This is a genomic window from Hymenobacter sp. IS2118, from assembly GCF_000715495.1.
Lineage (GTDB): Bacteria > Bacteroidota > Bacteroidia > Cytophagales > Hymenobacteraceae > Hymenobacter.
In genome coordinates this window covers 57,672-108,993 of record NZ_JNLX01000196.1, presented here as the reverse complement: position 1 = coordinate 108,993, position 51,322 = coordinate 57,672, and the positions used below count along the sequence as shown (strand labels likewise).

General features: G+C 60.3%; 48 protein-coding genes and 1 tRNA gene (1 of these 49 running past the window's edge). 27 read left to right on the top strand and 22 right to left on the bottom strand.

The window, feature by feature from the left end; genetic code table 11:
- Window positions 1-290 precede the first annotated feature (290 nt).
- Window positions 291-716 carry a hypothetical protein gene (locus GM79_RS22280; RefSeq protein ID WP_152560145.1) on the bottom strand — a complete coding sequence of 142 codons (426 nt, stop codon included), beginning with the start codon at window positions 714-716 and terminating at the stop codon, window positions 291-293.
- A 334-nt stretch (window positions 717-1,050) separates the two neighbouring features.
- Here GM79_RS22280 and mraZ point away from each other — a divergent pair, with 334 nt between their 5' ends.
- The 13 genes from mraZ (at window position 1,051) to ftsZ (ending at window position 18,087) form a co-directional block, all read left to right on the top strand.
- Window positions 1,051-1,524 (top strand): division/cell wall cluster transcriptional repressor MraZ, encoded by a 474-nt coding sequence (gene mraZ / locus GM79_RS22275; protein WP_051719195.1) that lies wholly within the window; start codon window positions 1,051-1,053, stop codon window positions 1,522-1,524.
- The gene (gene rsmH, locus GM79_RS22270) at window positions 1,521-2,444 is read left to right on the top strand and encodes a 16S rRNA (cytosine(1402)-N(4))-methyltransferase RsmH (protein WP_072008703.1); all 924 of its coding nucleotides are present in this window, start codon (window positions 1,521-1,523) and stop codon (window positions 2,442-2,444) included. Before mraZ ends, rsmH begins: the two co-directional genes overlap by 4 nt.
- A gap of 163 nt (window positions 2,445-2,607) precedes the next feature.
- Window positions 2,608-3,504 (top strand): FtsL-like putative cell division protein, encoded by an 897-nt coding sequence (locus tag GM79_RS25890; RefSeq protein ID WP_200875642.1) that lies wholly within the window; start codon window positions 2,608-2,610, stop codon window positions 3,502-3,504.
- Complete coding sequence (locus tag GM79_RS22260) at window positions 3,504-5,930, top strand: penicillin-binding protein (RefSeq protein ID WP_081867941.1); 2,427 nt, start codon at window positions 3,504-3,506, stop codon at window positions 5,928-5,930. The genes GM79_RS25890 and GM79_RS22260 overlap by 1 nt, the downstream gene beginning before the upstream one ends.
- A gap of 53 nt (window positions 5,931-5,983) precedes the next feature.
- Window positions 5,984-7,456 carry a UDP-N-acetylmuramoyl-L-alanyl-D-glutamate--2,6-diaminopimelate ligase gene (locus GM79_RS22255; protein ID WP_035568130.1) on the top strand — a complete coding sequence of 491 codons (1,473 nt, stop codon included), beginning with the start codon at window positions 5,984-5,986 and terminating at the stop codon, window positions 7,454-7,456.
- A 24-nt stretch (window positions 7,457-7,480) separates the two neighbouring features.
- Entirely contained in the window at window positions 7,481-8,701 is a 1,221-nt protein-coding gene (gene mraY, locus GM79_RS22250) for a phospho-N-acetylmuramoyl-pentapeptide-transferase (protein WP_035568129.1), read from the top strand.
- Between the two features lie 93 nt (window positions 8,702-8,794).
- On the top strand, window positions 8,795-10,159 hold the full coding sequence (murD, locus tag GM79_RS22245) for a UDP-N-acetylmuramoyl-L-alanine--D-glutamate ligase (protein WP_035568128.1): 1,365 nt from the start codon (window positions 8,795-8,797) through the stop codon (window positions 10,157-10,159).
- Between the two features lie 133 nt (window positions 10,160-10,292).
- Window positions 10,293-11,474, top strand: coding sequence for an FtsW/RodA/SpoVE family cell cycle protein (locus GM79_RS22240; protein ID WP_035568127.1), 1,182 nt, complete (start codon window positions 10,293-10,295; stop codon window positions 11,472-11,474).
- A 4-nt stretch (window positions 11,475-11,478) separates the two neighbouring features.
- Complete coding sequence (gene murG, locus GM79_RS22235) at window positions 11,479-12,582, top strand: undecaprenyldiphospho-muramoylpentapeptide beta-N-acetylglucosaminyltransferase (RefSeq protein ID WP_200875641.1); 1,104 nt, start codon at window positions 11,479-11,481, stop codon at window positions 12,580-12,582.
- Between the two features lie 233 nt (window positions 12,583-12,815).
- The gene (murC, locus tag GM79_RS22230) at window positions 12,816-14,213 is read left to right on the top strand and encodes a UDP-N-acetylmuramate--L-alanine ligase (protein WP_035568126.1); all 1,398 of its coding nucleotides are present in this window, start codon (window positions 12,816-12,818) and stop codon (window positions 14,211-14,213) included.
- A 40-nt stretch (window positions 14,214-14,253) separates the two neighbouring features.
- Window positions 14,254-15,012, top strand: coding sequence for a cell division protein FtsQ/DivIB (locus tag GM79_RS22225; RefSeq protein WP_035568125.1), 759 nt, complete (start codon window positions 14,254-14,256; stop codon window positions 15,010-15,012).
- A gap of 84 nt (window positions 15,013-15,096) precedes the next feature.
- On the top strand, window positions 15,097-16,497 hold the full coding sequence (gene ftsA, locus GM79_RS22220) for a cell division protein FtsA (RefSeq protein WP_035568124.1): 1,401 nt from the start codon (window positions 15,097-15,099) through the stop codon (window positions 16,495-16,497).
- A gap of 96 nt (window positions 16,498-16,593) precedes the next feature.
- Window positions 16,594-18,087 (top strand): cell division protein FtsZ, encoded by a 1,494-nt coding sequence (gene ftsZ / locus GM79_RS22215; RefSeq protein ID WP_035568123.1) that lies wholly within the window; start codon window positions 16,594-16,596, stop codon window positions 18,085-18,087.
- A 117-nt stretch (window positions 18,088-18,204) separates the two neighbouring features.
- Here the strand turns inward: ftsZ and GM79_RS25180 are convergent, their stop codons facing one another.
- The 5 genes from GM79_RS25180 to GM79_RS22195 all read right to left on the bottom strand — a co-directional run bounded on the left by GM79_RS25180 (window position 18,205) and on the right by GM79_RS22195 (window position 22,062).
- On the bottom strand, window positions 18,205-18,786 hold the full coding sequence (locus tag GM79_RS25180; RefSeq protein ID WP_152560144.1) for a hypothetical protein: 582 nt from the start codon (window positions 18,784-18,786) through the stop codon (window positions 18,205-18,207).
- 183 nt (window positions 18,787-18,969) lie between these two features.
- Window positions 18,970-19,380 (bottom strand): hypothetical protein, encoded by a 411-nt coding sequence (locus GM79_RS25175; protein ID WP_152560143.1) that lies wholly within the window; start codon window positions 19,378-19,380, stop codon window positions 18,970-18,972.
- Window positions 19,381-19,389: 9 nt separating this feature from the next.
- A complete protein-coding gene (locus tag GM79_RS22205) occupies window positions 19,390-20,526 on the bottom strand; it encodes an acyltransferase family protein (protein ID WP_081867940.1) in 1,137 nt (378 codons plus the stop codon).
- 172 nt (window positions 20,527-20,698) lie between these two features.
- Window positions 20,699-21,433, bottom strand: a complete 735-nt coding sequence (locus GM79_RS22200) for a YebC/PmpR family DNA-binding transcriptional regulator (protein WP_035568119.1) — start codon at window positions 21,431-21,433, stop codon at window positions 20,699-20,701.
- A gap of 143 nt (window positions 21,434-21,576) precedes the next feature.
- Window positions 21,577-22,062 carry a hypothetical protein gene (locus tag GM79_RS22195; RefSeq protein WP_035568118.1) on the bottom strand — a complete coding sequence of 162 codons (486 nt, stop codon included), beginning with the start codon at window positions 22,060-22,062 and terminating at the stop codon, window positions 21,577-21,579.
- A 264-nt stretch (window positions 22,063-22,326) separates the two neighbouring features.
- Between GM79_RS22195 and GM79_RS22190 the strand changes: the two genes are divergently transcribed.
- Entirely contained in the window at window positions 22,327-23,235 is a 909-nt protein-coding gene (locus tag GM79_RS22190) for an arginase family protein (protein WP_035568117.1), read from the top strand.
- A 27-nt stretch (window positions 23,236-23,262) separates the two neighbouring features.
- On the opposite strand, the gene GM79_RS22185 is transcribed toward GM79_RS22190, so the two are convergent.
- The gene (locus GM79_RS22185) at window positions 23,263-24,192 is read right to left on the bottom strand and encodes an MBL fold metallo-hydrolase (RefSeq protein WP_051719194.1); all 930 of its coding nucleotides are present in this window, start codon (window positions 24,190-24,192) and stop codon (window positions 23,263-23,265) included.
- Between the two features lie 215 nt (window positions 24,193-24,407).
- Here GM79_RS22185 and GM79_RS22180 point away from each other — a divergent pair, with 215 nt between their 5' ends.
- Window positions 24,408-25,220 (top strand): DUF4097 family beta strand repeat-containing protein, encoded by an 813-nt coding sequence (locus GM79_RS22180; protein WP_035568115.1) that lies wholly within the window; start codon window positions 24,408-24,410, stop codon window positions 25,218-25,220.
- 85 nt (window positions 25,221-25,305) lie between these two features.
- On the opposite strand, the gene GM79_RS22175 is transcribed toward GM79_RS22180, so the two are convergent.
- Together GM79_RS22175 and GM79_RS22170 are read right to left on the bottom strand one after the other, a co-directional pair.
- Entirely contained in the window at window positions 25,306-25,578 is a 273-nt protein-coding gene (locus GM79_RS22175; RefSeq protein ID WP_035568114.1) for a hypothetical protein, read from the bottom strand.
- A 97-nt stretch (window positions 25,579-25,675) separates the two neighbouring features.
- On the bottom strand, window positions 25,676-26,725 hold the full coding sequence (locus GM79_RS22170; RefSeq protein WP_035568113.1) for an alkane 1-monooxygenase: 1,050 nt from the start codon (window positions 26,723-26,725) through the stop codon (window positions 25,676-25,678).
- A 161-nt stretch (window positions 26,726-26,886) separates the two neighbouring features.
- On the opposite strand from GM79_RS22170, the gene hutU reads away from it, so the two are divergent.
- Window positions 26,887-28,671 carry a urocanate hydratase gene (gene hutU, locus GM79_RS22165; RefSeq protein ID WP_081867939.1) on the top strand — a complete coding sequence of 595 codons (1,785 nt, stop codon included), beginning with the start codon at window positions 26,887-26,889 and terminating at the stop codon, window positions 28,669-28,671.
- A 139-nt stretch (window positions 28,672-28,810) separates the two neighbouring features.
- A complete protein-coding gene (locus tag GM79_RS22160) occupies window positions 28,811-29,581 on the top strand; it encodes an NADPH-dependent F420 reductase (protein ID WP_316930147.1) in 771 nt (256 codons plus the stop codon).
- A 118-nt stretch (window positions 29,582-29,699) separates the two neighbouring features.
- On the opposite strand, the gene GM79_RS22155 is transcribed toward GM79_RS22160, so the two are convergent.
- Window positions 29,700-30,809, bottom strand: a complete 1,110-nt coding sequence (locus GM79_RS22155) for a mechanosensitive ion channel family protein (RefSeq protein WP_051719193.1) — start codon at window positions 30,807-30,809, stop codon at window positions 29,700-29,702.
- Window positions 30,810-31,044: 235 nt separating this feature from the next.
- Here GM79_RS22155 and GM79_RS22150 point away from each other — a divergent pair, with 235 nt between their 5' ends.
- Window positions 31,045-31,875 (top strand): phosphatase PAP2 family protein, encoded by an 831-nt coding sequence (locus GM79_RS22150; RefSeq protein WP_035568111.1) that lies wholly within the window; start codon window positions 31,045-31,047, stop codon window positions 31,873-31,875.
- A gap of 39 nt (window positions 31,876-31,914) precedes the next feature.
- Here the strand turns inward: GM79_RS22150 and GM79_RS22145 are convergent, their stop codons facing one another.
- Complete coding sequence (locus GM79_RS22145; protein WP_035568109.1) at window positions 31,915-32,754, bottom strand: ion transporter; 840 nt, start codon at window positions 32,752-32,754, stop codon at window positions 31,915-31,917.
- A 55-nt stretch (window positions 32,755-32,809) separates the two neighbouring features.
- Window positions 32,810-33,433: a bifunctional nicotinamidase/pyrazinamidase gene (gene pncA, locus GM79_RS22140; RefSeq protein ID WP_035568108.1), complete on the bottom strand. Its 624-nt coding sequence runs from the start codon at window positions 33,431-33,433 to the stop codon at window positions 32,810-32,812.
- Between the two features lie 93 nt (window positions 33,434-33,526).
- Between pncA and GM79_RS22135 the strand changes: the two genes are divergently transcribed.
- Complete coding sequence (locus tag GM79_RS22135; RefSeq protein ID WP_035568107.1) at window positions 33,527-34,396, top strand: SDR family oxidoreductase; 870 nt, start codon at window positions 33,527-33,529, stop codon at window positions 34,394-34,396.
- Window positions 34,397-34,431: 35 nt separating this feature from the next.
- Entirely contained in the window at window positions 34,432-35,220 is a 789-nt protein-coding gene (locus GM79_RS22130) for an arylamine N-acetyltransferase family protein (protein ID WP_035568106.1), read from the top strand.
- Between the two features lie 71 nt (window positions 35,221-35,291).
- On the opposite strand, the gene GM79_RS22125 is transcribed toward GM79_RS22130, so the two are convergent.
- Together GM79_RS22125 and mqo are read right to left on the bottom strand one after the other, a co-directional pair.
- Window positions 35,292-35,846 carry a GNAT family N-acetyltransferase gene (locus tag GM79_RS22125; protein WP_035568103.1) on the bottom strand — a complete coding sequence of 185 codons (555 nt, stop codon included), beginning with the start codon at window positions 35,844-35,846 and terminating at the stop codon, window positions 35,292-35,294.
- A 243-nt stretch (window positions 35,847-36,089) separates the two neighbouring features.
- Window positions 36,090-37,595 carry a malate dehydrogenase (quinone) gene (mqo, locus tag GM79_RS22120; RefSeq protein WP_035568101.1) on the bottom strand — a complete coding sequence of 502 codons (1,506 nt, stop codon included), beginning with the start codon at window positions 37,593-37,595 and terminating at the stop codon, window positions 36,090-36,092.
- 169 nt (window positions 37,596-37,764) lie between these two features.
- Here mqo and GM79_RS22115 point away from each other — a divergent pair, with 169 nt between their 5' ends.
- Window positions 37,765-38,850, top strand: a complete 1,086-nt coding sequence (locus GM79_RS22115) for an asparaginase (RefSeq protein ID WP_035568100.1) — start codon at window positions 37,765-37,767, stop codon at window positions 38,848-38,850.
- Between the two features lie 118 nt (window positions 38,851-38,968).
- A tRNA-Ser gene (locus tag GM79_RS22110) sits at window positions 38,969-39,056 on the top strand.
- A gap of 82 nt (window positions 39,057-39,138) precedes the next feature.
- Here the strand turns inward: GM79_RS22110 and GM79_RS22105 are convergent.
- Window positions 39,139-39,405: a hypothetical protein gene (locus GM79_RS22105; RefSeq protein WP_035568098.1), complete on the bottom strand. Its 267-nt coding sequence runs from the start codon at window positions 39,403-39,405 to the stop codon at window positions 39,139-39,141.
- Between the two features lie 132 nt (window positions 39,406-39,537).
- Here GM79_RS22105 and GM79_RS22100 point away from each other — a divergent pair, with 132 nt between their 5' ends.
- Window positions 39,538-39,861 (top strand): hypothetical protein, encoded by a 324-nt coding sequence (locus tag GM79_RS22100; protein ID WP_035568097.1) that lies wholly within the window; start codon window positions 39,538-39,540, stop codon window positions 39,859-39,861.
- Window positions 39,862-39,977: 116 nt separating this feature from the next.
- Here GM79_RS22100 and GM79_RS22095 read toward each other — a convergent pair whose 3' ends face one another.
- Window positions 39,978-40,409, bottom strand: coding sequence for a hypothetical protein (locus GM79_RS22095; RefSeq protein ID WP_152560142.1), 432 nt, complete (start codon window positions 40,407-40,409; stop codon window positions 39,978-39,980).
- Window positions 40,410-40,576: 167 nt separating this feature from the next.
- Here GM79_RS22095 and GM79_RS22090 point away from each other — a divergent pair, with 167 nt between their 5' ends.
- Together GM79_RS22090 and GM79_RS22085 are read left to right on the top strand one after the other, a co-directional pair.
- Window positions 40,577-42,016 (top strand): MFS transporter, encoded by a 1,440-nt coding sequence (locus GM79_RS22090; RefSeq protein WP_051719192.1) that lies wholly within the window; start codon window positions 40,577-40,579, stop codon window positions 42,014-42,016.
- 50 nt (window positions 42,017-42,066) lie between these two features.
- A complete protein-coding gene (locus GM79_RS22085; RefSeq protein ID WP_035568094.1) occupies window positions 42,067-42,585 on the top strand; it encodes a DinB family protein in 519 nt (172 codons plus the stop codon).
- Between the two features lie 291 nt (window positions 42,586-42,876).
- Here GM79_RS22085 and GM79_RS22080 read toward each other — a convergent pair whose 3' ends face one another.
- Window positions 42,877-44,523 (bottom strand): amidohydrolase, encoded by a 1,647-nt coding sequence (locus GM79_RS22080; RefSeq protein ID WP_035568092.1) that lies wholly within the window; start codon window positions 44,521-44,523, stop codon window positions 42,877-42,879.
- A gap of 220 nt (window positions 44,524-44,743) precedes the next feature.
- Window positions 44,744-45,514: an AMP nucleosidase gene (locus GM79_RS22075; RefSeq protein ID WP_035568090.1), complete on the bottom strand. Its 771-nt coding sequence runs from the start codon at window positions 45,512-45,514 to the stop codon at window positions 44,744-44,746.
- A 118-nt stretch (window positions 45,515-45,632) separates the two neighbouring features.
- On the opposite strand from GM79_RS22075, the gene GM79_RS22070 reads away from it, so the two are divergent.
- On the top strand, window positions 45,633-46,091 hold the full coding sequence (locus tag GM79_RS22070) for a type I restriction enzyme HsdR N-terminal domain-containing protein (protein ID WP_035568089.1): 459 nt from the start codon (window positions 45,633-45,635) through the stop codon (window positions 46,089-46,091).
- A 180-nt stretch (window positions 46,092-46,271) separates the two neighbouring features.
- On the opposite strand, the gene GM79_RS22065 is transcribed toward GM79_RS22070, so the two are convergent.
- The 4 genes from GM79_RS22065 to GM79_RS24000 form a co-directional block, all read right to left on the bottom strand.
- Window positions 46,272-48,182 (bottom strand): LTA synthase family protein, encoded by a 1,911-nt coding sequence (locus GM79_RS22065; protein WP_035568088.1) that lies wholly within the window; start codon window positions 48,180-48,182, stop codon window positions 46,272-46,274.
- Window positions 48,183-48,304: 122 nt separating this feature from the next.
- Window positions 48,305-49,432, bottom strand: coding sequence for an alanine dehydrogenase (gene ald / locus GM79_RS22060; protein ID WP_035568086.1), 1,128 nt, complete (start codon window positions 49,430-49,432; stop codon window positions 48,305-48,307).
- Between the two features lie 116 nt (window positions 49,433-49,548).
- On the bottom strand, window positions 49,549-50,070 hold the full coding sequence (locus GM79_RS22055; protein WP_051719191.1) for a VOC family protein: 522 nt from the start codon (window positions 50,068-50,070) through the stop codon (window positions 49,549-49,551).
- Window positions 50,071-50,234: 164 nt separating this feature from the next.
- On the bottom strand, window positions 50,235-51,005 hold the full coding sequence (locus GM79_RS24000) for a DUF1573 domain-containing protein (protein WP_035568085.1): 771 nt from the start codon (window positions 51,003-51,005) through the stop codon (window positions 50,235-50,237).
- Between the two features lie 241 nt (window positions 51,006-51,246).
- Between GM79_RS24000 and GM79_RS22045 the strand changes: the two genes are divergently transcribed.
- On the top strand, window positions 51,247-51,322 hold the start of the coding sequence (locus GM79_RS22045; RefSeq protein WP_051719190.1) for a thiamine pyrophosphate-dependent enzyme. 2,345 nt of this gene lie beyond the right edge of the window; 76 of the gene's 2,421 nt are visible here — the first part of the coding sequence; it begins with the start codon at window positions 51,247-51,249; the stop codon falls past the right edge of the window.

Sequence of the window (51,322 nt, the reverse complement as noted above, 5' to 3'; positions counted from 1 at the left end):
GCGGCCCAGAGTGCGGGAGAAGGCAAAAAATCGGCGTGTATGGTAGCTTCGTATTCGGTTGTAGTCGGGCGCAACGGGAAATTTGTTAGGTGTGGTAACCCCAAAATTCTCGCGCTCGGCTACAACTTCCTTATTTTCCGGATAGGCTCTAAGTAGGGTAGCCGAAGCTTCCCGCACAAATAGTTCATCTTGGCAGTGAGTTAAGTAGTGCTTCTGAAAAGTCAGCGGCCCATAGCCGCGCTAAAGTGCCCTGCTTGCTACTAGAGCGGCGCAGCGCGCTTTCAGAAACCCTAAACCACGAGCGTGCAGACGAATACCAGCAGTCCGCGCCCGCCCAGGGGTGGGGAGGAATCGGCCGCGAACCAGCGGGGTGCAGTGGTTTGCGAAAACACCAGCGCCGGCCCGGCGGGCCAAGCTAACTCAAGCGCCGCTACCGTGGCCGGCAACGGGGCCAGCAACAGCACCTTGGTCACTAGCTCGTGCACGGCCACCGACAGCTTGTGCACCTGTTGGCTGAAATCGCAGCAGTTATCGGTGGCCTGGGATGTGGCCGGCACCAGTTCTTCGGTGCAGCCACGCAAGTCGGCTCGTCCCGGCACCGAAACCGCGACCATGCTACGCCCACTCAGATTGCAGGTCAGCCGCTGTACCGTGAGCCCCACCGAAGTAGTGAGCACCAGCACGGCCAGCATAACACTAACGAGGCGATGGGACAAGGGATAAGGACGCATGGTACCCGCAAAGGTAAAGCCAGCACCAACTTGTCGGCGTATGAAATCCGGACCAGCGGTGTGCGGTATCCGGGCGTGGGGAACGCAGCAGGTGCTCCCAGAACGGTGCCTGGTCACTACTGTCAATTTGGCTGCTTGAGAATTGACGGGCTCAATAAGCAGGGGTTTAATCTGACCAGCAACCCCAAAATAGTTGGATTTTTAGCACGTGAAGCCTGTTTTTTATTTGTGGTAGGAAATGGTAAATCGTGGTTGATTTTTGATGTGGTTCCCGTACATTTGCCAATACCGTCTCCGTTTCCCTTGGCGGTCTGTGCCCATGAACCTGTTGTCCGGCGAATATGAATGCAAGCTGGACCCCAAAGGGCGGCTTGTGCTCCCGGCCAAAGTCAAGGGCAATTTGCCGGAGGAATCGGGCAACCAGCTAATTCTGGTGCGCGGGTTTGAGCCCTGCCTCGTGCTGTATCCGCGGGCGGCTTGGCGCGTTATCCACGAAAAGGTGATGGCCTTGGACGAGTTCAACGAGGAGTATCGTCAGTTTCAGCGGAATTTCTTTCGCGGGATGACGGAGGTGGAGCTTGACTCCATCAACCGTTTCATGCTGCCTCGCAGCATGTTGCGCTATGCCGGAATTGAAAAAGAAGCCATCATCGTGGGCCTGGGAAACCGCTGCGAAATCTGGGACCCCAGCCGCTACGATGAGTATCTCATAAAAGACCAGCAGACCTTTAGTAAATTGGCGCAGAAGTTTTTATCAGTTGAAACCCCGCCCCAAAGCGGCCCCCTGGCGTGAGCGAATACACCAACGATACCGCCTACCACCGTCCCGTGATGCTGGCCCAGTGCCTGGCCGCCCTCGACCTGCAACCCAACGGCCGCTACGTCGACGTGACCTTTGGTGGGGGCGGGCATTCCGCCCGCATTCTCGAAAAGCTGACGACGGGCCATCTGTACAGCTTTGACCAGGATGCCGACGCAGAAGCGGAAGCAGAAAAGTTAATCGGCCCGGCGTTTACATTTGTCAAGGCTAATTTCCGTGACTTAACTGCGGAATTACAGCAGCTGGGCGTGTTGCCGGTGGACGGCTTGCTGGCCGACCTGGGCGTCAGTTCGCACCAGTTTGACACCCCGGAGCGAGGCTTTTCCACGCGGTTTGATGGGCCGCTGGACATGCGCATGGACCCCGACGGGCCGTTGACAGCCGCGGACATCCTCAACGATTACAAGGAGGCCGACCTGCACCGCATCTTCGGGATGTACGGCGAGGTGACCAATGCCCGCACCCTGGCCCAGACCGTGGGGGCTGCCCGCCGCGGCCGTCGCCTCGCAACCATTGCCGAGTTGAAGCAGGCCATTCAGCCCTGCACGCCCCGTGGCAAGGAAAATAAATACCTGGCCCAGGTATTTCAGGCCCTGCGCATCGAAGTAAACCAGGAGATGCAGGCGCTACAGGAAATGCTGTTGCAAACGGCCGAGGTGCTTCGCCCCGGCGGCCGGCTGGTGGTGATGAGCTACCACTCGCTGGAAGACCGGCTGGTAAAGAATTTTATCGGCAAGGGAAAGTTTTTTGGAGCCGTTGAAAAAGACTTCTTTGGCAATGAGAGCAAGCCATTTGAGGCCGTGAATCGCAAGCCGGAAGAAGCCGACCCCAACGAAATAGCCCTGAACAGCCGGGCCAGAAGTGCTAAATTGCGTGTTGCAATTCGCAACTAGCTTACCGAAAAGGAGCATAAGTCAATGAGTAAAGCCTTGAAAATATACACCTTGCAATATGCTGGTTCAAGGCTGGTTTGGGGGCAGTGCCGGGCGGCAGTGTATGGCCCGGCGGCCGCTTTGGTTTCCCCGAATGGTTCACCGTTGAGCGTCATCTGAAACAATGGCTACTAATACGCTCCGTCCTTCTAATGCGCCGCGTCGGGCCAATGTGCCCCGCGAAGTGCCTGCCCCCGCGCCCGAAGTGGTGCCCGAAGAAGTGGTAGCCGAAGCGCCCGTGCCGGAGCCCGCGCCGGCTCCGGTGCGCGAAAAGCGGCCCCGCAAACCCAAAAAGGAGCCCCGGCCCCGCAGCTCGTGGAGCCTGTTTTCATTACTGGACCGGGTGACAAGCGTGGATGGCCTGTTTCGGGAAGGCCTGCCGGTGCGCTTTCTGCCGCACCTGCTTTTTGTGATGCTGCTCACGCTGCTTTACATTGGCAACACGCACTACGGCAACCGCATGAACCGGAGTATTCAACGTCTCAAGCAGGAAACCGAAGACCTGCGCGCCGACTACACCACGCTGAAATCGGACTACATGGAGGCCAGCAAGCAGAGCGAAGTGGCCCGCAAAGTGGCGGCTTTTGGCCTGGTTGAAAGCTCTTCACCGCCTTTCCGCATTTCGGTGCCCGCTGGCCGCCTCGATGCCGCCGAGCTGGAGCTGATGCCCGTGCTGACGGCCGATACCCTGGCAGCCCGCGCGGCCCGCGACTCGGCCGCGACGCTGCAAAACGATATTATGGCGGGCCGGCGGCGCGATGCGGCACTCAGCGATGAGGACAGCGGCCCGGAGATTATTGCGCCGCCGCAACCCCTGGACGACGATACAATTGTGGCCAACGTGCCTGCTCAACCCGTTCGCCGGGCGGCAGCAGCAGCCAGCCAGGCCGCGAAACCAAGGGTTTCAGCCCGTAGCAACAAGGCGACCGTAGCCAAAGCAGGCGCCAAAAGCAAGACTCAAAAGCGTAGCCCAGCCAAGTTCCAAACAGCTGACAGACAGCGTAAAATCGAAAGAAACTGATGAAAGGCAGCGTTAAAAACTCCATTGTGACGCGGGTGCGGCTGGCCTTTTTGGGGGTGGCCGTGTTCTCGTTTGCTATTTTCTGGAAAGCTACCAAAATCCAGTACCAGGAAGGGGCGCGGTGGCGGGCCCTGGAGCAGGAGCGGCGCATCAGCTACCAGCCGGTGCCGGCTACAAGGGGCAATATCTACTCTGATAACGAGAGTATTATGGCGACTTCGCTGCCCTTTTACCGGGTGGCCTGGGACCCTGGCGTGGTAGAAAAAGACGTTTTTGACGCGGGCGTGGATTCGCTGGCGTGGCATCTGTCGCACTTTTTTGGCGACCGCAGCGTGCAGGAGTACCGCCGCCGGCTCAAAAATGCCCGCGACCCCAAGCGGCACGTGGTGCGGTACATTCGGCTCAACTCCCGGCAAATCAACTTTCAGGAGAAAAAGCAGCTGGCCAACTGGCCCATTTTTCGGGAGAAGCGCAACCGGGGCGGGGCCATTTTTGAGAAGGTGGACAAGCGGTTTCGGCCTTTTGGCGGCCTGGCACAGCGCACGATTGGCTTCATCAACGAAGACCGGAACGGCGCGGGATTGGAGTACACGTTTGAGCAAAGCCTGGCGGGCAAAGCCGGCGAAGCCCTATTTGAGCGGGTGCCGGGCGGCGTAAAGCCCGTGTACGACGGCACCGAAATCAAGCCCCAGCCCGGCTACGATATCAAGACGACGCTTGATATCAACCTCCAGGACGTGGCCGAAAATGCTCTGTACAAGTCGCTGGTCGATAACAATGCCCAGTACGGCTGCGTGATTTTGATGGAAGTCGCGACCGGGGAAATCAAGGCGGTGGCCAACCTGGGCAAAGCCTCGGACGGCAGCTACAAGGAGGATTACAACTACGCCTTTGCCGACCAGGGCCGGACCGAGCCGGGCTCTACGTTCAAGCTGGCGTCGATGATGGCGCTGATGGAGGCGCGGCCCAATATTGAGCTCGACGATATCGTGGACACCGGCAACGGCCGCATGGCCATTGGCGGGGCTGTGAAAACGGACTCGCACGGCTACGGCCGCATCACGGTGCAGCAGGTGTTTGAGAAGTCCTCCAACATTGGCGTAGCCCGGCTAGTACACGAGAATTTCGTGAAAAACCCCAACGAGTATTACGACCAACTCAAGAAATTCGGGCTCGATAAACCGTTGGGCTTCCAGATGGCCGGCGAAGCCAAGCCCTACGTGAAGGACCCGCAGGACCGTAGCTGGAGCCGCACCTCGCTCACCACCATGAGCATCGGCTACGAGCTGAAGCTGGCGCCGCTGCAAACGCTGGCCTTGTACAATGCCATTGCCAACGGCGGGGTGAAGGTGCAGCCGCTCATCGTGAAGGAAATCAAGCAGGCCGATAAGGTGCTGCAGCGCAACGAAACCGTGGTGCTCAACCCCAAAATTTGCTCGGATGCCACGCTGGCCAAAGTGAAGGCGATGATGGAAGGCGTGGTGGAGCGGGGCACCGCCCGCAGCATCCGGCCCAACGACTACGCCATTGCCGGCAAAACCGGCACGGCCTGGAAGTTCAAAAACGGGCGCTACACCAAAACTTACTCGACTAGCTTTTGCGGGTACTTCCCGGCCGATAAGCCCAAGTACAGCTGCATTGTGGTGGTGGACTCGCCCCGCAACGGCCGTATCTACGGTGCCGACGTGGCCGCGCCGGTCTTCCGCGAAGTGGCCGATAAGTGCATGGCGCGCGACCTGCTGAGCCAGCGCCCGCTGCTGGCCAAAGCCCGCCTGAACAAGAGCCGCGTGCCGCTGGTGCGCGCTGGCATGCAGGACGAGCTGGCGCTGGTCTGCCAGAAGCTGGGACTCGCTGGCCAAACCCAGGCCACCGGGGGCGAAGAGTGGGTGCGGGCCGCTTCGGACACCGCTTTCCACGCCCGCACCGTGGCCTTGGTGGTGAACCCGGTGCGTCCCGGCCGCGTGCCACAGGCGAAAGGACTGACCTTGCGCGACGCCTTGTTTCTGCTTGAAAACCGGGGCTTGCACGTGCGCGCTATGGGCACGGGCCGGGTGCGCGAGCAGTCGCTGGCCGTGGGCAGCGCCCTGAATCGGGGCGACATTATCACGCTCACGCTGGCCGAAACGGGCCCGCGGCTGGAAGCGCCCAAGGCCCTGCCGGAACCCGAGCACACCAAAGTGGCCGAGAACAAGCTGATTATTCCGGCCGACGCCGACCCGGCCGCCAAGGCCAAACCCAAAGCGACATCTTTGCGGGCTAAGGCTGCAACCGCTTCGGCAAAACCGGCGGCCACCAAAAAAACGACCAGCACGACCGTCAAGAAAACCACTCCCAAAGCCAAAGCTTCCGCCCCGAAAACTCCCGCCAAAGCGGCTAAAAAGCCGGCTACCACAACGCCGTCCAAGCCCGCTGTCCGCCGCACCTAACTGTTTCGTTTGCCCGGTTGCCTTATTTTGACAGGCCGCCGATTTTTCCGCTCATGACTTCCCTGCCGCTCTTTTCCCTGCTAACCGACGTGACCGTGCTGGCCCAGCACGGCCCCGCCGACGTGCCCGTTACGGCGCTCACCCTCGACTCGCGGGAGGCGGGGCCGGGCGTGGCGTTTTGCGCCCTGCGCGGCACGGCTACTGATGGTCACAAGTTCATTGAAACGGCGGTGGCGCAGGGGCTGGCGGCGGTGGTTTGCGAAGAATTGCCGGCCACTATGGCGTCCGGTACGGCCTACGTACTGGTGGCGGACAGTGGCGCGGCGCTGGCCCACATGGCGGCGGCGTTTCACGGGCACCCGTCGCGGCAGCTGCAGCTGATAGGGGTGACCGGTACCAACGGCAAAACCACTTGCGCCACGCTATTGCACAAGCTGTTGCGGGAGCTGGGTTACCACGCGGGCCTGCTGAGCACGGTGCAGAATCAGATTGACGAAGAGGTGATTCCGGCCACGCACACCACGCCCGACGCCATCCGGCTGAACGCGCTGCTGGCCCGCATGGTGGCGGCCGGCTGCACCCACGTGTGCATGGAAGTGAGCAGCCACGCTGTAGCCCAGCACCGCGTTACGGGGCTGCGCTTTGCCGGCGGCGTATTCACTAACCTCACCCACGACCACCTCGATTACCACGGCACGTTCGACAACTACCTGAAGGCCAAAAAGGGCTTTTTTGACGCGCTGCCCAAAACCGCTTTTGCCCTCACCAACGCCGACGACAAGCGCGGCCCGGTGATGCTGCAAAACACCGCCGCCCGCCGCGAAACCTATTCCCTGCGCGGCGCGGCCACGTTCCGCGCCAAGCTTATTGCCAACGAAGTACACGGCCTGCACCTCGAAATTGAGGGCCGCGAAATCCTGTTCCGCCTCATTGGGGTGTTCAATGCTTACAACCTGCTGGCCGTGTATGGCGCGGCGGTGCTGCTGGGCGAAGACCCCACCGAAGTACTCACCATTCTCTCGGGCCTGACCACGGCGCCGGGCCGGTTCGAGCCGGTGCTGTCGGGCAAGCAGGGTATCACCGGCATCGTGGATTACGCCCACACGCCCGACGCGCTGGAAAACGTGCTCCAAACCCTGCTCGAAATCCGGCAGCCGACCCAGCAGATTATTACCGTGGTGGGTTGCGGGGGCAATCGGGATGCAGCCAAACGGCCCATCATGGCCAACCTGGCGGCGCGGTTTTCCAACCAGGTTATTCTCACCGCCGACAACCCGCGCTTCGAGGACCCCAACGAGATTCTGGCCCAAATGCAGGCTGGCGTTACGGCGCCCGACTCGGCTAAAGTCCGTACCGTGGCCGACCGCCGGGCGGCCATCGAAACCGCCGTGCAATTGGCTGGCGCCAATGATATTGTGCTGGTGGCCGGCAAAGGCCACGAAAACTACCAGGAAATCCGCGGCGTGAAAGCGCCGTTCGACGACAAGCTGATTTTAATCGAAATTTTTGCGGCCCTCGGCAAGTAACGGCCCGCTGCTAACTGTACCTGAATGCTTTATTACCTTTTTCGTTACCTCAACGAGCATTACCATATTCCCGGATTGGGGGTGTTTCAGTACACCACATTCCGGGCGGGGCTGGCCATTGTCATTTCCCTGCTCATTGCCCTCACCTTCGGGCATCGCCTGATTCGGATTTTGCAGGAGAAGCAGATTGGTGAAAGCGTGCGCGACTTGGGCCTGCAGGGCCAAACCGAGAAGCGCGGCACCCCCACGATGGGTGGCCTCATCATCATTCTGGCCATTCTGGTGCCGGTGCTGCTGCTGGCCCGGCTGCGTAATATCTATATTATTCTACTGCTGCTGAGCACAGTGTGGCTGGGCCTGATTGGTTTTCTGGACGATTACATCAAGGTTTTTCGCAAAAATAAGGAGGGGCTCAGCGGCCGATTTAAGGTGCTGGGGCAGGTAGGACTGGGCATCACGGTGGGCTGGGTGCTGTTTTACAGCAACGAAGTCAATATCCGCGAGTATTTGCAGCCCAACGGCCTGTATTCGACCGTGAACGCCACCAAGTTCTACAAGGATGTGCACCTGATGATTACCACGGTGCCGTTTATGAAGGACAACGAGTTGAACTACGCCAATTTGTTTGCCACGGCCGGCACCATTTTCAACGGCCTCTACGGCTTCCTCTACATTCCCATTGTCATCTTTCTGGTCACGGCTATCAGCAACGGCGCTAACCTCACCGACGGCCTCGACGGTCTGGCGGCCGGCACATCAGCCATTATCGGCGTTACGCTGGCCATTTTTGCCTTCGTGAGCGGTAACGCGTTACTGGCTGATTATCTGGATGTCATGTTCATTCCGGATTCCGGCGAGCTGGTTATTTTCTGCACGGCCTTTGTGGGGGCGTGCATTGGGTTTCTGTGGTACAATTCGTACCCGGCGCAGGTGTTCATGGGCGACACGGGTTCGCTGATGCTGGGCGGCATCATCACGGTGCTGGCGTTGGTGTTGCGCAAGGAGCTGTTGATTCCGGTTTTGTGCGGCGTGTTTATCATTGAAAACCTGTCGGTTGTGGTGCAGGTGGGCTGGTTTAAGTACACCAAGCGCAAGTACGGCGAAGGGCGCCGCCTGTTGCGCATGTCGCCGCTGCACCACCATTACCAAAAGCTGGGCTACCACGAATCCAAAATCGTATCGCGCTTCTGGATTGTCGGTATTATGCTGGCCGTCATAACGTTGGTCACCTTGAAATTGCGCTAATAGTATTTCCTGCAGGGGCTCGCAGAACAAGGCCTCCGCGAACCTCCGCGTTTTCCCTCTGCGCTCCTCTGCGGGAACCCCAAACGAAAAAGTATGAACATTGTAATCCTCGGAGCAGCCGAAAGTGGGGTAGGGGCCGCCTTATTAGCCCAGGCCAAAGGCCACGCCGTGTTCGTGTCGGACGGTGGCGTCATTCAGCCGGCGTATAAGGAGAAGCTCGCCCAGGCCGGCCTGGAATTTGAGGAAAATCAGCATACGCTGGAGCGAATTCTGCAAGCCGACGAGGTAATCAAAAGCCCCGGCATCCCTGAGAAAGCCCCGGTCATCCGCGCGCTGCGTGAAAAAGGCACGCCTATTATCTCGGAAATTGAGTTTGCCGGCCGCCATACCAAGGCCCGGTGCATCTGCATCACGGGCACCAACGGCAAAACCACTACTACCCTGCTCACCTACCACCTGCTGAAAAGCGCCGGCCTGAATGTGGGCCTGGCCGGGAACGTGGGCTACAGTCTGGCCGAGCAGATTATTGCCGACGCCCACGACTACTACGTGGTGGAAATGAGCAGCTTCCAGCTCGATGATACCCACGACTTCCAGCCCTGGATTGCCATCCTGCTGAATATTACGCCCGACCACCTCGACCGCTACGACTACTCGCTGGAGAAATACGCGCAGGCCAAGCTGCGTATCGTCAAAAACCTCGACAGCGAGAATTCTTTCATTTACAATGCCGATGACGAAGTAACGAACCGTTATTTCCAATCGACGTTCGCGCCCACTCAGCGCCTGCCGTTCAGCCTGCACCACCGGCCCGACGTGCATCTGGCCGGCTACTACACGGCCGAACATACACTCCGCACCACCCTCCATCCCATGAAAATGGACGAGGGCGGCCAGCAGACCATCGACACCACCAACTCGCCCCTCATCGGCCAGCACAACCGCCAGAATATGCTGGCCGCCGTGCTCGCTGCCCGCGTCGCCGGCCTCAGTCTCGAGCAAATTGAAACCGCGCTGGCTACCTTCCAGAACGCTGACCACCGCCTGCAGTTGGTGGGCGAAATCAACGGCGTCCGGTTCATCAACGACAGCAAGGCCACCAACGTGGAAGCCGCCTGGTACGCCCTCGACGGCATCAAGCAACCCATTATCTGGATTGCCGGCGGTACCGACAAAGGCAACGACTACAGCAGCCTGCTCGGCCCGGCGCAGCACCGGGTGAAAGCCCTCGTGTGCCTGGGCGTCGACAATGCCAAGCTGCGCGCCGCCTTCGCGGGCGTGGTGCCGCACATCGAAGAAACCCAAAGCATGGCCGCCGCCGTGGCCCGCGCCGCCGCCCTCGCCACCCCCGGCGACGTGGTGCTGCTCTCGCCCTGCTGCGCCAGCTTCGACCTGTTCAAAAACTACGAAGACCGGGGCCGGCAGTTTGCCGCCGCAGTTTTAAGGGTAAGAGGGTAGGGGGGTAAGAGGGTAGGAGTTTAGAAAAAACTGAAATCCAAGAATTGTTACCTTCCCCCTTACCCTCCTGCCCTCCTGTACTAGAAACTATCTTACTCTGGAAATCCAGTAACGCTAGAAACCACCCCACCACATGGAACCCTCCAAAAACCTGTTGCAACGGAGCCTTAAGGGCGACCCCATTTTGTGGGCCATTGTGCTGCTGTTCTCTTTTATCAGCATTGCGGTGGTGTATTCGGCCACTGGCACGCTGGCTTATAAGAAGATGGACGGCAACACCGAGCATTTTCTGTTCAAGCACACCGCGCTTATTCTGGTAGGATTGGTCTTCATGTGGCTGGCGCACCGCGTCGACTACCGCTACTATTCGCGGCTGGCGCTGTACGCGCTGCTGTTATCGGTGCCGCTGCTGCTGTTTACCTATTTGATGGGCTCGAACATTAACGAGGCGTCGCGCTGGATTACCATTCCCGTTGTAAACCAGACGTTTCAGCCTTCCGACCTAGCCAAGCTGGCCTTGATTTCGCATTTGGCCAGCATGCTCAGCCGCCGGCAGCAGCATTTGGATGACTTCTGGACCACGCTTTTCCCGGTGATGCTGTGGGTCGGCATTATCTGCGGGCTCATCATTTTGAGTAATGCCTCCACGGCGCTGCTACTGTTCGCCACCTGCCTGCTGTTAATGTTTATTGGGCGCGTGCCGCTCCGGCAAATGGCCGTGATGCTGGCCATTGGCGTCGTGGTGGGCGGCGCGGGCCTGGCTTCGGGCCAGCGCGGCAAAACGGTGATGTCGCGCATTGAGAACTTCAGCAACCCCAACGTGAAAGTGCCTTTTCAGCTGGAGCACAGCTACATTGCCATCGCCACGGGCGGTATTGCCGGCAAAGGCCCCGGCAAAAGCACCGAGCGCAACATTCTGCCGCACCCGTATTCCGACTTCATCTACGCCATTATCATCGAAGAATACGGCCTGATTGGTGGGGGCGTGGTGCTGTTTCTGTACCTCGCTTTCCTGTACCGAGGCCTCAAAACGGTGATGAACAGCTACGGCGCGTTTGGTGGCCTGCTTTCGGCGGGCCTTAGCTTCAGTCTGGTGCTGCAGGCGCTGGTGAATATGGGCGTGGCCGTGGGGCTCGGGCCCATTACCGGCCTGCCGCTGCCCTTGTTGAGCATGGGCGGCACCTCCCTTATTTTCACGGGCATCAGCATCGGTATTATCCTGGCGGTCAGCCGCGGGGAGCGCGAGGTGCGCCCCATGACCGGTGAGCCCGACGACACAGCGCGCATCCCCAGCAAGCGGGCCGCGTATGCTTGAGGATATGACTAATTCACCTCTGCGCGTCATTATCAGCGGCGGCGGCACCGGCGGGCATATTTTCCCGGCGGTAGCCATTGCCAATGAGTTGCGCCGCCGCCGGCCCGATACCGACATCCTTTTCGTGGGCGCCAACGGCCGCATGGAAATGACGCGCGTGCCCGAAGCCGGCTACAAAATTGTGGGACTCGACATCACTGGTTTGCAACGCCGCCTCACGCCGCGCAATCTGTTGTTTCCGGTGCGCGTGCTGCGTTCGGTGCGCAAAGCGGGTAAGCTGATTGAGGAATTCCGACCCGATGCCGTGGTAGGAGTGGGGGGCTACGCCTCGGCGCCGGTGCTGCTGGCGGCTACCTCGCGGGCCATTCCGTCGCTCATCCAGGAGCAGAATTCGTACGCCGGCTTAGTGAATAAGCTGCTCTCACGCCGCGTAAATCGTATTTGTGTAGCTTACGAGGGCATGGAGAAATTCTTCCCTGCGGGCAAGCTGGTGGTAACCGGCAACCCCGTGCGCGCTGAAATAGCCGGCGGCTCCCGCGCCGAAGCCCTGGCGTTCTTTGGGTTGAATCCGAATAAGCAAACCCTGCTGGTGGTGGGGGGCAGCCTCGGGGCCCGCACCCTGAATATGGCCACGGCCGCAGCCCTGCAACGCCTGCGCGAAGCCGGCGTGCAGCTGCTCTGGCAAACCGGCAAGCTCTATTTCCCCGAAGCCCAGCAGCAGGCCGCAGCTTACCAGGACGATAATTTGTATGCGCTGGAATTTATCAAACGCATGGACCTGGCCTACGCCGCGGCCGATGTGGTCATCAGCCGGGCGGGCGCGCTGTCGGTTTCCGAGCTGTGCCTGACGGGCAAAGCCAGCATCCTGGTGCCCTCGCCCAACGTGGCCGAAGACCACCAAACCAAGAACGCGCGCGCGCTGGTCGATAAAGGCGCCGCCTTACTCGTCACCGACGCAGAGGCCCCAGTCCGCCTCTACGGCGAAGCCTTGCGCCTGCTCAACGACCCCGCCGGACAACAGCAGCTTAGCACCCGCGTTCGGGAATTGGCCCATCCCAATGCCACGGATATGATTGTGGACGAGCTGTTGAAACTGATTAAAAAGTAAAAAAAAACATTGCCAAAGAGTGCGCTGACAAGTATTGAGCGCGCAAAAATAATCTTAGAAAAAATTTGTCATGCTGAGCTTGTCGAAGCATCTCTACCGCACCGTCCGTATTGTTCAACGGTGCGGTAGAGATGCTTCGACAAGCTCAGCATGACAACCTGAATAGAATACGGTTATTTGTGTACGACTATTTAGCCTACTACTTTGCTTCTCTACTTCATTTAACCGCACTATTGAATCAGTTTCCCTACGTTTTCTTTCTCGGCATTGGTGGCATTGGCATGTCGGCGCTGGCCCGTTGGTTTCATGCCAACGGCCATCAGGTAAGCGGCTACGATAAAACCGAAACGCCCCTGACGCAAACGCTGACTGCCGAAGGAATCAACATTCACTATGTGGATGCGGTGGCCAATATCCCCGTTGAAATCAGGGAAAACCGCACTCAAACATTGGTGGTGCTCACCCCAGCTATTCCGGCTGAGAGCCTGGAGTGGGCCTGGCTGCGGGAAGCGGGCTACGACATTCGCAAGCGCAGCCAGGTGCTGGGCGTGCTCACACAGGGGCGCTACACCATTGCCGTGGCCGGCACGCACGGTAAAACCACCACCAGCAGCATGGTGGCGCACCTGTTGCACCACGCCGGGCAGGACGTGGGCGCTTTCCTGGGCGGAATTGCCGTGAACCTGGGCAGCAACCTGCTGCTGCCCGCCAGTGCCGCCGCCCCCATCGTAGTGGAAGCCGACGAGTACGACCGCAGCTTCCTGACCCTGTTGCCCGACGTGGCCATCGTGACGAGTACCGACGCTGACCACCTGGACATTTACGGCGACCAAGACGCGCTGATTGACTCCTTCCGGCAGTTTGTGGGCCAAATCAAGCCCGGCGGCACGCTGCTTATCAACCACACCGCCCACCCGAGCGTGGCCGCTGCCGCCCCAGCAGGCACCACAATCATTCGCTACGGCTTGTCGGCCGAGCAGGGCCCGGAATTGTTTGCAACCGATATAGCTGCCGAAGGCCACCAGTTTCATTTCGATTTGACTGGCCCCAAAGGCGTGGTAACCGGATTGGAGCTGGCCGTGCCGGGCTACCACAACGTGGAAAATATGCTGGCCGCCGCTGCCGTGGCACAAATTCAGGGCGTTGGCCCTGAAAAGATTCGGGCGGCCGTGGCGGCTTACCGGGGCGTAAAGCGCCGGTTTGAGTTTGTGGTGACCGCCGCCGAAAACGTGTATCTGGACGACTATGCCCACCATCCGCGCGAAATAGAGGCCTTTTTGCGCTCGGTGCGGGCGTTGTATCCGGGCAAGCGGCTGCGGGTCGTCTTTCAGCCCCACCTTTTCACCCGCACCCGCGACTTTGCCGAGGGCTTTGCCCAGAGCTTAAGTATTGCAGATGAGGTGTTTTTGTTGGATATTTACCCGGCCCGGGAGAAGCCGCTACCCGGCGTAACCTCAGCGATGCTTCTCCCCGGCATCACCGCCCCAACCAAAGCCATTCAAACCAAAGAGCAAGTATTAGCAAGCGCCAAAACCGATAATTCATTCGACATATTGGCCACGGTCGGAGCCGGGGATATTGACACTCTGGTGCCGCAATTGAAACTGATACTGACCGAGCGCTGGAAATAGCCTTCGCTCCAACTCCCCCCACTCCCCTCATCCTCTAGATTTGGAACGTACCGTTAGAAATTTGCTCGTTGCTGCGGCCTGCCTGCTGGTGCTGGGAGGGCTCGGCATTTTTGCCGCCCTGCACCAAGCCAACCGCCCCGTGGGCACGGTGAGCGTGAAAATTGCCAACGAATTCGATAATTACTTTATCAGCGAGCGCGGCGTCACGGCTTTGCTGACCAAGGGCGGCGTCCAGCCCGTGGTGGGCACCCTGCCCGAAGGTCCCCGGCTGGCCGAGCTCGAAGCGCGGGTGCGGGCGCATCCCTTCGTGCGCGAAGCCCAGGTGTACCGCGACCTCGCGGGCAATCTGCACGCCGACGTGCGCCAGAACCGCCCCATTGCCCGCCTCACCCATCCCGACACCCGCCTCGATACCTACGTGGACGCCGAGGGCCACACCTTGCCACTTTCGCCGCTTTTCACGGCCCGCGTGGCCACGGTGGCCCGGCCCAACGGCGCCAGCCTGCCAACTGGATTTTTCCAGGATAGCACCGGGCGGCGCTATCTGGAGTTTTTGCGCTATGTCGACGAACACGATTTCTGGAAAGCCCAGGTTTCGGAGGTCTTTGTTGAGCCGGGCGGCAAGCTTTCGTTTACGCAGCAAGTGGGCGACCAGCGGATTGAATTCGGCAAGCCGGAAAATATTTCCGAAAAATTCGCTAAGCTTATGGTATTTTACCGGCAAATACCGTCAGTTTTGGGGTGGGATACCTACCACCGCGTAAACGTCGAATACCAAAATCAAATCATTTGCGAATAGTATTTCGCTGAAAAATAGACCGTTAGGTCAATAATTTTTAACTTCCACACCCCAGCTTCCCTCACGCTCGCCAGCACCGCTTCTATGCAACAAGACAAAATCGTCGTCGGGCTCGACATTGGTACCACAAAAATCTGCGCCCTCGTGGGCCGTAAAAATGAATTCGGAAAACTTGAAATCCTGGGCATGGGCAAAGCTGTGTCGGAAGGGGTTTCGCGGGGCATCGTCCTCAATATTGACAAGACTGTTGACGCCATCAAACGGGCCATTCGGCAGGCCGAAGAGCAGTCCGGAATTAGCATTGGACTGGTAAACGTGGGCATCGCGGGCCAGCACATCAAGAGCCTGCAGCACAACGGCAGCATCACGCGCAACTCGCACGATACCATCGGGCCCGATGACGTGAACCGCCTCACGCAGGACATGTACCGCCTCGTGACCCAGCCCGGTTCGCAAATCATTCACGTGATGCCGCAGGACTATAAAGTGGACTACGAGGAAGGCATCGCTGACCCCGTGGGCTACGAAGGCGTGCGCCTGGAAGGCAACTTCCACATCATCACGGCCCAAAGCACGGCCATCAACAACATCAACAAGTGCGTAACCAAGGCCGGCCTCGAAATTGCCGACCTGATTCTGGAGCCCCTGGCCAGCAGCATGTCCATCCTTTCCGAGGAGGAAAAGGAGGCCGGCGTGGCGCTGATTGACATTGGCGGCGGCACCACCGACCTGGCCGTCTTTAAGGATGGCATCATCCGCCACGCGGCGGTGCTGCCCTTTGGCGGCAACATCATCACGCAGGACATTAAGGCGGGCTGCAACGTGGCCCCCGGTCAGGCCGAGCAGCTGAAGGTGAAATTTGGCAAAGCCATTGCCCAGGAAGCCAGCGACCACGAAATCGTGAGCATTCCCGGCCTGCCCAACCGCCCACCCAAAGAAGTGTCGCTCAAGAACCTTGCTTATATCATTGAGGCCCGCATGTCGGAAATCATGGAGCTGGTGTACGCTGAAATCTACCGCATGGGCTTGCACGACAAGCTCTCAGCCGGCATCGTGCTGACGGGTGGCGGCTCGCAGCTGCAAAACCTGGAGCAGCTCACCGAGTACATCACCGGTCTGGACACGCGCATTGGCTACCCTAACCAGCACCTCGGCAAAAGCCGTATTGAGGCCGTGAAATCGCCGATGTACGCAACCACCGTGGGCCTGGTGCTGTCTGGCTACCATTCGCTCGACGAGCGCAACTCGCGTGCTCCCTACGAGCAGGAAGAGCAGGTTATTCCGGCTTACTATGCTCCTCAGGCGGCTGCGCCGGTTCCGGTTTCGGCACCGGTGGAGGTGCGCGCCGTGGCGCCGGCCGCTCCGGTGCCCGCGCCAGTTCCTGTTAAAGTCAAGGAGCCCGGTGCCGCCAGCCGCTTCTTCAAGGACATCATCACCCGCACCAAAGGGCTGCTGATTGACGATTACGACGATAAATCCTACTAGCGCTTAGTTATGAGTTATGAGTTGTGGGTTAGGAGTTGGCGAACGTGCTATTCCGTAACTCATAACTCATAATTCAAAACTCATAACTCAAAAATTATGAATTACAAATTCGACATTCCTGCCCAGAACAAGTCAATCATTAAGGTGATTGGGGTGGGTGGTGGTGGCTCCAATGCCGTGAAGCACATGCACAAGCAGGGCATCAAGGACGTGGAGTTTATCATTTGCAATACCGACCACCAAGCGCTGCAAAGCTCCACGGTACCCAACAAGCTCCAAATTGGCGTAGACCTGACCGAAGGCCTCGGTGCGGGCGCCAAGCCCGAGCGGGGCCGTCAGGCCGCCCTGGAAAGCAAGGAGCAAATCCGCGATTTGCTCAATCAGGGTACCAAAATGCTGTTTATCACGGCGGGCATGGGCGGCGGCACCGGTACCGGTGCGGCTCCCGTAATCGCGCAGGTGGCGCAGGAACTGGGCATTCTCACGGTGGGCATCGTCACGGCGCCGTTCATGTTTGAGGGCAAGAAGAAGCGCTTGCAGGCCGAAGAAGGCATCAAGGCGCTGAGTGAGCACTGCGATACCGTGCTGGTGATTCTCAACGACAAGCTGCCCCAGATTTACGGCAACCTGACCATGGGCGCCGCCTTCGCCAAAGCTGATACCGTGTTGACCACGGCTGCCAAGTCGATTGCCGAAATCATCACGGTGACGGCCGATGTGAACGTGGACTTCGAGGACGTGAAAACGGTGATGAAGGACAGCGGGGCCGCCGTAATGGGCAGCAGCGTGACCGATGGCGAAAACCGCGCCCGCCGCGCCGCCGAGGAAGCCCTGAACTCGCCGCTACTCAACAACACCGACATCCATGGCGCGCAGCGTATTCTGCTCTCCATCATGTCGGGTGCCGAGCACGAGCTGGAAATGGACGAGCTGACGGAAATTACCGCCTACATCCAGGAAAAAGCGGGTCAGGACGCGGAAATGATTTTCGGCCACGGTATCGACGAGTCGTTGGGCCAGAGTATTCGGGTGACGGTGATTGCCACAGGTTTTGCCCGCGAGGCGCACTCCATCAGCACGCCAGTTGCCAGCATTAGCAACTCAGAACAAGCACCAGCCGCTGCGGCCGCACCCGACGCCGCTCCGACGCCGGTGGCTCCCGTCGCAGCAAGCGCTAGTGCGGCTCCTTTCGTGCCCAGCTTCGGCGGCTCTGCTTCTGAGCCTGCCCGCGTCACCTTCGATTTGAATGGTCCTTCGGCACATAATGCGCCGCCATTGGCTGGGATTCCGGCCGGTGCTCCTACCGAGCCCGTGTTAACTACGAGTGCGGTGCATGTGCCGACTCCTGAAAACCGGACGCGCCCGTCAATGGACGCGCAGGCGCTGGAGCGCCGCCGCCGCCTGCAGGAGCTAAGCAATGGCCTGCCCCCCGAAGCCGTGAGCCAGTACGACACCCCAGCCTACCTGCGTCGGCAGGTGAAACTGGAGAATGTGGAGCCCAGCTCGGCCCAGAACATCTCGCGGTTTAATTTGTCGGATGATAATGAGCTGCTGGGAGACAACCGCTTCTTGCACGATAATGTGGATTAGCTAGTGCCATAATATTTGATAAAAAAGCCCTCGCTAAATTTTTGGCAAGGGCTTTTTTATTGCGTTGAAACGTGTCGCGTTGCGTAATTCGAAATTATTGAAGTCTATCTCACGTAATTATTTTTTGAGTCTAAAATCAATGCCTATCATTGGATTTGCAAGTAAAAAGCCGCTGCTGCCAAACCCTAAATTAATGGGTTTTATTTCATAAGCAACCCGACTGCTTTGTGGACTGATTCTAAAGCCCAGGCCTGCAAGTCCACCGAAGTACAGGTTGTTGAAATAGCGCGAGGTAGTACCCGGTTTTTCAAGCTCATCGCCGGTGCCAAACAGTCCCTTCGAATAAGTGAACGAACCGCCGGTTGATACAAAAAGTGAAACCGACTTGAAGCGAATGAAGTCATACGCAAGGACAACCTGTAACGCATTCATTTGATAATACTGGTCACGAGTGTCTGTTAGGCCCACCGACGAAAAACTGCCAAATAATAGATTGGGATTTACCCGAAATCTGCTTTTCAGTCCAAATGATTGCTGGTACCCGATGGATGAAATGATTCCCAGTCCTTTTTCCTGGTTTGTGTCATTGTAGCCGACACCTATTCCTAGTTTTACTGCCCCGTTACTAACTGTCTCGGTTTGGGCTTTCGCTCTGAATGAGGTGAAGAAAATAGCAATAGCTAGTAATAAGTAACGCATGTTTCTATTGAATTAATCAAGGGTGGATGATGGGGCAGCGTGAAGGTACTGTTGTTTTGTTGGTCTGTAGAATTTATACAAAAAAGGTGGTGCTACGATTGAATCAGCCCTTTTTTGTGCCTTTTTATTTTGCCATAACTATACGACTCCTTCTCAAGTACGGGTTTTGACTGGCCCGTTACATCAAGCGGTTGTGCTCTCCCTGAGTGCAGCTAATGATTGCTGCAATTCGGTGAGCTGACGTATTATTTCTCCTTTTGCTTGCATGCGGGCTATTTCGATTGCCGTGTTTAGCACGAATAAATCTAAAATAGGTAACACTGTGCCGCGCGAAGGCCGCGGGGTTTCCAAAGCAGTTCTTAACTCTATTGCCATGTTCAGCTTATTCCAGAATGGTCGTCTTAGCTTGGGCGTTCTGAACTTTCGAAACCAGCGAAAAAGCGAATAACACTTTTGATTCGTGGCCGCGATGTAACTACTGCGCTTGGTTTCGCTAGCCTCATAAAGTTGCTGTTCAAGTGCTGCCATAGAAGCATTAACTGCTGCAAACTTCCGGTTTATATGCACGAATAGTTCTGAATCCGATGCTGGCATAATATGCGGTTAAGCTGTTTTGTGAGGATAGAATAGCCGAATGGCGGGCAGATCTATCACTCGGTAAATAATATAAGAAACAACCTGAACTGCCACCAACTGAACCCACCACAAACCGGGCAGCCAGTCATAAACCCAGAATGATAATGGTCCGGCGTGCAAGAGATAAAAGGCGTAAGAACTGCGCCCCATTTTTTGAAACAGCCCGCCACTGAGCAGCTTGCGAAACCCGGAATTCTCGCTGAGTAACCCGGCGAACAATAAGCCTCCCGCCGCCGGCAGCCCCACCAGATTCAGCACCAGCGTGAGGGGATGCTCGGGGTTGTGAAACTGAGCCTGCGTAACAGCTAAAGCCGCGGTGACACTGAGATACAGCAAGATGCCACCGGCTGTGCGCCAAACGCCCGCCGGGGTGCCCAGGCGGCCGGATTGGTAGCGCCGGGCCAACCAGATGCCCACGAAAAATTCCAGGCTGTGCCCGAAAAAGGTATAGCTGAGCATGAACGGGTAAGACCCAAATAGGCCGTGCCAGTTCAGCGGGGCCAGCCCGGCGACCAAGCCCGTGCCCAGCCCCAGCAGCAGTAGCGGCTGTAGCCACAATGGCAACCCGCGCCGCCATAGCCCCAGCACAAACGGCGCGGCCAGGTAAAACCCTTCAAACAAGGCCAGTGACCACGCCTGACCGATTCCCGTGAACTTGTACTCATCAAAAAAGCCGCGCAGCAACGTGAGGTTGAGCGCCAGGATGCCCGGCGTGACCTGCGGCGAACCCCAATGCCAGAGCAGTGCAAACGTGGCCAGCGTGAGCAGTGCATACAGCGGATAGATGCGCGCCAGCCGTCCCCACAGGTAGCGCCGCCAGCCTTTTTGGGGCCGAAAATCGGCCGTACCGGAGTCGTAGCGTAGCGCAATAAGAAAACCACTCAGCAACAAAAGCAGCGGCAGGCCGTGGGCTTCGTCAACCAGGTACTGGAAGGCACGGGCCAGGCCGGGTGCTGGCAGCGGCCCCAGCGGATAATGGTTGAAAAACACCAGCCAGGCTGCCACAGCCCGCAGCCCGGTGAGCGCCGGCAGGTAGCCGCGGGCCGGCTCCATACCAGAGGTAGCCGGCGTGACTGCGGGGGCAGAAAAGTCAGCAGCGGGCATGAGATATGGAGCGGAAAGGCCGGCGGACCAGCGTTGTAAAAGCCGGAACGTCCTGCTCAGTGCCGCCGAAGAACCGCTACCGGAAACTAAGTTTAGTTAGTGGCGCGGGAGAAGGCTTGGGCGGCGCTCAGCAGGACGTTATTTCTGACCCGGATTCAGCAGGATGAGTTGCTTAGCCCAAGGTGTGGTACACGGCCTGCACGTCTTCATCGTCCTCGAATTTCTCGATGATGGTCATTACTTCCTCCATTTGCTCGTCGGTGAGCGAAACGGTGGTGTTGGGCACGCGCTGCAGGTTCACGCTCACCACGTGGCGGCCTTGCGCCTCCAGGGCTTTCTGCATCTGGCCAAAGTCGGTGAAGGCGGTTTCGACCACGATGTACTTGTGCTCGGCGTTGTGCTCGTCCTCTTCGGTGGTTTCGTACACGTCCTCGGCGCCGAAATCGATGAGTTCCAATTCCAGCTCGTCGCGGTCGAGCCCTTCGGCGGCGAGCTTGAACACGCCCTTGCGGGTGAAGGTGTAGTCGGAAGAGCCGGCCGTGCCCAGCGTGCCGTCGTTGCGGTTGAAAATCAGGCGCACGTTGGACACCGTGCGGGTGGGGTTGTCGGTCGCGGTTTCGATAACGATGGCTACGCCGTGGGGCAGATAGCCCTCGTACACCACTTCGGCGTAGTCCTTTTCTTCCTTGCTGCTGGCCCGCTTGATGGCGGCTTCCACCCGGTCCTTGGGCATGTTCACGCCTTTGGCGTTTTGCATGGCGGCGCGCAGGCGGGCGTTGGAGTCGGGGTTGGGACCGTTTTCCTTCACGGCCATCACAATCTCCTTGCCGATGCGGGTAAAGTCTTTCGACATCTTATCCCACCGCTTCATTTTGCGGCCTTTGCGAAATTCGAATGCGCGTCCCATACGCTGTGACTGAGTAAATAAGTGGCTGAGTAGAGTGCCGCCAAATTAAAAAAACGCGGCACTGTTTTAAACCCGTTTCATTGAAACGGGCCGCAAGTTAGCCAGAAGGGGCGGGGGGAGCCAAATGCGCAGCCGGGCACGGGCTACTTACGCTGCTTTTTGGCTCTTTTCGGGATGATTGTTGGGGGGGGGGCTGGCGCGGTGGCTGGGGCCGCGGCCACCAGCTCATACACGCCCTGGTTGCCGGTAGGGTAGCCGATAATGGTGAGCGTGAGCCGCTTGGTGGCGGGTACGAACCGGAAGGTGCCGCGCTGCACGTCGGCGCCTTTCAGGTCGGTGAACGCGAAGCGGATACTATCGCCGGCCAGGATGAAGCGGCCGGATTGGTTGAAGTAGTGCGGGCCGCTGGATGCCACGATGCTGAAGTGCTTTTCATACGTGCCATCGGGGCGCAGCGTGAGCGAGCCGCCCACGCCGCGCACTTCAGTGGGCGCCGCGGAGCTGGTGTTGTCGAACACGGTGTAGGCCGTGTAGTGATAGGTATTGTAAAAGGAGGGAACCGGGGCGGCCGTTTGGCCAAGGGCCGGTAGGGCAAACATTGCCGAGACCAGCAGGCCAGCGGCGAGCATTGGGCTAGAAGAAGAGAGCGTCATGGTAAAACAGGAATGAAAACCGGGCCGGAAGCCCCCGAAGGTAAGCTCAGTGCCGACTTTGTGGTGCACATGCGCCGGCCCGTTTCGGGCCAACCGCAGCGATGAGAATCCGCCTAAAAACCGGGCCGAAAAATACCCGCGAAGCCACGATGCACTTGTGCGTTGCCGCAGTATGGCGAAGCAACAGGGCATTGCCCGTGGCGCATTTTCTACATTCGCACTTCAGAAGCCCCACTTCCCATGCCCACCTTTCTGCGCGAGCTGATTCGCCCTGCTGCCGAGCTGCCCGAAGCCGACGTATGTCTCGTGGGGCTGCCCCTGGATTTTGGCACCGTGCTGGAAGGCGGCCGGGCCGGGGCGGCGGGCGCGCCCGAGGCCATCCGCCGGGAGCTGCGCCGCTACCACAAAACCTACAACCTGGAGCACAACCTCAGCCTGAACCACCTGCGCATTGCCGACGCCGGAAACCTGGCCCTGCGCCAGCCCGACCACCCGCGCAACCACGCTCACATTCGGGAACGCCTGGGCCAGCTGCTCCGGCAGTACCCGCGCGTGGTGGTGCTCGGCGGCTCGCACGACGGCACGTATTCCACGGTGCGCGGCCTGTTTGATGCCAGCGGCGGCCGGGCCGTGGGCGGCATCAACCTCGACGCCCACGCCGATGTGAAGGACAACCCCAACCTCACCAGCGGCAGCCCGTTTGGCCGGCTGCTGCGCGAGGGGTTTCTAACCGGCGCAGAATTTACCGAAATCGGTCTGCACACCAATCTCAACACAGAGGAAGATATTGCCTTTTTACACCAGCAAAACGCGCACATCGTACCCCTCGCCCACGTGCAAACGGATGGCATGGCCCTCTACTTTAGCCGGGCGCTCAGCCGGGCCACCCGGTCGGGCCCGGCCTTCGTGAGCTTCGATATCGACAGCTGCGCCGAAGCCTACGCCCCGGCTGTGTCCGCCCCCAGCGCCGACGGATTTACTCCGCGCCAAGCCGTGGAAGCGGCCTTTCTGGCCGGCAACGCGCCCGAAGTGCGTCTATTTGAACTTGTGGAGCTGAACCCGCTTTATGACCGGGACAATCAAACCGCCCGGTTAGCCGCCACCATCATCACGGCGTATCTAACCGGCATCGCGGCCCGGACAAAGTAGCCAGCAGGACCTGTTTTGGTGCGCTGCTTACTGCTTTTTGGATTTGGAACGCCGTCGCCCGCCGGTGAGAAACCACGCCGCGCCGGCCGCCAGAATGCTCGCGCCAACCACGGCGGCTTGTAGTGGGAGCTTGTCTTTGGGAGCGGGCGGCAGGTGCTCCACGCCGCTGGCATCGGTGCGGGCGGCTTCCTGCACGTAGCGGCCGTGCGCGGGCACGGGGTAATTATCGGCCAGCTCGCGTAGGCCGGCCGCAGCTTCGGGACCGATGATAACCGGGCCGTGGCCGCAACCAATGGCTTTGGGGTTGAGGGCCGCCAGGAGTTGCACCGAGTGGCGGGCCGCCTCCCAGTCGTAGTTGAACGGCGTGCCGGCGCGGCTGATTTGGGGCCGGTCCAGCAGCACGGCCGCAATGGAATCGTGGTGGCAGGTAGCAAAGGCATCGCCCCCAATCAGGGTACCATCGGCTTCGCGGTAGAAGGCCAGCTGGCCGGGCGCGTGGCCGGGCACGTGCAGCCAGCGCCAGGCCATCAGGTGCGGCACGGATGGGTCGTCGGCATTCAGGCCCTGCACCCGCTCGCCCAAGTTGGGCAGCTGGGCTGGGAAAAAGCGGCTCATAAAGGCCAGCGAGCCGCCCACGGTGGGGTCGCGGGGCGGATACAACGCCTTGCCGGTGAGGTAGGGCAGCTCCAGCGGGTGCGCCACCACGGGCACGTTCCAATGGTCGGCCAGCTCCTTGGCCGAGCCGAGGTGGTCGAGGTGGCCGTGGGTGAGCAGGATGGCCTCGGGATGGCTGCCGGGATAAAACAGCTTGTCGGCGGCGGCAATGATGGTTTTGGCGCTGCCGGGCAGGCCGGTGTCGATGAGCACCCACTCGCCGGGCGTGCCGGTTTCGACAAAATACACATTGACAAAGCGCTGAATGCGCAGCTGGGTGACGCCGGCGGCTAGAGTATCCATAGAGGGAGGAGCTGGGAAAAAGCAGTTGAGCAGGCATACGGCAGCGGGTGGAAAGAAGGCGCCCGCTGGCTCGAAAAAAATTGCGTGCCGCCTGTAACGTATCAATAATTATTCGGTACTCCCCTCACAAACCACCTCCAAAAATTGTGTTGCCAGCCGTTGGCACGTCCGGCAACACAATTTTCAAAATTCCTCCTTCACTTCAACCACTTCCCATGAAAACCCTTTTTTCTGCTTTAGCCCTCGCTCTTGTCACTTTTTCAGTTAATGCGCAAACCGCCGAGCCGCAATTTGAAATGAGCTGCGGCGATGGCAGCTGGTTTCGCGGCAACTCCGAAAACAAGCGCTTCTGCGAAACCCGCGACCTGACCATGACCGCCCCCGTCGGCCAGCCCCTCACCATTCGCGGCGGGGCCAACGGCGGCATCACTGTGCACGGCTGGTCGGGCCCGAACGTGCGCATCCGCGCCAAGGTGCAGAGCTGGGCCAGCAGCGACGCCGACGCCCAGCAGCGCGTGAAAGACGTCACCATCAGCACGGCCAATAACAGTTTGCTGGCCACTGCGCCCGGCCGCGACAACCAATACAGCGTCAGCTACGAAATATTCGTGCCCCGCCAAACGGCGTTGGTTATGAACACCGTCAACGGTGGAATCAGCGTCGATAACATGCAGTCCGACATCACCTTTGAAGCCGTGAACGGTGGTGTGTCGCTGGCCGGCCTGGGCGGCAACGTAACCGGCAAAACTGTGAATGGCGGCCTGAACATCACGCTTTCGGGTAGCCAGTGGGACGGCAAGGGCCTCGACGTGGAAACCACCAATGGCGGCATCACCTGGCAGCTGCCCAAGGACTACTCGGCCCAACTGTTCACCAGCACCAACATGGGCAGCATCCGGGCGGGCTTCCCTGTCACCAAATCGGGCTTCATGCGCAAGGAGCTGGCCACCACACTGGGCAAGGGCGGCGCCCCGGTGAAGGCCGTGACCACCAACGGCGGCGTGAGCCTGGTGCAGGGCCGGAATTAAAGCAAGTTTAGCTGGCGCCTCGCGTTTATTATAATTAAAAACGCCCGTCATACTATTGTGATGGGCGTTTTTGGCTTCTTCCGGCTCAACAGGCGCAGCTGAAATCGGGGTAGTCGGAGAAGCCGGGGGCGGGCTTGTCATCGAGCCGGATGATGTGGTCGAGCCGGATTTCCTCCCCCGATTTTAGGCGCATGAACTCCACTTTCTCGCGGATGAAAAACGTGTCAATCACGCCCGCGCCCAGGCAAAGCTGGCGTAGGTCGTTGAAATACTGCAGGTCGACGCGGCGGCGCTGGGTAGCGGCGGCTTCCAGCTCGTCGTAGAAGTGGCAGCTGATGGGTTTATAATCGGTGGACATAAGGGGAAAGCAAAGACTGGCGGCCAGGGGCGGACTTGCCGGGGTGAAACCAGGTAGTGCAACGGGAAGGTCCCGCCCCTGGTTTTAACGCGGCTGCTCAGGCTTGCGTGGCCGGGACGCGCCGGTTCATTACGTGAAACCAGAGCGGCGGTACCGTGGCCAGCAGCATCATGCCGGGGTAGCCGGTGGGCATGGCGGGCGCGGCTGGTTGGTGGCGCAGGGTGTGGTAGGGCCGCGAAGCCAGGTAGTGATGGTCGGAATGGCGGGTGAGTTCATAAAGCAGGATGCGGCCCAGGGCGTGCTCCGAGTTCCAGGAGTGGTGGGGCTGCACTCGCTCGTAGACGCCGGGCGCCGTTTGGCGGCGCAGCAGGCCGTAGTGCTCCACGTAGTTCACCAGCTGAAAAAGCAGGTAGCCCACCGCCGCCGTGCCCAGCCAGGCCAGCAGCCCGGCCGAACCTACCCACGCCAGCACCAGCCCGGCCAGCCCTAGCTGCGCGCCCTGAAATTGGAGCATCTGGTTCTGGGCCGACCACCACGGTTGGCCTTGGCGGCGCAGGCGGTCGGCTTCCAGCACCCAGGCCGAGCGGTACTCGCCGGCCACCGCGCGCGGCAGGAAGCGCCAGAACGGCTCGTGCAGGCGGGCCGTCACGGGGTCGTGCGGGGTGGCCACGTGGCGGTGGTGGCCCCGGTTGTGCTCGATAAAAAAGTGGGCGTACCAAGTGCTCAGCAGCAAGGCCTGTGCCAGGCGCTGCTCCCAGTCGCGCGAGCGGTGGCCCAATTCGTGCGCCACGTTGATGCCCAGTGCCCCGCAGCAAATGCCCACGCTGAAAATGGCCCCGGCGGTTTCGACTGCCGAGAAATTACTGGTGGCCAGCACGTGCAGAAAATAGGCCAGCAGGCCGTATTGCAGGGGCACATTGAGGTAGAGGAGCCCGTCGAAAAAGGCGTGGCGCTTGCGCTCCGTGGCCGCGGCTATGTTGGCAGCGGCCGGGGCGGGTGGGCGGGCCAGTTCAAGTATCGGCACCAGCCCAAAGGTGTAGAGCACCGTGAGCCAAGTGGCTGCGCCGCCCCACCATAGGCCCAACGCGGCGGTGAGGGGCAGGGAATACGCTACGAGGTAGCGTAAGTCTTGAAGTGAGAGGGACATCGAGCGCTGGAAGTAAGGGATTTGGAAGCAAGTAAATATACTGTCCCTGCCCTTACTAAATCCGGGGGTAAGGCCACTGCTTGGGGCCAGGTCTGTATGGTGGGGAACTGGCCGCGCCAATTTCCTATCTTCGCCACCCCACCCAAGTCCACCCAATTTCCATGTCCTCACCCAGCCTCACTCACCCCAGCGCGCCCGAACTCAACCTCGAAGCCAATTCCCTTTCCCAGACTAGCAGCACCAAACTCAGGGACAACGCCAAGCGTCCGATGTTCTACGAGTTCAAGCCCGAAGAAACCGTGCGGGCCGCCCACGGCACCACGCTGCGCTGCAAAACCTGGGAGGCCGAAGCCGCCCTGCGGATGCTGGAAAATAACCTCGACCCCGCCGTTTCGCTGGTGTACGATGAGCTGATTGTGTACGGCGGAGCCGGCCGCGCCGCCCGCAACTGGAAGGAATACCAGGTTATCGTGAAAACCCTCAAAGAGTTGGAGCCCGACGAAACCATGCTGGTGCAGAGCGGCAAGGCCGTGGGCGTGCTCAAAACCTGGGCCCACGCGCCCCGCGTGCTCATCGCCAACAGCAACCTGGTGCCCGCCTGGAGCACCCAGGAATATTTCGATGAGCTGGACAAGCTGGGCCTGATGATGTACGGCCAGATGACGGCCGGCTCCTGGATTTACATTGCCACCCAGGGCATTTTGCAGGGCACTTATGAAACGTTTGCCGCGATGGCGGACAAGCATTTCGGCGGCTCTCTAAAAGGTACTATCACCGTGACGGCCGGCCTGGGCGGTATGAGCGGCGCCCAGCCCCTGGCCGTGACCATGAACGACGGCGTGTGCCTCGTCATCGAACCGATTGAGGAGCGGGTGCAGCAGAAAGTGCGCGAAGGATACTTGGACAAAGCCGCTGTCAGCTTGAGCCATGCTTTAGAACTGTGTAACAAAGCCAAAGCAGAAGGCCATGCTTGGTCAATCGGACTTGTTGGTAATGCTGCTACCATTTTGCCTAAGCTCGTTGAATTGGGCTTCCAGGCCGATATTGTAACCGACCAGACCTCGGCCCACGACCTGATGGACTACCTGCCTGAAGGCGACGTGACCGACGTGCTGGCCCTGCGCGAAGCCAACCCCGAGGCGTTCAAAAAGCAGGCCCTGGCGTCCATCGTGAAGCATGTCGAAGCCATTCTGGAAATGCAAAAGCGCGGCACCATTGCCGTGGACTACGGCAACAACCTGCGCGGCCAAGCCGAGAAAGGCGGCCTAAAGGTGCGCGACGAGAACGGCCAGTTCCTGTACCCCGGCTTCGTGCCCGCCTACATTCGGCCGCTGTTTTGCGAGGGCAAGGGGCCGTTCCGCTGGGCCGCCCTCAGCGGCGACCCGGCCGACATTCTGCGCATTGACCGCGCCCTGCTCGAAACCTTTCCCGATAATAAAATGCTGGCCCGCTGGATAGCCAAGGCCCAGGCAAAGGTGCCCTTCATTGGGCTGCCGGCCCGCGTGTGCTGGCTGGGTTACGGCGAACGGGAGAAGTTCGGCCTCGTAATTAACGACTTGGTGGCGCGGGGCGAAGTGTCAGCCCCCATCGTTATCGGCCGCGACCACCTCGACTGCGGCTCGGTGGCCTCGCCCAACCGCGAAACCGAGGGCATGAAGGACGGCTCCGACGCCGTAGCCGACTGGCCCCTGCTCAACGCTCTGGCTAACTGCGCCAGCGGGGCCGATTGGGTGAGCCTGCACAACGGCGGCGGCGTGGGCATCGGCAACAGCACCCACTCCGGCATGGTGATAGTAGCGACAGGAACCCCCGAAAAAGCCGAGCGCCTGAAACGCGTCCTCACCACCGACCCCGGCATGGGCATCTTCCGCCACGCCGACGCGGGGTACGAAATTGCCCAGGACGTGGCCCGCGAGCGCGGGGCCAAGATTCCGGGACTGGAGTAGGGGAGAGGTGAAAACAGAACGTCATGCCGAGCGCAGCCGAGGCATGACGTTCTGTTTTCGGCCTGAGTGACCCCACAATACAGGTTGACAAATCCCCGCCGAAATTAAAGTAACTCGCCGCCGCATCCGTTTACTATAGCTGCGGCAGCGCATTGCCGCCGCGCAAAACCTAAATCTTCGCAGTATGAATATTGGAATCATTGGCGCCGGTCATATCGGCAGCGCCCTCGCCGTGCGGCTCGTTAGTCTCGGCCACTCGGTTAAAATCGCCAACTCGCGCGGCCCCGAAACCCTGGACGGAGTAGCCGAAAAAACCGGCGCGACGCCCGCCACGGCCCGGGAGGCAGCCCAGCACGGCGAAATCATCGTGGTTACCATCCCGCTGAAAAATATTCCCGACCTGGATAAAGACCTTTTCGCGGGCGTGGCCGCCGAGGTGCCCGTCATCGACACGAGCAACTACTACCCGATGCTGCGCGACGGCCAGATGCCGGAGCTGGAACATGGCGACCTCACCGAAAGCGAGTGGGTGCAGCAGCACCTGGGCCGCCCGGTGGTGAAGGTGTTCAACAACATCTACGCCGACCACCTCCAGAACAAGGGCGTGGCTGCCGGCACGCCCGGCCGCATAGCCCTGCCCGTAGCCGGCGACGGGCCCGCCGCCAAGCAGAAGGTAATGGCGCTGGTGGAGGAGCTGGGCTTCGATGCCGTAGACGATGGTACCCTGCACGAATCGTGGCGGCAGCAGCCCGGCACTCCGTCGTACGGCGCCGACCTGCCCGCCGACCAGCTGCGCGCGCATTTCGTCAGCCTCGGTAGCACCCGCACCGAGGCCCAGCACGCCGAGTACCTTGCCAACCACGCCAAAGCGGAGCAGCAAATGGCCGACCAGGGCATCCTGTTGAAGTAGCACACTGCCGCCGGATAGCCGGCCAACCAAAACGTCATGCCGGGCATAGCCGAGGCATGACGTTTTTTTGTGCCCTTTGCTATTGCCTCAAACCAGTGCGGGAGTGCCGTTATTTTGTTTAGGCGGTTTCGGTGCTGGCCGGCCCGAACCCCAGCCGGTTGGGCGCGGGGGCAGCCACCTCTGCCCGCACGCGGGGCAGGCTGCCGGGGTAGTCGCGTTGCAGAAACGCTACCAGCTGCTCGCGCAGGTCGCAGCGCAGGTCCCAGGCGTCGCTGCCGTTGCGGGCGCTTACCAGGGCACGAAGCTCCAGGGTGGTTTCCTTGGAATCGGTGACTTGGAGCTTGCATACGCGGCCGTCCCAGAGGGGGTGCTGGGCGGTGAGGCGTTCCAGCTCGGCGCGCACCGCGCCCACCGGCACCGAGTAGTCGGCGTGAATGAAGACCGAGCCCGTGAGCTCGGCGTTGCTGCGCGTCCAGTTCTGGAAGGGCTTTTCGATGAAGTAATTGAGCGGCAGTATCAGCCGGCGCTGGTCCCAGATGTTGAGCACCACGTAGGTGAAGGTGATTTCCTCGACCCGGCCCCACTCGCCCTCCACCACCAGCACGTCATCGATGCGAATGGGCTGGGTGAAGGCAATCTGGAAACCCGCCAGCAGGTTGCTGATGGAGCGCTGAGCCGCGAAACCCACAATCACACTGGCAATGCCGGCCGAGGTGAGCAGGCCGGTGCCCAGGCGGCGCACCGTCTCAAAGCTCATCAGCACCAGGCCCACGCCGATGAAGGCAATGAGCGAAACCGTAATTTTCTTGATGAACTGTAGCTGCGTGAACAGCTTGCGTACCCGCAAGTTGTCGGTGCTGCCGAGCTGATAATGCTGCTGCACCAGGTCCTGCACCACGTCGAGGGTGCGGATGAGGCCCCAGGCGAAGGAGAGCGTGAGCACAAACTCCACCACGCGCCGCAGCACCTCGAAGGACTTGGGCGGTAGCGGCACCAGTGGCAGCAGCAGCGAAATAGCCAGGAACGGAAAAAACCAGCTGCTGGCCGTGCCCAAGTGGCGGCCCACGGAGCGCGCCAGGGCCGAGCTCTCGCGCCGGTCGTAGGCGCGCAGCAGGGCAAAAACCACGACCCGCACCACCAGGCCGGCTGCCAAGCCGCCCAGCAGCACGGCCAGCGCCGTCAGAATATCAGGAAAATTAGAGGAGAGCAGGGCGAATTTTTCGGTCATAACCAACGGCGGAGCAGCCCGGCGGGCTACTTCAATAGGAGCAGGGTGTACCCGCGTTGGACGGCAAAGGTTCGTGGCTCCCGCGTTGCCCCACGCAACTGCCGGTGCCCCCTGCCCTTAGTCAAGCCGCTGCGCTGGCCCGCCGCGAAGGTTCCTCAGCCTCATTATTTGGTGGCGAAGTCAACCACGGGCCGGAATTATCCGTTTGCGCTTCTATTCAATTTGTCACCCGCTTATGAAGCTCTTTTTCTCCCTTGCTCTTTCAGGAAGCCTGTTTTTGGGGGCGGCTCCCGTTGCCACCGCCCAGCAGGCGTCCTCCCCCTACCGCACCAGTTTCCTCAAGGACGGCTCCATCACCGCCGGCCTGGCGGTGCTGAGCGGAACCGGCCTGCTCCTGGTGCAGCAAAAATCGGGACTGACCACCGCGCAGCTGGCCGCGCTCGACCGCAACGACGTGCCCAAAATTGACCGCTTTGCCGCCGGCAACTACAGCGAGCGAGCCCAGACCATCAGCGACATCTTCTGCTATCCCACGCTGCTGATTGCGCCCGGCCTGCTGGCCCTGAACCCCGAAGTACGCGGCCGCTACGGCCAGGTGCTGGGCCTCTACCTCCAAACCATGATGGCGAACAATGCCGCCTTCACCATGACCGTGGGCAACGTGTACCGCTACCGCCCCTACCTCTACGGCACCGAAGGCGGCGGCCGGCGCAACGGCAAAATCGCGACTAACTCCTTTTTTGGCGGACACACCGCGAATACGGCCGCGGCCACCTTTTTTGCCGCCAAGGTTTTTCACGACTTCAACCCCGGTTCGTCGGTCGAGCCCTACGTGTGGGGCGCCGCGGCCATCGTGCCCGCCGCCGTGGGCTACTACCGCATGGAGGCCGGCAAGCACTTTCTCACCGACAACATGGTCGGCTACGCCGTGGGCGCTACCGTGGGCATTCTGGTGCCGCAACTGCACAAAGCCGGCCGGGGCCGGGGCGTGAGCATGGTGCCGATGCAGGGGTTGAATATCAACGGCCACTCCTACAGTGGATTGCGGTTGACCAAGCAGCTGTAGCGGCGCCTGTTTTGCGCCGGCGTTTTGTTGGTATTGCGGCTAAAGCTTCTCGCCGCAATGCCAGCAAAACGCTGCGTCGGGCCGGTGGTTGGTGGCCCGGCATACGTGGCAAATCGCCTGTTTGAACGCCGGCGCTTTACGCGTTGCGGCCTGGGTTCCCGCCATCTGGGCCGAGACGATGCCGGTGGGCACGGCCAGGATGGCATAGCCCATTATCATCAGCAGCGAAGCCAGCGCCTGGCCCGGAACGGTGACCGGAGAAATGTCGCCGTAGCCCACCGTGGTCACGGTCACGATGGCCCAATACACGCTTTTGGGAATGCTGGTAAAGCCATTTTGTCCGCCTTCAATTACGTACATCAGCGTGCCCATCACCACGGTAAGCGTGAGCACGGCCGATAGAAAAACCAGGATTTTGAATCGGCTGGCCTTGAGCGCCGTCACAATAAATTCGCCTTCGCCCACAAACCGGCCCAGCTTGAAAATGCGGAACAGGCGCAGCAGCCGCAGCGTGCGGATGGCCACCAGGTAATGACTGCCCGTGAGTATGAGCGCCGCCAGGGCCGGCGCGGTGGCCAAAAAATCAACAATGCCCAGCCAGCTGAAAACGTAGCTCAGCGGCCGGCGCACCACCAGCAGCCGCGCCAGGTATTCGAGGACGAAAAGGACCGTGAAAAACCACTCCGCCGCCCGCAAAAAAGTACCGTACCGAGCGTTGACGACCTGCACGCTGTCGAGCATCACCGCCGCCACGCTCAGCGTGATTGCGGCCAGCAGCACCACATCGAATGCAAGGCCGGCGCGGGTGTCCGACTCAAAAATGACGCGGTAGCCGGTGCGTTTCCAGTTTTTTTCGGTGTCGCGCGGGCGCAAATCCATAAGCATGTAGTATCGTGAACGGTACCGGTAGCCGGGGCGGTAAGGCCGCCGCTACCTAGCGGGCGGGGTCCGCGAGCAGCGCAGCGCTTTCCAGCAGCCGGGCACCCTTGCCCTGCAAATCAGCCAGCGCCGCCCGGAACCCGTCGGCGCTGATGGCCCGCGTGGCATCGGTCACCACGAAGGTGGCGAAGCCTGCCGCCAGCGCATCCAGCGCCGAGAAGTACACGCAGTAGTCGCCGGCCAGGCCGGCCAGGTACACGTCGGTCACGCCGCGGCCGCGCAGGTAGTCGGCTAGGCCGGTGGCTTTGCGGTGGCCATTGTCGAAAAAGGCGCTGTAGGAATCAATGTCCGGGGCCATGCCCTTGCGAAAAATTGCCTCTATGCGGCAGGTATCCAAATCGGGGTGCAGGTCGGCGCCGGCCGTTTCCTGCACGCAGTGGTCGGGCCAGAGCGTTTGGGGCAGGCCGTGCAGGTCAATCTGGTCGAAGGGCGCGTGGCCGGCGTGGCTGCTGGCGAAGCTCTGGTGGCCGGCCGGGTGCCAGTCCTGCGAAGCCACCACGAGGTCGAAGTGGGGTTGCAGGGCATTGGCCAGGGGAATAACGGCGGCGCCATCGGGCACGGCCAGCCGGCCGCCCGGCACAAAATCATTCTGGATATCGATGAGCAAAAGGGCTTTCATGGGGGAAAGTTCGTGGGCAGAAAGGAAAAACCAAGCATTGCGCCGTCAGTTACGTTAACGCAGGTAGCTATTCAACTCCTTAAAATCCTTTTTATGCCCAACCTTCAGAATCAAATTGTCCTGGTAACTGGCGCCACGTCGGGCATTGGCAAAGTCACGGCCACCGAGCTGGCCCGCATGGGCGCGCACGTGGTGGTGCTGGCCCGCGATGCCGACAAGGCTGAAGCTACCCAGCGCGAAATAAAAGCCGCGGCCGGCCACGACAAAATCGACGTGCTGCTGGCCGACCTCTCCGACCTGGCCCAGGTGCGCCGGGCCGCCGCCGAGTTCAACGCCCGCTACCCGCGCCTCGATGTGCTGGTGAATAATGCGGGCCTGGTGTTCGGCTCCCAGCGCCAGCTTTCCGCCGATGGCAACGAGCTGGGCCTGGCCACCAACCACCTGGGGCCGTTCCTGCTCACGGCCCTGCTGCTGGATAAGCTGCGGGCCAGCCCCGCCGCCCGCGTGGTCAATCTGGCCTCCATGGCCTACCAGATGGCCAAGCCCAATCTGGTTGATATTCAGTCGGAACGGCACTACAGTGCCATGCGGGTGTACGGCAATACCAAGCTCTACAACATCATGTTCACGCAGGAGCTGGCCCGCCGCCTGCGCGCCCACGGCATCGCCAACGTGAGTACCAATGCCGTGCATCCCGGCGTGGTGGCCACCAATTTCGGGGCCAGTGCCGGCGGCTGGCTCAGCACGCTCGCGCAGCTGGGGCGTCCGTTCATGATTTCGGTGGAGAAAGGGGCGGAAACCAGTATTTTTCTGGCTGCCTCGCCCGAAGTGGCCACCACCAGCGGCGGCTTTTTCGACAAGAAGAAAGCCGTAGCGGTGAAAAGCTCCTTCAACACGCCCGACCACGCCCGCCAGCTCTGGAAACTGAGCGAGCAGCTCACAGATACATCGTTTCTGGCGTAATTAGGGCCGAAATCTGCTTCATTCCTGTTCTGCTTATGCCTGCTCCCGTCATCGATTTAGCGGCCTATATTGCCCGGGTGGGCTACCAGGGCCCGCTTGCGCACTCCCTCGAAACCCTCGTGGGCCTGCACCGGGCGCAGGCATTCAGCATTCCTTTTGAGAACCTCGACATTCACCTGAACCGCCCCATCCGGCTCGACCCCGCCAGCCTGATGCAGAAACTGGTACACGAGCGGCGGGGCGGCTACTGCTACGAGCTGAATGGCTTGTTCCGGCTGGTGTTGCAGGAGCTGGGCTTCGGGGTGACCTGCCTGGTGGGCCGCAACCTGCTGGCCGGCCAGCCGTTGCGCCCGCGCGCGCACCAAATATTACTGGTGGAAGTATCCGGGCAGCCCTGGCTGGTCGACCTGGGCTTTGGGGCCAATAGCCTCATCGAACCCATTCCGTTGGTGGCGGGCCCCGAGTACCCGCAGTTTTTCGACCGCTACCGCCTGCAGGCCGCGCCGCAGCACAACTTCCACCTGCAGCTGCACATGCAGGAGGCGTGGCAAAGTCTCTACACCTTCACCCTGGACGAGGCCCAGCCCAGCGACTTCCAGATGATGAATTTTTACTACTCGCAGGCGCCTGACTCGCCCTTCCGCAAACAGCGCATTACCACGCTCGCGGCGCCCGGTTTCCGCGTCAGCCTCGTAGACCAGGAGCTCAAAATCCGGCACGCCGATGGCCAGATTACCACCAGCCTGCTGGACGAAGCCGGAGCCTACACGCAGGCTCTCAAAACCAACTTTGGGCTGTGGCTGCCGGGGCCGTTGCCTGGATAGTCGCGCCACAGCCCCAAACGATGCCCGGTGCTAATTCCAATGATTTAGTAGTCAGTCGGACTCGCGAAACGCTAGGCAGCGGCATTTTTATGGCTTTGCAGGGCGTGCCATTCGGTTTCCAGGATGCCCATCTCAATCAGGCTCCAGTATTCCTCGTCGTGCCGCACCACGTCGCGTAGCAGGCCTTCCTGCACAAAGCCGGCTTTGAGGTAGCAATTGACGGCGGCTTGGTTGAAATCATAAACGCCCAGGCTGATGCGATGCAGCGCCAGGTCTTCGAAGCCGATGCGCAGCAGGGCGGTTACCATGGCCTGGCAAATGCCGCGGCGGCGCTCGGTGGTTTTGCCCACCAGCACGCGGGTGATGCGCCCGGCCCGGTCGCGCTGGCTGATGCCGCCCAGGGAAATATGCCCCACCGTGACCCCGGTTTTCGAGTCCACCGCCTTGTAAATGAATACGCTGGGGTCGGCCAGATTATTCGAGTCCTCGATGTACCAGCTCAGGCCGGCTTCGGTGAGGGGAAACGAGAACATGGCGCCGCTCCATTCCTTCATCAGCCGCTCGTTGTCGACCCATTCTATTAGTTGGTTAAAATCAGCAGGGGTGAAGGCTTCCAGTACAATCATAAAAACGCGGAGCCGCGAAAAACAGGGATGGTGAATAAGCCCGCAAGGTAAGGCCCCGCAGGCGCTATGCCTAACCACGCGGCCGGCCGCCTTGTTGGCCTCCCTATTCCTGAATTTTCGCTCCCGTTGCTGCCTGCTTATTCGCTGGTGCCTTTGAAATCGATTCAAAGGCTTTAGTCCTTGTCTAACAGGTTTTAAGTGCCCGAATGGCATAGGTTAATCTCAAGCCGAATACGGCCCCAACTACGCATCGAGCCGGAGCAGGCGGCGGCTGCGCTCGCGCACGGCTGTCGTGAGGGCCGGGTCGGCAGCCAGGGCCTGGCCGAAGGACGGTACCAGCGCGCGGAAGCGGGCCTGCCATTCCGGCGTCGCGGCCCGTTCCGGGAAGCACTTCTGCACCAAATCGAGCATGATGGCCACCGCCGTGCTGGCCCCCGGCGAGGCACCCAGCAGCGCCGCGATAGAGCCGTCGGCGGCCGTCACCATCTCGGTGCCGAATTCCAGCACGCCGCCCGCTTTCTTGTCTTTTTTGATGACCTGCACGCGCTGGCCGGCCACTTCGAGCTGCCAGTCGGTCGGGTTGGCGGTGGGGTAGTATTCGCGCAGGGCGGCGGTGCGGTCTTCGGGCGATTGCAGCACCTGCCCGATGAGGTAGCGCGTGAGCCCCAGGTTGCGGGCGCCAGCGTAGAGCAGGGGCCGGATGTTGCCCAGCTCAATGGATTTAAACAAATCGGTGTAGGAGCCCTGCTTCAGAAACTTGGTGCTGAAGCCGGCGTATGGCCCGAACAGCAGCTCTTTGCGGCCGTTGATTTGGCGGGTGTCCAGGTGCGGCATCGACATGGGGGGCGAGCCCACGGCGGGCTTGCCGTACACTTTGGCTTCGTGCCGGGCAATTACGGCGGGATTCTGGCACTTCAGCCACTGCCCGCTCACGGGAAAGCCACCAAAGCCGTCGGCCTCCGGAATGCCCGTTTTTTCGAGCAGCGGCAGCGTGCCGCCCCCGGCCCCGATGAACACGAACCGACTCCGCACGATGCGGCTTTCGTCGGTGGCCAGGTTGCGAATTTTGAGTCGCCAGATGCCGTCGTCCTTGCGCCGGAAATCTTCCACCTCGTAGCCCAGGTTAAATGCTACGCCCGGTAAGCCGGCTGCGTAGGTGACCATGGAGCGGGTCAGGGCGCCAAAATTCACGTCGGTACCAATGGCCATGCGCGTGGCGGCCACGGGCTCGGCGGGGTCGCGGCCTTCCATTATCAGCGGAATCCAGGCCGCAATCCGGGCCGGGTCGGTGCTGAATTCCATGCCCTGAAACAGGGGCGAGTGCAGCAGCGCGGCGTGCCGCTTGCGCAGGTATTCCACGTTGGCCGCGCCCCACACAAAGCTCATGTGCGGAATGTCCTGAATAAAAGAACCGGGGTCGGGCAGCACGCCTTCTGCCACCAGCGAGGCCCAAAACTGCTTGCTAAGCTCAAACTGTTCGGCAATCTTATCGGCCTTGCTGATGTCGATGGAGCCGTCGGCGCGCTCGGGTGTGTAGTTAAGCTCGCAAAAGGCCGAATGGCCGGTGCCGGCATTGTTCCAGGCATCGGAGCTTTCGGCGGCTACGGCATTCAGGCGCTCATAGCCGGCAATGGTGAGGGCGGGGTCCAGGGACTTGAGCAGTACGGCCAGCGTGGCGCTCATGATGCCGGCCCCAATAACGATGACGTCAGAAACGGGTTTGGCAGGGTTTTGGGCGGTTGGGCTCATAGCGAAAAAAGGGAATTAGAAAGGCCATCGGCAATACGGGAGTAGCTACTGATGGGCTGTCGATAGCCGAAAAAAAACAGCGGCTTTTCTTGCGGGGGGAATAATAAGCGCGCTTTTCCTTGGGAAGGGGAGGCGTTTGCCGTTCTTTGCCCCATTCTTTCCGCTCCCCATGCCCGACTTCGATTTACCGCTGCTCACGCTTCCCACCCGCGCTGATGCCGCCGATGCTGCGGTCCCGCGGCTGCTCATCATCTACACCGGCGGCACGGTGGGCATGGCTCTGAACCGCACCGGCGAGCTGGTGCCCATGCAGTTTGGCCGCCTCGACCGCAAGATGCCCGAGCTGGCGCGCCTGCCGTACCACGTGGCGCTGCTGAGCCTGCCCGCGCCCATCGACAGCAGCAACGTGACGCCCGCCGACTGGCTGTATCTGGCCCAGCTCATCGGCCGGCACTACGCCGATTTCGACGGCTTCGTCGTTCTGCACGGCACCGACACGATGGCCTACTCGGCCGCCGCCCTGAGCTACGTGCTGGAGCATTTGGCCAAGCCCGTAGTCTTTACCGGGGCGCAGGTGCCCGTGGGCGCCAGCCGCTCCGATGCTCAGCGCAACCTCATCACGGCCCTGGAAATTGCCGCCGCCCGCCACCCACGCACCCGTACCGTGCGCGTGCCGGAAGTGTGCGTGTTTTTCAACGACATCCTCATCCGTGGCACGCGCGCCAAAAAGATGGAGAGCCAGCAGTTTGCGGCCTTCCGAAGCGAGAATTACCCGCCGTTGGCCCGCGCCGGCATCGGCCTTGAGTTTGATGACAACAGCATTCGCCTGCTGCCCGGCGCCTACCTGCAGGTGCACACCAACCTGGAAGCCGGCGTGGCGGTACTGCGCCTTTTTCCGGGCATTACGGAAGCCGTGGTGCGGGCCGTGCTGGGCATTGCGGGCCTGAAAGGCTGCGTGCTCGAAACCTACGGCTCGGGTAATGCGCCCACCACGCCCTGGTTTTTGCAGTGCCTGGCCGAGGCCCGCGCGCGCGGCGTGTGGCTGCTCAACGTGAGCCAGTGCGAGGAAGGCCGCGTGGTGCAGGGCAAGTACGAAACCAGCTCCCATTTTGAGGAAATGGGCGTCGTGGGCGGCGACGACATCACCACCGAAGCCGCCGTCACCAAGCTCATGTTTGTGCTCGGTCTGGGGCTGGAGGAGGAGCGCACCCGGCAGCTGCTGGCGCAGGATTTGCGCGGCGAGATTACGCTGTGATTTTTGGTTGTCAGTTGTTGGTTGTCAGTTGTCAGCCGCTGTGATGAACATAAAACTGACAATTGATAACCAACAACTGGCAACTAGCTTCTATCTTTGCCCCACCAACCACCATCCTTGAGGGGTGTCCGAGTGGTCGAAGGAGCACGCCTGGAAAGTGTGTATGGCTCAAAAGGTCATCGTGGGTTCGAATCCCATCCCCTCAACAAATTGCTGAAAAAGCCCCGCTGCTCGTTCCGAATGGAAGAGCAGCGGGGCTTTTCTTATGAAAGTTGCTGTGGCAAATGGCTAATTCAGCCACACCCGCTCGATTATTCGAAACCGGTGCGGGGCAAACGCGTTGAAGTACGGTGCTTCGCCTTCAAAGCCCAGGACGTGCACCAACGCAATGCCCTCAGACCGGCTTTCGGCAATGCGGACGGTGTAGATGCCGCCTTCTATTGGCCAGTCGCCGCTGTGTTTGGCGGGCCGGTTATCGGCGTCTACGCATACGGCATAGTCGAGGTAAGGGGCGGTGGTGGTGGCTTCGGCAACGGTGTGGTTGGATACTTCCATAGCAGGGCTGAATTTGACAGTGAATATACACCAGCCTTTCGCTCCGGGTTCAACGGCGGCGTGGGGTTGAATCAAAATTATAACAGTGAAAATGAATTTTAGATACACTAAACCGAGTTTGACAAGCATCTCATGAAGTTCAGAAACGATAACATGGTGCTTGAAACCAGTAAGAATAGCGTGAAACCAACCAAGAGTTCGATAGAATTTAAAAAGGTGCAAGCTTACTACTGCGGCAGCGCGGGGGAGGCCGAGTGGCTACCCGGTTGGTCCTATGATTTGGAGATTTGCGAGCGCACCGGTCAGGTAACGTACCGCCAACCCGGCACCAGCCACCCCGAGCGCACATTGCCCACGGAAGCTTTCCAGCAGGTGTGGCAGCTGCGCCCCGCGCCTCCTGCCAGCGGCAGCGGTCTATTTGCCCGGATAATGGGCGTGCTGAATAAGGGCGTCTAGAACAAAATAAGAGCCCCGGTCATTGCTGGCCGGGGCTCTTATTTTGCCCGGTTCCGTCGCTCAGTTTGCGCAACTCAGGGCGTAAGCCAGGCCTTGGCCAGCGCCCAGTTCCGGGCCTACTCGGCCGTTACTTCCGTGACCGTGAGCTCGGTGCGGGCCGTGTTGGGCGGGCGCGGGAAGGTGACGGACTGGTTGCGGCTGGCGCCCGGTGCCAGGCCGGCAAAGCGCCCGGTGGCGGTTTTTAGGAGCTGGTCCTGGGCGTCGTAGTACTTCACGGTGTAGCGGCCCTCGGTGATTTCGGCCAGCGTGGCCCGGTTGGTGAACACGAAAGTGTAGCCCGCGGGCCGCACCTGCAGCTGGTGGGCCACCAGCTCGCGCATGTGGAGCAGCTCGTAGCGCAGCAGCTCGCCCACCAGGCGGCCGTGCTCGGGGCTGTGCAGGCCCGCCTGGCGGTAGGCCGCGGGGCTGTCGATGACCGGACTGCCGGTTTGAGCCAAAGCTGAAACCGAGGCAAGGAACCCCGTTAGGATGAGCAAACTACGTTTCATGGGCGGAAAGGAATACAATTTAGTAATCTGCGAAGATAAGTTGGCGCACGGGCCAACCTGCCCGCGTGGCCGTGCGGGAGCCCATTTCTTCCGGCGTGGCGGGCAACGCAAGCGCGGAAAACCCGTTACCTTGCCCGGCGATACCACCTCAACCCGCGCCTCCCCTTATGGCCCCCAACACAATCCCGACCGCAGTTCCTGTGGCCGTCGAAAAAGACAACAAGCGCATCACCACCGGCTGGACGTTTTACGACTGGGCCAACTCGGTGTATCCGCTTGTGATTACGAGTAGCATATTTCCCATCTACTGGAGCTCGGTAGTGAAGGAAATGACGGGTACCGACAGTGGCAAAACCCCCGTCGATTTCCTGGGCATGAGCATTCCCGGCACCTCGCTGCAGAATTATTCGGTGTCGGCCGCCTTCCTCATCATTGCCCTGATAAGCCCGCTGTTGACCTCGCTGGCTGACTATTCGGGCCGCAAGAAGCTCTTTTTGCAGGTGTTCTGCTACATCGGCGCGGTGTCGTGCGCAGGGCTGTTTTTCTTCGAGCCCAGCACGTTCACGCTGGGCGTATTCGTGTTCATCATGGCCACGATTGGCTTTTCGGGCTCCATCGTATTCTACAATTCCTACCTGCCGGATATTTCCTCCGAGGAAAAGTTTGATTCGCTGTCGGCGCGGGGCTTCTCAATGGGCTACATCGGGTCGGTGCTGTTGCTGGTGATGTGCCTGATTCTTATTCAGGGGCCCACCTTGAGCGGTACGCCGCTCTTTGGCCTAACCACCGCGAAAGCCACGCAATACAGCTTCCTGCTCACGGGCCTGTGGTGGGCAGGCTTCGCGCAGATTCCGTTCGCCACGCTGCCCGCCGACCCCGGCCGCCCGGCTGGCAGCACGTCTGATTCGGGCTGGCTGCTCAACGGCTTTCGCGAGCTGGGCAAGGTGTGGGAAGAAACCAAGCAGCAGCCCAACCTCAAGCGCTTTCTACTCGCGTATTTCACCTACAACATGGGCGTGCAAACCGTCATGTACGTGGCCACGCTCTTCGGCTCCGAAGAGCTTAAGCTCGATACTACCGCTCTGATTGTTACCATTTTGCTGCTTCAGATTGTGGGAATTCTGGGGGCGTATCTGTTTGCCAAACTCTCGGAGCGCATCGGCAACACGCGCGCCCTGAGCTGGGCCGTATTTATCTGGATGCTGATTTGCGTGGCCGGCTATTTCGTGCAGGCCGGCTGGTCTTTTTACGTGCTGGCCTCCATTATCGGCCTCACCATGGGCGCGGTGCAAAGCCTGTCACGCTCCACGTATTCCAAGATTATTCCCGAAAACACGCCCAACTCGGCGGCGTATTTCAGCTTCTTCGACGTGACCGAAAAAGTGGGCATCGTCATTGGCCTGCTCGTTTACGGGGTTATTTCCCAAGTCACGGGCAACATGCGCTACAGCCTGCTGGCCCTGATTGTGTTTTTTATTCTGGGCCTGATTTTCCTGCTCCAGCTGCGCGGTCGCAAGCTGCGTGAAGACGCGCCGGACGGCCCCGCGGTTTTGCCCGGCCCGCCGCCCGCGTCGGCCACCACCAGCACGCCCGCTACGCGCAAATAGCACAGCTGCCTGCCATCATTCCGTCACCAAATCAATCACCGCTTTCGCCAATGCACACCTCCTCCCTTCAGCAAAATATTCTGGCCAAGCTCGACCACGAGCTGGCCAATACCCGCCGGGTCCTGGAGCGGGTGCCTTTCGAGCAGGCCGATTACAAGCCGCATCCGAAGAGCATGTCCCTGTGGCAGCTGGCGTCCCACGTCGTGAATTTGCTGGCCTTCAAAACCCTGTTCGTAAGCGCCGATTCCCGCGACTTTCTGGACCCCAACGCGCCCCGGCCCGGCCCCACTACCACCTCGCACGAAGAGCTTATGGCCCGTTTCGATGAGTACAGCAAAACGCTCTTCGATGCGCTGCACGGCAGCGATGATGAGAAGCTCACCAAGCACTTCCAGCTCACCCGCGGCGAGCAGGTGCTTATGGACCGCCCCAAAGGCGCCGCCCTGCGCATCATGGGTCTGAACCACAGCATTCACCATCGCGGCCAGCTCACCGTGTACCTGCGCTTGCTGGATATTCCGGTGCCCGGCCTCTACGGCCCCAGCGCCGACGAACCGGGCGGGTTTTAGGATGCTTCGTACAACAAAAGACCATCCATAATATAAAAATCCCCGACTCGTGGAGCCGGGGATTTTTTGTTGAAACCCTATTTAATAAAGCTGTTTAGAAAGTCGCCAGCATCAATAAGGACCGTCATGCTGAGCTTGTCGAAGCATCTCTACCGCACAACTATCTTATTTGAATTGGATTACTTATTCTGTAGAGATACTTCGGCTTCGTTCAGCATGACGGCCATTTTAACTTGCAAAACAGCAGGCCAATATCGCAAGAAAAACCGTGACGCGATACCGGCCCGCAGCTTATTTCTTTTTGAACACCTGCTGGCCGCTAATCCACGTTTCGAGCACGCTGGCGGTACGCAGCTGTTCTTTGGGCGCGGTGATGAGGTCGGTGCTCAGCATCACGAAGTCGGCCAGCATGCCGGGCTTTATCTGGCCTTTGCGCTGCTCCTCAAAGCCGGCGTGGGCGGCCCAGGTAGTCATGCCGCGCAGGGCGTCGGGGCGCGAAATGGCGTTTTCCATCTGGAACCCGTTGGCGGGGTAGTTTTTGGCATCCTGCCGCGCCACGGCCGAATGAAAGCCGTAGAGCGGGTTGATATCCTCCACCGGAAAGTCGGAGCCCAGGGCCAGCTGGCCGTATTGTTTCAGCAGCTCGGCGTAGGCGTAGGCCGTGGCGAGGCGGGCTTTGCCCAGCCGCTCGCCGGCCCAGTACATATCCGACGTGGCGTGGGTGGGCTGCACCGAAGGTACGATGCCGAACTGCCCGAACTTGGGCATGTCGGCCGGCGTGACTACCTGGGCGTGCTCGATGCGCCAGCGGCGGTCCTTCTGGCCGGTCAACGCCTCGCCGTAGATGTTGAGGATGATGCGGTTGGCCGAGTCGCCGATGGCGTGGGTGTTCATCTGGAATTTCGACGCGGCCAGCTCTTTCGCCAGGGCGCGGTATTCTTTTTCGGTCGAAAGCAGGAAGCCGGTTTCCTTAGGCTTGTCGGCATACGGCTCCACCAGGCAGGCCCCACGCGAGCCCAGCGCCCCGTCGGCATACACTTTAAAGGAGCTGACGGTGAGCTGGTCGGTGAGAATGGGGCCGTTTTTGAGGTAATGCGTGCGGTTGGCCGGCGTGGGGTTGAGCATCACGTTGAGGCGCAGCTTGAGCTGGCCGTCCTGCTGCAGCGCCGCCATCTGTTCAATGTCGGCGCGGTCGAGGCCCGCATCGGCCAGGCTGGTGAGGCCCACGGCCAGGCAATTCTGCTGGGCTTGCAGCAGCAGACGGGCCGTTTCGGCGGGAGTAGGGTCGGGGATTTTGCTGCTCACCAAGCGGGTCGCATTGTCAACTAAAAGACCGGTGAGCCGTCCCTGGGCATCGCGCGTGATAGTGCCGCCACTGATGGGCGTGCTCGTGGTGACGCCGGCCAAATCCAGGGCTTTTTGGTTGACCACCGCTGCGTGGCCATCGACGCGGGTGAGGAGCACCGGCACGTCCGGAAACAGGATGTCCAGCGTGTCTTTGGTAGGGAACTGCTTGTTTGCCCAGTCGTTCTGGTCCCAGCCGCGGCCCGTGAGCCAGGCGGCCTGAGGGTACTGCCGGCGGTTTTCCTGGAGCTTCTGAATGACGGCCTTCCACGACGTGGTGCCCACCAAATCGGCGCTGGGCAGGGCCAGCGCGTAGCGGTAGAAATGGCAGTGCGCGTCGTAAAAGCCAGGGTACACAAACTGGCCCTGGGCATCAATTTCTTTGGTGGCGCTGAAGCGGGATTTGAGGTCTGCCGACGAGCCCACAGCCACAAATTTGCCGTCTTTCACGGCAAAAGCTTCGGCTTTGGCAAAGGTAGAATCCACGGTGTAGACGGTGGCATTGGTCACCAATAGGTCCACCGATTCGCGTGAGCCCTGGCAGCCCGCCAGCGCGCTCAGGGCCACCAATGCTGCTCCCAATTTTTGCCCCAAAGGCCTGGAAAAATTCATCATTCTCTGTGCTGGTTTTTTAAGATTTCGCACAAGAACGACACTAAACCTGAACGGGCCGAAAGAGAGCGTTCAGCTGATAAGCGAACGCGGAATAGGTATACTTACTTGAAGCATCCTAAAAAATAAGGCCGTCATGCTGAGCTTGTCGAAGCATGACGGCCTTTGGATTCTACTGTGCGAAAAAGCGAATCCCGGTTCTTTAATCGAAGCGCATGTGCTTTACCGACTCGCCCGAAAACTGCAGTTCCTGGAGCGACTCGATGCCGATTTGCAGGTGGCGCTTCACGAAGTCGGTGGTCACTTTCGAGTCCGATTCCGACGTTTTCACGCCTTCGGGCGTCATCGGGTTGTCGCTCACCAGCAGCAGGGCGCCGTGGGGAATGTCGTTCATGAAACCGCACACGAAAATGGTGGCCGTTTCCATGTCCACGGCCAGGGCGCGCACCCGCAGCAGGTAGTCCTTGAACTCGGCATCGTGCTCCCACACCCGGCGGTTGGTGGTGTACACGGTGCCGGTGTAGTAGTCCATCTCGTGTTTCTTAATCATCGAAGAAACCGCGCGTTGCAGGCGGAAGGAGGGCAGAGCCGGAATCTCCTTGGGCAGGTAGTCGTCGGAAGTTCCCTCGCCGCGAATGGCCGCGATGGGCAGCACCAAATCGCCGAGCTTGGTTTTTTTCAGGCCGCCGCACTTGCCCAGAAACAGGGCCGCTTTGGGCTTCACGGCGGAGAGCAAATCCATCACCGTAGCCGCCATCGGCGAGCCCATGCCGAAATTGATGATGGTGATGCCGTTGGCCGTGGCCGTTTGCATGGGCTTGTCCTTGCCGCGCACTTCGGTACCGAACTGCTCGGCAAACATGTACACGTAGTTGCTGAAGTTGGTGAGCAGAATGTACTGCCCAAACTCGTCCAGCGGCACGCCCGTGTAGCGGGGCAGCCAGTTATTTACAATTTCTTCTTTGGTCTTCATGGAAGCGTGACTGAATGCCTGAGTGACTGAGTGTGGAAATGAAAAGAGTCGAACCATTCCAAGTCACTCAGTCGCTCAGGCACTCAGTCACTCGGCACAGCCCGTACCTTTGGAGGTGATGCAAGCCCTGGACCTGCCGCCTTTCAGCGCCAAACTTACGCAATCGGCCACAAATCAGCCCCTCATCTGGGACGGCCTGCGGCGTAAGCACGTCGTGCTCACGCCCGAGGAGTGGGTGCGCCAGCACGTAGTACACTACCTGGCCGACCACCTGGGCTACCCGCGCGGCCTGCTGGCCCTGGAGCGCGGCCTGCGCTATAACCAGCGCCGCAAGCGTACCGACCTGTTGGCCCTGGGCCCCGACGGCCAGCCCCTGCTGCTGGTCGAATGCAAGGCGCCGTCGGTGCCCATCACGGCCGCCGTGGCCCGTCAGGCCACCACCTATAACCAAACCATCGGGGCGCCGCTGCTACTGCTCACCAACGGCCTGGTGCACTACTGCTGGCGCGTGGACTTCGAGTTGCGCACTAACGAGCGGCTGGAAGAAATTCCATCCTACGCGGCCGCCGTGGGGTAGCATCTTACTGACGTTACGCAGATGGGCTGGCGCGCGTCTCTGACGCGTTGCTGATTGGTTCCGAGCCTCCGGCTCGAATCAGGAGGTCGTCTACAACGTCATGGCCGCGTGCGAGCCAGAGGCTCGGGGCCAGGAGGCAGCGCGTCAGACACGCGCGCCAGCTCCGCTGCGTAACAACAGTTACTTGTAAAGCCGATTATCCAGCAGTCCGTTTACATAGAACTGCACGATGGCCCGCAGCTCATCGCCGTATTGCTGAACCAGTTTCGGGTCTGGATTGGCCAGGGGAGTGGCAGGAATAAAATGGGTTTGGTAGGGGTAGAGCCGCACGGTGTTGTCATCCCTTAACTCGGTGACGAAATCGGCATGAACCAGATAATACGAGCTGCCATCGCGAAAAACAGCGCGGCCTGTGCTGGTCGAATCGAACACGGAGGAGCCGAAGGGCAGCAGGTCTTTTTGCTCGGCTTGCAGGCCCAGAGCATCAAGTACCAGCGCGGGAATGTCGGCTTGCTGCGTAATGCGGTGAGGGTTGGCGGTGGGCAGGGATTGACCCGGTTGGAAAACCAGCAAGGGTATTTTGTGGTAGCCCAGCGGGTTTTTGTAGTTCGGTCGGTCCGTTTGGGAAGTATGGTCGGCCGTCAGAATAAAGATGGTATTTTGGAACCAGGGCGCAAGCCGGGCCGCCGCAAAAAAGCGCCGCAGGGCCAGGTCCGAATACGCCACGGTGGGGTGAATGGGCAGCGTGCCCGCCGGTAACTTCCCCTGGTACTGTGTCGGCACCGTGAACGGGTCGTGGGCGCTGAGGGTGAAAAGGGTGGCAAAAAACGGCTGCCGGGTCCGGCCCAGCTGCCGGTTGAAATACTGCAAATAAGGCTCATCAAAAATACCCCAGTGCCCGTCGTAGTCCGGGCTGTCGGCCGCGCCGGGGTACTCGCTCAGGCCGTAGTAGCGCTGCATGCCCGCGATGCCAGAGAACATATCGAAGCCCATGGTGCCGTTGGTGCCGGCGTGGTACATGGCGGTAGCGTAGCCGTGGCGCCCCAGAATCTCGCCCAGTCCGTGCAGCTCGGCGGTCTGGAAGCTGGAGGTGATAAAGTCCCCGTCCAGCAGCGAAGGCAGGCCGGAAAGTACTGCCGGCAGCGCCTCAATGGAGCGGCGGCCGTTGGCGTAATGCTCCCGCATGAGCAGGGCGCCCGGCGCCGTGGCCAGCGAGTCGAAAAACGGCGTGTAGCCACCCACGCCGCCATTTTCTACGCCGGTGTATTCCGAGGCGAAGCTTTCCAGCAGCAGCACCACCACGTTCGGCGGGTTGGGGCGGGCGGGGCGGGCCGGCAGCGGTGCCCGGCCCAGCGCGGGCCGTAAAGCCGCTTCGGTGGCGAAGTAGCTCACGCGCTTCACCCTGGCCCCATTCAGCGACTTGAGTACGGTGAAGGTGCTATTGAGAACCAGATGGCCCAGCACGGCGGGCTGCTGCTCAAAAGCGGCGCCCGCCCGCAACGGCTTGAGCTGCAAGCCGCCGCGTATACCCAATACTACCAGCCCGGCCACCAGCACGACTTCGACGCCGCGTTGCGTCCAGTTGCGCCGGCCGGTTGGGGCGGCCGCCAGCTCCGGCCGGGTCGGCATGGGGCACAGGCGCCACAGCAGGTACGCCAGGCCCGCCAGCGGCAGCAGCAGGTACCAGTAATGCCCCACAATTTGCCCGGCCTGCCGCTGAATATCAGCCCCTACGGTGGTAAACTCGTTGCTGAGCCGCCGGCCAATGAACTTGAAGTATTCCCAGTCGATAACGTTCAGCACGAACCCCACCAGGTTGGTCAGCACGTACAGCCCGCGTAGCCCGCGTTGTCCCCGCCGGGCCGTCACGGGCACCAGCAGCGAGAGCAGCACCAGCGGCAGGTTCAGCCACAGCAGCGCCGAAATATCAAAGCGCAGCCCATAGCCAAAAGCCAGCGCTATCGCGCCGAAACCAATGCCCCCAAATGTCTGAATATTGAATACATAAAACCCCAGCCGCAGCAGCGAATACGCGCCCAGCAGCAAGGCAAAGCGGCGCAGTAGCAAGCGAATGGCGGGCGAAGGGAGCAAGGGCGAAGGAAATTAAAAATTGCGAATTAAAAATTACAAGGTCATCGATGAGAAAAAGCCAAAATGCCTCCCCGACAGCAAAGCGGGAAGGCACTTTTAATTCTTAATTCTCAGTTTTTAATTTACACGGCCGCTAGCTCCAGTACGGTTTCCACGTTCACCAGGGGCAGGCCCCAGGCGTCGGCTACACCTTTGTACACCACTTCGCCGTGCACCACGTTCAGGCCGAGGCGCAGGGCCTCGTCGCGGCGGCAGGCTTCCTGCCAGCCCTGGTTGGCCAGTTTCACGGCGTAGGGCAGGGTGGCGTTGGTGAGGGCCAGGGTGCTGGTGTAGGGCACGGCACCCGGCATGTTGGCCACGCAGTAATGAACCACGTCGTCGATGATGAAGGTCGGGTTTTCGTGGGTAGTGGGGTGGCAGGTTTCGATGCAGCCGCCCTGGTCCACGGCCACGTCCACGACCACGGTGCCGGGACGCATGGTCTTCAGCATGTCGCGGGTGATGAGGTGCGGAGCCTTAGCGCCGGGAATCAGCACCGCGCCTACAATCAGGTCGGACGTTTTGATGGCTTCGCGGATGTTGTACTCGTTCGAGTACTGCGTCACCACGTTTTTGGGCATGAAGTCGTCGAGCTCGCGCAAACGGTTCAGGCTGATATCCATGATGGTGACCTGCGCGCCGAGGCCGGCGGCAATTTTAGCGGCCTGCGTACCTACTACGCCGCCACCCAACACCAGCACGTTGGCGGGCTTCACACCGGGCACGCCGCCCAGCAGAATGCCGCGGCCTTTCAAGGGCTTCTCCAGGTACTTGGCGCCTTCCTGCGGGGCCATGCGGCCGGCCACTTCGCTCATTGGAATGAGCAGGGGCAGGGCGCGGTTGCTTAGCTCCACGGTTTCGTAGGCCAGGCACACGGCTTTGCGCGCTATCATGGCGTGGGTCAGCTCCTCGCCGCTGGCAAAGTGGAAGTAGGTGAAGAGCAGCTGGTTTTCCTTGATGAGCGGATATTCCTCAGCAATGGGCTCCTTCACCTTCACAATCATCTCGGCCTGCTCGTACACTTCGGCAATGGTGCCGAGCATGGTGGCGCCTGCCGTTTGGTATTCTTCGTCGCTGAAGCCACTGCCTTCGCCAGCGGTGGTTTGCACCAGCAGCGTGTGGCCGTGCTTGCGCAATTCGGCTACGCCGGCGGGCGTGAGGCCCACGCGGTTTTCGTTGTTTTTGATTTCCTTAGGAACGCCGATTATCATGTGCGAAGGGGTGGGAGTGGAGTAAAATCAGGAGGTGAGAATTCGTGCCGCAAAGATAAGGCGCCGCCGTTCCCTGTCACGCCCAAGGCCCTAATGTTGCCCGTACGGGCTTCGTATTATTGCTCGGCCAGCAGCCCGTTCATATCCAGGGAGCGGGTATACATCTGAATTTCGCCGCTGGACGTGAGGGGCCACAGCTCCGGCGCCCGGTCCCAGTACAGCTCCACGCCGTTGCCGTCGGGGTCGTCCAAGTACACGGCTTCCGAAACGCCGTGGTCGGCCGAGCCGGTGAGGGGATAATTAGCCGCCACCAGCTGCCGGACCGCCCGCGCCAAATCGGCCCGCGTGGGGTACAGAATAGCGGTGTGAAAAAGGCCGGCGCCGTGCTTGCGGGCGGGCGCCCCGCCCAGGCTGTTCCAGGTATTGAGCCCGATGTGGTGGTGGTAGCCGCCAGCCGAGATAAACGCCACCTGATTCCCAAACCGCTGCATCACCGTGAAGCCAAGCAGGTCGCGGTAAAACGCCAAGGCTTTCTCAAGGTCCGTTACCTGCAAGTGCACGTGGCCGATGCGCGTCTGGGCCGGGACGGTGTAAGCAGCAGCAACTGCGGTAGAAGACTCAGAAGGGGTATTTTTCATGGCGGAGGGATTGGTTTGTTAAATATCAATGTACCAACATTAATCCAAAAAAGAAGCCCCGCCATAATGGCAGGGCCTCAAAAAAAATACCATCCCAACTACAAAATCCGCGCAATCCGAAAAATCCGAATGAAACGAAGTTCGGCGTAGCCAATCCGTGGTCCTTACTTGAACGGTACGGCGCTGGTGCTTTCCTTCACCATGCTGCTGCCGCTGAGGTCGCGCACGATACTGGCCTTGAGCGTGAGCTTGGTATCGCCGTTCAGGTCGTTGGAGGTGATGGTAACCACGTCGCTGGCCGCTCCGAGCTGCCGCTGGGTGTAGAGCAGGTCGATGATTGCCGTCTGGCCGGGGGCAATGGGGGCGGGCGTTTCTTTGTAGCCCACGCAGAAACAGTTGGACGTGAGGGCGCCGAGCAGGAGGGGACTCTTGCCGGTGTTTTTCACCGTGAAGCGGGCCGTGGGCTGCTGCCCGGCCTCAAACTTGCCGAAATCGTGCACGCTTTTGCTCAGCACCAGCCGGGGCGACTGCGCCAGCTGCGCCGCCGTGAGCGTGGGCTTGATTTCGGCCTTCGTGAGCACCGAGCCCTTAATGCTGAGCACCTTGCTGGGCTCGCTGGCGTTGCTGGTCACCGTCACGGTTTTGCTGAATACGCCGGGCCGGCCGGCGCTGCTGTAGATGGCCCGGATAACGCCCATTTTGCCGGGCAGCACCGGGGTTTTGGTCCAGTCGGGGGTGGTGCAGCCGCAGCTGGCCTGCACGTTGGCAATAATAACTGGCTGGTTGCCGGTGTTCTTGAATTTGAATTCGTAGGTGGCCATTGTGCCTTCGGCCACATTGCCAAAGTCGTGGTTTTCCGATTCAAATTTCATCACGCCCTGGGCGCTGGCGCTGGCGGCCACCATCAGTAGGCAAATAGTAAGAAGCTGTTTCATAATCTTAGGAGTTGACTTGCCGGTGCGGCCGGCTGAGGCGTAACAATATCGGCTGCCGAATGGTATTGGCCACAAGTTGGAGTAAGCGGCGGGCCAAGTCATTACCCCTCAAATATACGTCGGAAGCCCGCGCCCGAATTCCCCGCGCCACCTACCCGGCCGCAATTCCGTATTTTTGTGCCCCGGCCCCGGCCGCCCCGTTCTTCCTGCTTTACATCCCACCCTCCCTTTTACATTCGCTATGCCCGTTGCCGAAACCGCCGTGCCCATGCTATCCACCGCTCTTTCCAAGGACGATTTTCTTGACGATTACCGCC

Coding starts and splice junctions, on each gene's coding strand:
- GM79_RS22095 (WP_152560142.1), bottom strand. CDS start 40,409: ATGAAACGTAGTTTGCTCATCCTAACGGGGTTCCTTGCCTCGGTTTCA.
- GM79_RS22190 (WP_035568117.1), top strand. CDS start 22,327: ATGCCCACCTTTCTGCGCGAGCTGATTCGCCCTGCTGCCGAGCTGCCC.
- GM79_RS22090 (WP_051719192.1), top strand. CDS start 40,577: ATGGCCCCCAACACAATCCCGACCGCAGTTCCTGTGGCCGTCGAAAAA.
- GM79_RS22260 (WP_081867941.1), top strand. CDS start 3,504: ATGAAAGGCAGCGTTAAAAACTCCATTGTGACGCGGGTGCGGCTGGCC.
- GM79_RS22205 (WP_081867940.1), bottom strand. CDS start 20,526: ATGCCCGCTGCTGACTTTTCTGCCCCCGCAGTCACGCCGGCTACCTCT.
- pncA (WP_035568108.1), bottom strand. CDS start 33,433: ATGAAAGCCCTTTTGCTCATCGATATCCAGAATGATTTTGTGCCGGGC.
- GM79_RS22150 (WP_035568111.1), top strand. CDS start 31,045: ATGAAGCTCTTTTTCTCCCTTGCTCTTTCAGGAAGCCTGTTTTTGGGG.
- mraY (WP_035568129.1), top strand. CDS start 7,481: ATGCTTTATTACCTTTTTCGTTACCTCAACGAGCATTACCATATTCCC.
- murG (WP_200875641.1), top strand. CDS start 11,479: ATGACTAATTCACCTCTGCGCGTCATTATCAGCGGCGGCGGCACCGGC.
- GM79_RS22100 (WP_035568097.1), top strand. CDS start 39,538: ATGAAGTTCAGAAACGATAACATGGTGCTTGAAACCAGTAAGAATAGC.
- mraZ (WP_051719195.1), top strand. CDS start 1,051: ATGAACCTGTTGTCCGGCGAATATGAATGCAAGCTGGACCCCAAAGGG.
- GM79_RS22175 (WP_035568114.1), bottom strand. CDS start 25,578: ATGTCCACCGATTATAAACCCATCAGCTGCCACTTCTACGACGAGCTG.
- mqo (WP_035568101.1), bottom strand. CDS start 37,595: ATGAGCCCAACCGCCCAAAACCCTGCCAAACCCGTTTCTGACGTCATC.
- GM79_RS22145 (WP_035568109.1), bottom strand. CDS start 32,754: ATGGATTTGCGCCCGCGCGACACCGAAAAAAACTGGAAACGCACCGGC.
- GM79_RS22135 (WP_035568107.1), top strand. CDS start 33,527: ATGCCCAACCTTCAGAATCAAATTGTCCTGGTAACTGGCGCCACGTCG.
- GM79_RS22255 (WP_035568130.1), top strand. CDS start 5,984: ATGACTTCCCTGCCGCTCTTTTCCCTGCTAACCGACGTGACCGTGCTG.
- hutU (WP_081867939.1), top strand. CDS start 26,887: ATGTCCTCACCCAGCCTCACTCACCCCAGCGCGCCCGAACTCAACCTC.
- ftsA (WP_035568124.1), top strand. CDS start 15,097: ATGCAACAAGACAAAATCGTCGTCGGGCTCGACATTGGTACCACAAAA.
- GM79_RS22185 (WP_051719194.1), bottom strand. CDS start 24,192: ATGGATACTCTAGCCGCCGGCGTCACCCAGCTGCGCATTCAGCGCTTT.
- GM79_RS22170 (WP_035568113.1), bottom strand. CDS start 26,725: ATGTCCCTCTCACTTCAAGACTTACGCTACCTCGTAGCGTATTCCCTG.
- GM79_RS22155 (WP_051719193.1), bottom strand. CDS start 30,809: ATGACCGAAAAATTCGCCCTGCTCTCCTCTAATTTTCCTGATATTCTG.
- murD (WP_035568128.1), top strand. CDS start 8,795: ATGAACATTGTAATCCTCGGAGCAGCCGAAAGTGGGGTAGGGGCCGCC.
- GM79_RS25180 (WP_152560144.1), bottom strand. CDS start 18,786: ATGCGTTACTTATTACTAGCTATTGCTATTTTCTTCACCTCATTCAGA.
- GM79_RS22115 (WP_035568100.1), top strand. CDS start 37,765: ATGCCCGACTTCGATTTACCGCTGCTCACGCTTCCCACCCGCGCTGAT.
- GM79_RS25890 (WP_200875642.1), top strand. CDS start 2,608: ATGGCTACTAATACGCTCCGTCCTTCTAATGCGCCGCGTCGGGCCAAT.
- GM79_RS22180 (WP_035568115.1), top strand. CDS start 24,408: ATGAAAACCCTTTTTTCTGCTTTAGCCCTCGCTCTTGTCACTTTTTCA.
- GM79_RS22105 (WP_035568098.1), bottom strand. CDS start 39,405: ATGGAAGTATCCAACCACACCGTTGCCGAAGCCACCACCACCGCCCCT.
- GM79_RS22130 (WP_035568106.1), top strand. CDS start 34,432: ATGCCTGCTCCCGTCATCGATTTAGCGGCCTATATTGCCCGGGTGGGC.
- GM79_RS22200 (WP_035568119.1), bottom strand. CDS start 21,433: ATGGGACGCGCATTCGAATTTCGCAAAGGCCGCAAAATGAAGCGGTGG.
- GM79_RS22070 (WP_035568089.1), top strand. CDS start 45,633: ATGCAAGCCCTGGACCTGCCGCCTTTCAGCGCCAAACTTACGCAATCG.
- GM79_RS24000 (WP_035568085.1), bottom strand. CDS start 51,005: ATGAAACAGCTTCTTACTATTTGCCTACTGATGGTGGCCGCCAGCGCC.
- GM79_RS22085 (WP_035568094.1), top strand. CDS start 42,067: ATGCACACCTCCTCCCTTCAGCAAAATATTCTGGCCAAGCTCGACCAC.
- GM79_RS22195 (WP_035568118.1), bottom strand. CDS start 22,062: ATGCTCGCCGCTGGCCTGCTGGTCTCGGCAATGTTTGCCCTACCGGCC.
- GM79_RS25175 (WP_152560143.1), bottom strand. CDS start 19,380: ATGCCAGCATCGGATTCAGAACTATTCGTGCATATAAACCGGAAGTTT.
- GM79_RS22240 (WP_035568127.1), top strand. CDS start 10,293: ATGGAACCCTCCAAAAACCTGTTGCAACGGAGCCTTAAGGGCGACCCC.
- GM79_RS22055 (WP_051719191.1), bottom strand. CDS start 50,070: ATGAAAAATACCCCTTCTGAGTCTTCTACCGCAGTTGCTGCTGCTTAC.
- GM79_RS22075 (WP_035568090.1), bottom strand. CDS start 45,514: ATGAAGACCAAAGAAGAAATTGTAAATAACTGGCTGCCCCGCTACACG.
- ftsZ (WP_035568123.1), top strand. CDS start 16,594: ATGAATTACAAATTCGACATTCCTGCCCAGAACAAGTCAATCATTAAG.
- ald (WP_035568086.1), bottom strand. CDS start 49,432: ATGATAATCGGCGTTCCTAAGGAAATCAAAAACAACGAAAACCGCGTG.
- GM79_RS22125 (WP_035568103.1), bottom strand. CDS start 35,846: ATGATTGTACTGGAAGCCTTCACCCCTGCTGATTTTAACCAACTAATA.